60 protein-coding genes and 1 pseudogene are annotated in these 53,424 nt (G+C 67.8%); 28 read left to right on the forward strand and 33 right to left on the reverse strand.

The window, feature by feature from the left end; all coding sequences use genetic code 11:
• A partial coding sequence (locus tag ACYVI5_RS07955; RefSeq protein WP_460579742.1) for a transposase occupies positions 1-377 on the forward strand: 377 nt, incomplete at its 5' end.
• 521 nt (positions 378-898) lie between these two features.
• Here the strand turns inward: ACYVI5_RS07955 and ACYVI5_RS07960 are convergent.
• Genes ACYVI5_RS07960 through ACYVI5_RS07970 form a run of 3 tightly spaced genes read right to left on the reverse strand, consistent with a single transcriptional unit; the run spans position 899 to position 2,963 of the window.
• A complete protein-coding gene (locus tag ACYVI5_RS07960) occupies positions 899-2,050 on the reverse strand; it encodes a UDP-N-acetylmuramate dehydrogenase (protein ID WP_460537516.1) in 1,152 nt (383 codons plus the stop codon).
• 35 nt (positions 2,051-2,085) lie between these two features.
• Entirely contained in the window at positions 2,086-2,517 is a 432-nt protein-coding gene (locus ACYVI5_RS07965) for a MaoC family dehydratase (RefSeq protein ID WP_460579743.1), read from the reverse strand.
• Positions 2,517-2,963 carry an FAS1-like dehydratase domain-containing protein gene (locus ACYVI5_RS07970; protein WP_460537512.1) on the reverse strand — a complete coding sequence of 149 codons (447 nt, stop codon included), beginning with the start codon at positions 2,961-2,963 and terminating at the stop codon, positions 2,517-2,519. Before ACYVI5_RS07970 ends, ACYVI5_RS07965 begins: the two co-directional genes overlap by 1 nt.
• 671 nt (positions 2,964-3,634) lie before the next feature.
• On the opposite strand from ACYVI5_RS07970, the gene ACYVI5_RS07975 reads away from it, so the two are divergent.
• On the forward strand, positions 3,635-4,600 hold the full coding sequence (locus ACYVI5_RS07975) for a hypothetical protein (RefSeq protein ID WP_460579744.1): 966 nt from the start codon (positions 3,635-3,637) through the stop codon (positions 4,598-4,600).
• Positions 4,601-4,751: 151 nt separating this feature from the next.
• Complete coding sequence (locus tag ACYVI5_RS07980) at positions 4,752-6,647, forward strand: beta strand repeat-containing protein (protein WP_460579745.1); 1,896 nt, start codon at positions 4,752-4,754, stop codon at positions 6,645-6,647.
• A 219-nt stretch (positions 6,648-6,866) separates the two neighbouring features.
• Here the strand turns inward: ACYVI5_RS07980 and ACYVI5_RS07985 are convergent, their stop codons facing one another.
• Both ACYVI5_RS07985 and ACYVI5_RS07990 read right to left on the reverse strand, forming a co-directional pair.
• The gene (locus ACYVI5_RS07985) at positions 6,867-7,256 is read right to left on the reverse strand and encodes a VOC family protein (protein WP_460579746.1); all 390 of its coding nucleotides are present in this window, start codon (positions 7,254-7,256) and stop codon (positions 6,867-6,869) included.
• Positions 7,257-7,417: 161 nt separating this feature from the next.
• On the reverse strand, positions 7,418-7,561 hold the full coding sequence (locus ACYVI5_RS07990) for a hypothetical protein (protein ID WP_460537504.1): 144 nt from the start codon (positions 7,559-7,561) through the stop codon (positions 7,418-7,420).
• Here ACYVI5_RS07990 and ACYVI5_RS07995 point away from each other — a divergent pair.
• The gene (locus ACYVI5_RS07995; protein WP_460537502.1) at positions 7,560-7,748 is read left to right on the forward strand and encodes a DUF1918 domain-containing protein; all 189 of its coding nucleotides are present in this window, start codon (positions 7,560-7,562) and stop codon (positions 7,746-7,748) included. The two genes, ACYVI5_RS07990 and ACYVI5_RS07995, sit on opposite strands and share 2 nt — an antisense overlap.
• Before the next feature lie 4 nt (positions 7,749-7,752).
• Here ACYVI5_RS07995 and ACYVI5_RS08000 read toward each other — a convergent pair whose 3' ends face one another.
• Entirely contained in the window at positions 7,753-9,753 is a 2,001-nt protein-coding gene (locus ACYVI5_RS08000) for an aldo/keto reductase (RefSeq protein WP_460579747.1), read from the reverse strand.
• A 131-nt stretch (positions 9,754-9,884) separates the two neighbouring features.
• On the opposite strand from ACYVI5_RS08000, the gene ACYVI5_RS08005 reads away from it, so the two are divergent.
• Positions 9,885-10,865 carry a LacI family DNA-binding transcriptional regulator gene (locus tag ACYVI5_RS08005; RefSeq protein ID WP_460579748.1) on the forward strand — a complete coding sequence of 327 codons (981 nt, stop codon included), beginning with the start codon at positions 9,885-9,887 and terminating at the stop codon, positions 10,863-10,865.
• Between the two features lie 29 nt (positions 10,866-10,894).
• Here the strand turns inward: ACYVI5_RS08005 and ACYVI5_RS08010 are convergent, their stop codons facing one another.
• Together ACYVI5_RS08010 and ACYVI5_RS08015 are read right to left on the reverse strand one after the other, a co-directional pair.
• Complete coding sequence (locus ACYVI5_RS08010) at positions 10,895-11,911, reverse strand: SDR family NAD(P)-dependent oxidoreductase (RefSeq protein ID WP_460579749.1); 1,017 nt, start codon at positions 11,909-11,911, stop codon at positions 10,895-10,897.
• 53 nt (positions 11,912-11,964) lie between these two features.
• Positions 11,965-14,424 carry an MMPL family transporter gene (locus ACYVI5_RS08015; RefSeq protein WP_460579750.1) on the reverse strand — a complete coding sequence of 820 codons (2,460 nt, stop codon included), beginning with the start codon at positions 14,422-14,424 and terminating at the stop codon, positions 11,965-11,967.
• Positions 14,425-14,596: 172 nt separating this feature from the next.
• Between ACYVI5_RS08015 and ACYVI5_RS08020 the strand changes: the two genes are divergently transcribed.
• Positions 14,597-15,181: a TetR/AcrR family transcriptional regulator gene (locus tag ACYVI5_RS08020; protein WP_460579751.1), complete on the forward strand. Its 585-nt coding sequence runs from the start codon at positions 14,597-14,599 to the stop codon at positions 15,179-15,181.
• Here ACYVI5_RS08020 and ACYVI5_RS08025 read toward each other — a convergent pair.
• Positions 15,178-15,717: an OsmC family protein gene (locus ACYVI5_RS08025; RefSeq protein WP_460579752.1), complete on the reverse strand. Its 540-nt coding sequence runs from the start codon at positions 15,715-15,717 to the stop codon at positions 15,178-15,180. The two genes, ACYVI5_RS08020 and ACYVI5_RS08025, sit on opposite strands and share 4 nt — an antisense overlap.
• Positions 15,718-15,914: 197 nt before the next feature.
• Here ACYVI5_RS08025 and ACYVI5_RS08030 point away from each other — a divergent pair, with 197 nt between their 5' ends.
• Both ACYVI5_RS08030 and ACYVI5_RS08035 read left to right on the forward strand, forming a co-directional pair.
• Positions 15,915-17,255 carry an MFS transporter gene (locus tag ACYVI5_RS08030; RefSeq protein WP_460579753.1) on the forward strand — a complete coding sequence of 447 codons (1,341 nt, stop codon included), beginning with the start codon at positions 15,915-15,917 and terminating at the stop codon, positions 17,253-17,255.
• A gap of 57 nt (positions 17,256-17,312) precedes the next feature.
• The gene (locus ACYVI5_RS08035) at positions 17,313-18,689 is read left to right on the forward strand and encodes an LLM class flavin-dependent oxidoreductase (RefSeq protein ID WP_460579754.1); all 1,377 of its coding nucleotides are present in this window, start codon (positions 17,313-17,315) and stop codon (positions 18,687-18,689) included.
• On the opposite strand, the gene ACYVI5_RS08040 is transcribed toward ACYVI5_RS08035, so the two are convergent.
• Both ACYVI5_RS08040 and ACYVI5_RS08045 read right to left on the reverse strand, forming a co-directional pair.
• Positions 18,686-20,848, reverse strand: coding sequence for an MMPL family transporter (locus ACYVI5_RS08040; RefSeq protein WP_460579755.1), 2,163 nt, complete (start codon positions 20,846-20,848; stop codon positions 18,686-18,688). The genes ACYVI5_RS08035 and ACYVI5_RS08040 overlap by 4 nt on opposite strands.
• A gap of 55 nt (positions 20,849-20,903) precedes the next feature.
• Positions 20,904-21,359, reverse strand: a complete 456-nt coding sequence (locus ACYVI5_RS08045) for an SRPBCC family protein (protein WP_460579756.1) — start codon at positions 21,357-21,359, stop codon at positions 20,904-20,906.
• Between the two features lie 160 nt (positions 21,360-21,519).
• Here ACYVI5_RS08045 and ACYVI5_RS08050 point away from each other — a divergent pair, with 160 nt between their 5' ends.
• Positions 21,520-22,095 carry a MarR family winged helix-turn-helix transcriptional regulator gene (locus ACYVI5_RS08050; RefSeq protein WP_460579757.1) on the forward strand — a complete coding sequence of 192 codons (576 nt, stop codon included), beginning with the start codon at positions 21,520-21,522 and terminating at the stop codon, positions 22,093-22,095.
• A 15-nt stretch (positions 22,096-22,110) separates the two neighbouring features.
• Here the strand turns inward: ACYVI5_RS08050 and ACYVI5_RS08055 are convergent, their stop codons facing one another.
• The 3 genes from ACYVI5_RS08055 to ACYVI5_RS08065 all read right to left on the reverse strand — a co-directional run bounded on the left by ACYVI5_RS08055 (position 22,111) and on the right by ACYVI5_RS08065 (position 22,922).
• The gene (locus ACYVI5_RS08055) at positions 22,111-22,347 is read right to left on the reverse strand and encodes a hypothetical protein (RefSeq protein WP_460579758.1); all 237 of its coding nucleotides are present in this window, start codon (positions 22,345-22,347) and stop codon (positions 22,111-22,113) included.
• Between the two features lie 48 nt (positions 22,348-22,395).
• The gene (locus tag ACYVI5_RS08060) at positions 22,396-22,704 is read right to left on the reverse strand and encodes a hypothetical protein (protein WP_460579759.1); all 309 of its coding nucleotides are present in this window, start codon (positions 22,702-22,704) and stop codon (positions 22,396-22,398) included.
• An 89-nt stretch (positions 22,705-22,793) separates the two neighbouring features.
• Positions 22,794-22,922 carry a hypothetical protein gene (locus ACYVI5_RS08065; protein ID WP_460579760.1) on the reverse strand — a complete coding sequence of 43 codons (129 nt, stop codon included), beginning with the start codon at positions 22,920-22,922 and terminating at the stop codon, positions 22,794-22,796.
• 69 nt (positions 22,923-22,991) lie between these two features.
• On the opposite strand from ACYVI5_RS08065, the gene ACYVI5_RS08070 reads away from it, so the two are divergent.
• Both ACYVI5_RS08070 and ACYVI5_RS08075 read left to right on the forward strand, forming a co-directional pair.
• Positions 22,992-23,549, forward strand: coding sequence for a MogA/MoaB family molybdenum cofactor biosynthesis protein (locus ACYVI5_RS08070; RefSeq protein ID WP_460579761.1), 558 nt, complete (start codon positions 22,992-22,994; stop codon positions 23,547-23,549).
• On the forward strand, positions 23,546-23,971 hold the full coding sequence (locus tag ACYVI5_RS08075) for a molybdenum cofactor biosynthesis protein MoaE (protein ID WP_460579762.1): 426 nt from the start codon (positions 23,546-23,548) through the stop codon (positions 23,969-23,971). The genes ACYVI5_RS08070 and ACYVI5_RS08075 overlap by 4 nt, the downstream gene beginning before the upstream one ends.
• Positions 23,972-24,041: 70 nt before the next feature.
• Here the strand turns inward: ACYVI5_RS08075 and ACYVI5_RS08080 are convergent, their stop codons facing one another.
• The 5 genes and pseudogenes from ACYVI5_RS08080 to ACYVI5_RS08100 all read right to left on the reverse strand — a co-directional run bounded on the left by ACYVI5_RS08080 (position 24,042) and on the right by ACYVI5_RS08100 (position 28,108).
• Positions 24,042-24,278 (reverse strand): MoaD/ThiS family protein, encoded by a 237-nt coding sequence (locus ACYVI5_RS08080; RefSeq protein WP_460579763.1) that lies wholly within the window; start codon positions 24,276-24,278, stop codon positions 24,042-24,044.
• Positions 24,275-25,090, reverse strand: coding sequence for an NTP transferase domain-containing protein (locus ACYVI5_RS08085; protein WP_460579764.1), 816 nt, complete (start codon positions 25,088-25,090; stop codon positions 24,275-24,277). The genes ACYVI5_RS08080 and ACYVI5_RS08085 overlap by 4 nt, the downstream gene beginning before the upstream one ends.
• A 116-nt stretch (positions 25,091-25,206) precedes the next feature.
• Positions 25,207-25,695: pseudogene (moaC, locus tag ACYVI5_RS08090) on the reverse strand (cyclic pyranopterin monophosphate synthase MoaC); the annotation flags it as partial.
• Positions 25,692-26,906, reverse strand: a complete 1,215-nt coding sequence (locus tag ACYVI5_RS08095; RefSeq protein WP_460579765.1) for a molybdopterin molybdotransferase MoeA — start codon at positions 26,904-26,906, stop codon at positions 25,692-25,694. The gene ACYVI5_RS08095 and the pseudogene moaC, both read right to left, overlap by 4 nt.
• The gene (locus ACYVI5_RS08100) at positions 26,903-28,108 is read right to left on the reverse strand and encodes a ThiF family adenylyltransferase (RefSeq protein ID WP_460579766.1); all 1,206 of its coding nucleotides are present in this window, start codon (positions 28,106-28,108) and stop codon (positions 26,903-26,905) included. The genes ACYVI5_RS08095 and ACYVI5_RS08100 overlap by 4 nt, the downstream gene beginning before the upstream one ends.
• 156 nt (positions 28,109-28,264) lie before the next feature.
• Between ACYVI5_RS08100 and ACYVI5_RS08105 the strand changes: the two genes are divergently transcribed.
• Genes ACYVI5_RS08105 through ACYVI5_RS08120 form a run of 4 tightly spaced genes read left to right on the forward strand, consistent with a single transcriptional unit; the run spans position 28,265 to position 31,369 of the window.
• Entirely contained in the window at positions 28,265-28,711 is a 447-nt protein-coding gene (locus ACYVI5_RS08105) for a TOBE domain-containing protein (protein ID WP_460537468.1), read from the forward strand.
• A complete protein-coding gene (gene modA, locus ACYVI5_RS08110; RefSeq protein ID WP_460579767.1) occupies positions 28,708-29,517 on the forward strand; it encodes a type 2 periplasmic-binding domain-containing protein in 810 nt (269 codons plus the stop codon). Before ACYVI5_RS08105 ends, modA begins: the two co-directional genes overlap by 4 nt.
• Complete coding sequence (locus ACYVI5_RS08115) at positions 29,514-30,302, forward strand: molybdate ABC transporter permease subunit (RefSeq protein WP_460537464.1); 789 nt, start codon at positions 29,514-29,516, stop codon at positions 30,300-30,302. The genes modA and ACYVI5_RS08115 overlap by 4 nt, the downstream gene beginning before the upstream one ends.
• Positions 30,299-31,369 carry a sulfate/molybdate ABC transporter ATP-binding protein gene (locus tag ACYVI5_RS08120; protein WP_460579768.1) on the forward strand — a complete coding sequence of 357 codons (1,071 nt, stop codon included), beginning with the start codon at positions 30,299-30,301 and terminating at the stop codon, positions 31,367-31,369. Before ACYVI5_RS08115 ends, ACYVI5_RS08120 begins: the two co-directional genes overlap by 4 nt.
• Positions 31,370-31,371: 2 nt before the next feature.
• On the opposite strand, the gene ACYVI5_RS08125 is transcribed toward ACYVI5_RS08120, so the two are convergent.
• From ACYVI5_RS08125 to ACYVI5_RS08135, 3 genes are all read right to left on the reverse strand, one after another.
• Positions 31,372-31,515, reverse strand: coding sequence for a hypothetical protein (locus tag ACYVI5_RS08125; RefSeq protein WP_460537460.1), 144 nt, complete (start codon positions 31,513-31,515; stop codon positions 31,372-31,374).
• A gap of 133 nt (positions 31,516-31,648) precedes the next feature.
• Positions 31,649-32,035, reverse strand: a complete 387-nt coding sequence (locus ACYVI5_RS08130; protein ID WP_460537458.1) for a type II toxin-antitoxin system VapC family toxin — start codon at positions 32,033-32,035, stop codon at positions 31,649-31,651.
• Positions 32,032-32,298, reverse strand: coding sequence for a type II toxin-antitoxin system Phd/YefM family antitoxin (locus tag ACYVI5_RS08135; protein ID WP_460579769.1), 267 nt, complete (start codon positions 32,296-32,298; stop codon positions 32,032-32,034). Before ACYVI5_RS08135 ends, ACYVI5_RS08130 begins: the two co-directional genes overlap by 4 nt.
• Positions 32,299-32,449: 151 nt before the next feature.
• On the opposite strand from ACYVI5_RS08135, the gene ACYVI5_RS08140 reads away from it, so the two are divergent.
• Complete coding sequence (locus ACYVI5_RS08140) at positions 32,450-32,842, forward strand: DUF488 domain-containing protein (RefSeq protein WP_460579770.1); 393 nt, start codon at positions 32,450-32,452, stop codon at positions 32,840-32,842.
• Between the two features lie 48 nt (positions 32,843-32,890).
• On the opposite strand, the gene ACYVI5_RS08145 is transcribed toward ACYVI5_RS08140, so the two are convergent.
• Complete coding sequence (locus tag ACYVI5_RS08145; protein WP_460579771.1) at positions 32,891-33,760, reverse strand: Rieske (2Fe-2S) protein; 870 nt, start codon at positions 33,758-33,760, stop codon at positions 32,891-32,893.
• Positions 33,761-33,916: 156 nt separating this feature from the next.
• Between ACYVI5_RS08145 and ACYVI5_RS08150 the strand changes: the two genes are divergently transcribed.
• The 3 genes from ACYVI5_RS08150 to ACYVI5_RS08160 all read left to right on the forward strand — a co-directional run bounded on the left by ACYVI5_RS08150 (position 33,917) and on the right by ACYVI5_RS08160 (position 34,827).
• The gene (locus ACYVI5_RS08150; protein ID WP_460579772.1) at positions 33,917-34,138 is read left to right on the forward strand and encodes a hypothetical protein; all 222 of its coding nucleotides are present in this window, start codon (positions 33,917-33,919) and stop codon (positions 34,136-34,138) included.
• Between the two features lie 75 nt (positions 34,139-34,213).
• Positions 34,214-34,630: a hypothetical protein gene (locus tag ACYVI5_RS08155; protein ID WP_460579773.1), complete on the forward strand. Its 417-nt coding sequence runs from the start codon at positions 34,214-34,216 to the stop codon at positions 34,628-34,630.
• Positions 34,630-34,827 carry a helix-turn-helix transcriptional regulator gene (locus ACYVI5_RS08160; protein WP_460537445.1) on the forward strand — a complete coding sequence of 66 codons (198 nt, stop codon included), beginning with the start codon at positions 34,630-34,632 and terminating at the stop codon, positions 34,825-34,827. Before ACYVI5_RS08155 ends, ACYVI5_RS08160 begins: the two co-directional genes overlap by 1 nt.
• A gap of 82 nt (positions 34,828-34,909) precedes the next feature.
• Here the strand turns inward: ACYVI5_RS08160 and ACYVI5_RS08165 are convergent, their stop codons facing one another.
• From ACYVI5_RS08165 to ACYVI5_RS08185, 5 genes are all read right to left on the reverse strand, one after another.
• Complete coding sequence (locus ACYVI5_RS08165) at positions 34,910-36,649, reverse strand: amylo-alpha-1,6-glucosidase (protein ID WP_460579774.1); 1,740 nt, start codon at positions 36,647-36,649, stop codon at positions 34,910-34,912.
• 8 nt (positions 36,650-36,657) lie between these two features.
• Complete coding sequence (locus tag ACYVI5_RS08170) at positions 36,658-37,476, reverse strand: carbohydrate ABC transporter permease (protein WP_460579775.1); 819 nt, start codon at positions 37,474-37,476, stop codon at positions 36,658-36,660.
• Positions 37,473-38,471, reverse strand: coding sequence for a carbohydrate ABC transporter permease (locus tag ACYVI5_RS08175; RefSeq protein ID WP_460579776.1), 999 nt, complete (start codon positions 38,469-38,471; stop codon positions 37,473-37,475). The genes ACYVI5_RS08170 and ACYVI5_RS08175 overlap by 4 nt, the downstream gene beginning before the upstream one ends.
• 31 nt (positions 38,472-38,502) lie before the next feature.
• Entirely contained in the window at positions 38,503-39,753 is a 1,251-nt protein-coding gene (locus ACYVI5_RS08180) for a sugar ABC transporter substrate-binding protein (RefSeq protein WP_460579777.1), read from the reverse strand.
• A 68-nt stretch (positions 39,754-39,821) separates the two neighbouring features.
• Positions 39,822-40,832, reverse strand: a complete 1,011-nt coding sequence (locus ACYVI5_RS08185) for a LacI family DNA-binding transcriptional regulator (RefSeq protein WP_460579778.1) — start codon at positions 40,830-40,832, stop codon at positions 39,822-39,824.
• Between the two features lie 246 nt (positions 40,833-41,078).
• Between ACYVI5_RS08185 and ACYVI5_RS08190 the strand changes: the two genes are divergently transcribed.
• A complete protein-coding gene (locus tag ACYVI5_RS08190; protein ID WP_460579779.1) occupies positions 41,079-43,505 on the forward strand; it encodes a LamG-like jellyroll fold domain-containing protein in 2,427 nt (808 codons plus the stop codon).
• 57 nt (positions 43,506-43,562) lie between these two features.
• Positions 43,563-44,669, forward strand: coding sequence for an NAD(P)-binding domain-containing protein (locus ACYVI5_RS08195; RefSeq protein WP_460579780.1), 1,107 nt, complete (start codon positions 43,563-43,565; stop codon positions 44,667-44,669).
• Positions 44,670-44,741: 72 nt separating this feature from the next.
• On the opposite strand, the gene ACYVI5_RS08200 is transcribed toward ACYVI5_RS08195, so the two are convergent.
• Both ACYVI5_RS08200 and ACYVI5_RS08205 read right to left on the reverse strand, forming a co-directional pair.
• On the reverse strand, positions 44,742-45,959 hold the full coding sequence (locus ACYVI5_RS08200) for a serine/threonine-protein kinase (RefSeq protein ID WP_460579781.1): 1,218 nt from the start codon (positions 45,957-45,959) through the stop codon (positions 44,742-44,744).
• A 74-nt stretch (positions 45,960-46,033) separates the two neighbouring features.
• Positions 46,034-46,888 carry a helix-turn-helix transcriptional regulator gene (locus ACYVI5_RS08205; RefSeq protein ID WP_460579782.1) on the reverse strand — a complete coding sequence of 285 codons (855 nt, stop codon included), beginning with the start codon at positions 46,886-46,888 and terminating at the stop codon, positions 46,034-46,036.
• 181 nt (positions 46,889-47,069) lie between these two features.
• Here ACYVI5_RS08205 and ACYVI5_RS08210 point away from each other — a divergent pair, with 181 nt between their 5' ends.
• Together ACYVI5_RS08210 and ACYVI5_RS08215 are read left to right on the forward strand one after the other, a co-directional pair.
• Positions 47,070-47,828 (forward strand): SDR family NAD(P)-dependent oxidoreductase, encoded by a 759-nt coding sequence (locus ACYVI5_RS08210; protein ID WP_460579783.1) that lies wholly within the window; start codon positions 47,070-47,072, stop codon positions 47,826-47,828.
• A gap of 72 nt (positions 47,829-47,900) precedes the next feature.
• Positions 47,901-48,665 carry an SDR family NAD(P)-dependent oxidoreductase gene (locus ACYVI5_RS08215; protein ID WP_460579784.1) on the forward strand — a complete coding sequence of 255 codons (765 nt, stop codon included), beginning with the start codon at positions 47,901-47,903 and terminating at the stop codon, positions 48,663-48,665.
• Between the two features lie 32 nt (positions 48,666-48,697).
• On the opposite strand, the gene ACYVI5_RS08220 is transcribed toward ACYVI5_RS08215, so the two are convergent.
• Positions 48,698-49,129 carry an antibiotic biosynthesis monooxygenase family protein gene (locus tag ACYVI5_RS08220; RefSeq protein ID WP_460579795.1) on the reverse strand — a complete coding sequence of 144 codons (432 nt, stop codon included), beginning with the start codon at positions 49,127-49,129 and terminating at the stop codon, positions 48,698-48,700.
• A gap of 46 nt (positions 49,130-49,175) precedes the next feature.
• On the opposite strand from ACYVI5_RS08220, the gene ACYVI5_RS08225 reads away from it, so the two are divergent.
• From ACYVI5_RS08225 to ACYVI5_RS08245, 5 genes are all read left to right on the forward strand, one after another.
• Positions 49,176-49,655 (forward strand): TetR/AcrR family transcriptional regulator, encoded by a 480-nt coding sequence (locus tag ACYVI5_RS08225; RefSeq protein ID WP_460579785.1) that lies wholly within the window; start codon positions 49,176-49,178, stop codon positions 49,653-49,655.
• A gap of 120 nt (positions 49,656-49,775) precedes the next feature.
• Positions 49,776-49,940, forward strand: coding sequence for a hypothetical protein (locus ACYVI5_RS08230; RefSeq protein WP_460579786.1), 165 nt, complete (start codon positions 49,776-49,778; stop codon positions 49,938-49,940).
• Positions 49,941-50,005: 65 nt separating this feature from the next.
• A complete protein-coding gene (locus ACYVI5_RS08235; protein WP_460579787.1) occupies positions 50,006-50,527 on the forward strand; it encodes a P-loop nucleotide/nucleoside kinase family protein in 522 nt (173 codons plus the stop codon).
• A 285-nt stretch (positions 50,528-50,812) separates the two neighbouring features.
• The gene (locus tag ACYVI5_RS08240; protein WP_460579788.1) at positions 50,813-51,256 is read left to right on the forward strand and encodes a hypothetical protein; all 444 of its coding nucleotides are present in this window, start codon (positions 50,813-50,815) and stop codon (positions 51,254-51,256) included.
• Positions 51,249-51,575, forward strand: coding sequence for a transcriptional regulator (locus ACYVI5_RS08245; RefSeq protein WP_460579789.1), 327 nt, complete (start codon positions 51,249-51,251; stop codon positions 51,573-51,575). The genes ACYVI5_RS08240 and ACYVI5_RS08245 overlap by 8 nt, the downstream gene beginning before the upstream one ends.
• Positions 51,576-51,626: 51 nt before the next feature.
• On the opposite strand, the gene ACYVI5_RS08250 is transcribed toward ACYVI5_RS08245, so the two are convergent.
• Entirely contained in the window at positions 51,627-52,592 is a 966-nt protein-coding gene (locus ACYVI5_RS08250) for an aldo/keto reductase (protein ID WP_460579790.1), read from the reverse strand.
• The gene (locus ACYVI5_RS08255; protein WP_460579791.1) at positions 52,589-53,287 is read right to left on the reverse strand and encodes a TetR/AcrR family transcriptional regulator; all 699 of its coding nucleotides are present in this window, start codon (positions 53,285-53,287) and stop codon (positions 52,589-52,591) included. Before ACYVI5_RS08255 ends, ACYVI5_RS08250 begins: the two co-directional genes overlap by 4 nt.
• Between the last annotated feature and the right edge of the window lie 137 nt (positions 53,288-53,424).

The raw sequence follows: 53,424 nt of genomic DNA on the forward strand, positions 1-53,424 counted from the left end.
GGTCTTCCCATATCGGACTCTCCGTTCAGGACTCAACTAACAGCCCTGCCACAAAGTCTGACGCGCGACACCTGAACCGACTCCACTCCGAAGCCGCCCTCGCCCGCATCTGCGGCGTCGCCCCGATCCCGGCAAGCTCAGGCAACACCACCCGCTACCGACTCCACCGCGGCGGCGACCGAGCAGCGAACTCCGCGATCCACATGATCGTCATCAACCGGCTGCGCTGGCACGAACCCACACGCACCTACCTCGCCAAACGCACCGCCAATGGCAAGACCAAGAAAGAGACCATCCGATGCCTCAAAAGAGCCATCGTCCGAGAGCTCTACCGAGCACTCCGAAAAGACCTCGAACTCACCCTTGACACTGCATAGGAGCATCCATCACTACGTTGACACCGGCGGATGGGCCATCCGCATGATCGGCGGGGCACCACACGTCCGAGCACCAGCATGGATCGACCCCAAAGGCACCTGGCGACCCACAGCCGCCACCGCACGCGGAAGGCCGAGACGACGCGAATGAGCGCGCCCGGTGCAATGGCCGCACGGCACGGCGGGCGCGCAGGACGTTCCCGCGTCATCCGGACGCGAACCTCGAAGCACTGTGACGTGCTGAACAAGAATCTCAAGCTGCACGGCGCCGGCCGGCCTACCCTTCGGAGCGCTCCCGCAGGGAGAACTCCGCCGATTTCGCACGCTCGACGGGGAGGTGCTGGGCGCGCGATCGCACCAACGAGGTCCATCCGATGATGAGGGCCTCTGGATCCATGAACGCCACCGCTCGCACGGTCAAGGCGACGAAGAGCACCGCGCCGGACAGCCCGAGCGCGATTCCGAATGCAGAGCGCGATTCCGAATGCAGAGAGGGCCGCACCTCGCGGAGCGATGCCGCGTCAGAGCTCGAGGCCGACCAGCACCGGCTCCGGCTGCAGCAGCACACCGAACTCCGCCTGCACCCTGCCTTGTACGAACGATGCGAGTTGCGCGATCTCGAGCGCGGATGCCCCGCCACGGTTCGTGATCGCCAGGGTGTGCTTGCTCGAGATGGCGGCTGCCGATCCGGGCAGCGCGAACCCTCGCGAGATGCCGGCCTGCTCGATGAGCCACGCGGCGCTGAGCTTTACGCCGGGACCTTCGGCCGATTCGGCCCGGGCCCGGTGACGTTCACGGTCGGCCGCCGCTTCAGCTAGCAGCCCGACGGTCGTGCTCTCATCCGCCGTCGAGCCGTCGAGCGCCGCCACCAGATCGGGCTCCTCGGGCGCGAGCGGCCAGCGCGGAGCACCCGCCGGCAACGTTCGCGCGAATCGCGCGGAGACGATCGGGTTCGTGAAGAACGAGCCGGCGCTCACCGAGTCCGGATCGTCCGGATCGAGCACCATTCCCTTCGATGCCCGAAGCGAGAGCACGGTGCGCCGTACCTCACCCAGCGACACCCGCGAGCCGACATCCACCGCAAGGGCGTTCGCGAGCTGCCCGTACGCGATCGGCTCGCCAAGCGCTGCGCCGACGTCGGGTCGCTGCAAGAGCTCGAGCTCCACCGCGATCACGACGCCTTCCAGCCCGCGCTTGAGTACAGACGTGCGGTAGCCGAGCTCGAGGTCGGCGGCGGTGAGACGGCGGACGTCCCCGGTGACGGCATCCAGGAAGTCGACCGCGACCAGCACCGACGACAGCTCCTGTCCGTAAGCGCCGATGTTCTGCACGGGTGCGGCGCCGACACTGCCCGGGATGCCCGACAACGCCTCGATACCCGCCCACCTGTTGCGCACCGCGAGCGCCACGAGCGAGTCCCAGTTCTCGCCTGCCTGCACGCGCAGCCGCACCGCATCCGGGTCTCCGCCGTCGCCGGCCTTCACCCGCTGCACTCCGCTGGTTGCGATGCGGATGACAGTGCCGTCGAATCCCTCATCGGCCACGACCGTATTCGAACCACCGCCGAGCAGGAGCACGGGTTCGCCCGATGCATAGGCATCCGCGGCGAGCTCGATGAGTTCGGCCTCCGTCGCCGCGGTTGTCAGGTGCGGAACGGGACCACCCACCCGCATGGTGGTGAGCGAGGCGAAGGTGGTAACGGCTTCCGTCACGCGAATGAGACCCACGCCTGGGCCTTGCCGAGTACGGTGCGGCCGTCGACCGTCGCGATGACGTCGATGCGTGCCCGGTTGTCCTCGGCCTCGACAACGGCCGCCTTCGCCGAAACCGTCAGGGTGGTGCCGTCGTTGCGGTCGACGACTACGGGCCGGGTGAACCGCACCTGGTAGTCCACGACCCGCGAAGGATCGCCCACCCAGTCGACCACGGTCTGAATCGCGATGCCCATGGTGAGCATGCCGTGGGCGAGCACGCCGGGCAGGCCGACGAACTCTGCGATGTCGTCCCGATAGTGGATCGGGTTGAAGTCTCCGGATGCGCCGGCGTAGCGCACGAGGGAATCCCGCGTGATGAGATGCTCAGCGTGCGCCACCTCGTCGCCGACGGCGAGTGCGTTCAGGTCGGGTGTCGTGGTGGGCATCAGTCCTCTCCTCTCACTACGAGGGTGGACGTGGCCGTGACGACGTGCTGCCCGGATGCGTCGCTGATCGCGGTCGCAGCCGTCACCATCGAGTTGCCGCCGAGCGTCTTCACCTCGGTGACGGTGAGCTGCGCGGTCAGCTCGTCGCCGGCGACGATCGCGCGCGAGTACTCGAATCGCTGGTCGCCGTGCACCACTCGCCCGAAGTCGATTCCGGCATCCGAGTCGCTGAGAAGCTGCGCCAGCGTGCGCTCCTGCACCACGATCGGGAACGTCGGCGGCGCCACGACGTCAGCGTGGCCGGCGGCTCTGGCTGCCACAGGATCAAGGTTGATCGGGTTCGTCGCAAACACCGCTCGTGCGAACTCCCGCACCTTCTCCCTTCCGACGAGATACGGCTCGGTCGGCGGGTAGGCGCGACCCTGAAGGGCGGGGTTCACTGGCACGCAGTTCATTGTACGGATGCCCTGCTTCCGCCCGGCGCGACCTGCGCGTGCGGAGGCACAGCGCGTAACCGGCAAAGAAGAAGGACCCCGGCTGATGCGCCGGGGTCCTTCGAGGTCTGTCAGTGCGAGGTGCCTACTGGCAGCTGTCGCACTGCAGAAGATCCATCGGGTCGACGGGAACTGCGTAACCGCCGACACTGTCGTTTTCGTAGTCCATGATGACCTCCCCTGAAGTATGTCTTCCCGGGTTCGTCACCCGGCCGCTCGGTGCTTTCCCCCCGCGGTGTTCACCACTATATAACGTGAATCACACGATTGTCATTCCACTAGATGTTGTGTTTTCGAATTTCGTCCCGATTCACTCCCCACGGTAGCCGGGACCCCTGACATCCGCGTGAGCCTGTTCGCAGGCGCTACCGAGGCTATTGGGGAAGCGACCTGCGCAGCCGGCAGCACATTGAGCGCAATCCCACCTCACGCACCGCCCAGAACCCGCTCCATCCGCGGCGTGTCGACGTTGCCGAACACGGCGTGTCGGCGCGCATCGCTGCGCGCTCGCTGGATCTTTATGCGATCACCCGTGACCCCCGGTTAGGGGCAGCACGGTGGCTGTCTACCGCGCCTCGGGCCGCGTACATTCATAGACAAGGTTCTAGATTCGGGGATGGACCGTGGAGACTGCCGAGGCGCGAACGCCTACGCGCTTACTGCGCCTGCTGCTGGGCGGGCTGGGAGTGGCCGCTGGTCTTGTGCTGCTCGGACTCGCGTTCGGTTCGCATTCCGCCTCGGCTGAGGAACCGGACGCTTCGCCGCCGGTGACCAGCACGAGCGCCAGTTCCGGTTCGGGTCCGCTGGGCACCGTCGGATCGGCGCTCGGCGCCGTGACCGCTCCGGTCTCCGACACTGTCAGCGCGGTGACTTCCACGGTCTCGAGCGTCGTGAACCCCGTGACGCAGTCACTTCCGGCTCCGGTGCAGCAGGTCGGGCAGCCCTTGACGGATGCCGTTACCGGCCTCACGCAGTCGGTCTCGGTCACGCAGACCCTCGCGTCGGTCACTGGCGCAGCCGACCAGGTCGTCGGTTCCGTCCCGATGGTCGGGCCAACGCTGAGCTCGACGCTCGGCTCGCTCACCGGAGCGACGGCGTCCGTGACTGGAACCGTGGATGAGGCGGTCGGCGATGTGGGCACGGTGACCGGGACGGTCTTCGGACCGGCGGCTCCCGGCTCGGGCCACGGCGTACCTCCGGTGACTTCGAACGGGTCGTGCAGCCCGCAGCCAGGCTCCGAGACCGCTGTGATCCCGGTGCTTCCAGCCGTCTCGGCGGGCTCTTCGGCAACCTCGTCCGGGAACGAGGCGTCGGCACTCTCGTCGTTGCCGCCCGGCGCTGCTTCCGGCAGCGGTACTTCTGTGGCGGCCGCTTCTGGCGGTCCTCCGTGGGCCCCAGACACACCGCCAGGAGGCTCAGCGACGGGCAACAGCACGGCATCCGGAGGCGGCTCTGGGGGCGGCTCCGCCTTCAGTTCCGTGCCGGAGGTCGCGCTCCCCGGCCTCGGTCTCGGCCTGACCTCTGCGCCTGAAGGCGACGATCGACTTCCTTCGACACCTACCTACGAGACCGACTCGACCCCTGATTGAGCGGGTCCGCTCCGCCATGCCCTCGCACGGCATCCTGACGATGCTGCGTACGGCGACAGGCGGAAGACGCGACCTCAAGTCTCCCTGTTCGACGTGCCAGTGATGCACGCCTGGGGAGCAGCTCAACAACTCTTTTCGGGGGAGTTTCATCATGAACAAAATCGTGTCGAGAGGGCTGTGGTTCACAGTCATCCTCGGCGGTCTTTCACTGGCGGGAATCGGAGCCGCGAACGCGGCAGAGCCCTCCACGAGCGGCAACGACGGAGCAGGCTCCGGCGATGTGCTCGGCATCAACCTGAGCGCTCCGATCTCGCTGGCGGGCAACACCATCAGCGGGCTCGACGACGCGCTCACCAACGCGGCGACCACCTCGGCACCGGCAGCTTCGGCACCGGCGGCTACGACGTCATCCGCGCCATCCGCCCCGGCGGCTCCGGCACCGGTGACGACGTCCGGAAACAACGGAATCGCATCCGGGGACATCGTGGGTGGCACGGTGACCGTTCCGGTCACGGTCTCCGGCAACACCATCAGCGGCACCGGAAGTTCCATCACCACCGATCCCGCCACGACCCAGGCGCCCGCACCCGCTCCCGCGTCCACCGGTTCCTCCGGTGGGGCGACTGGAGGCAGCGGAAGCGTGCTGGGCGGTGCAGTGGCACCGGTGACGGTGAACCTGCCGATCACGGTCAGCGGCAACGGAATCAGCATGCTGGGCGACTCGGCATCCGACAAGGCGGATACGTCGAACGGCACGGGGGGCACCGTTGCCGCTGCCACACCAAGCACCACGACAGGCAACAACAGCCTGCTCGGCGGGTTGCTGCTGCCCATCGGGGTGAACGCGCCGATCGCAGTCTCAGGAAACGCTGTCAGCGTCGCCGCAGACTCAGGCACGACAAACCCTGCCACGACCACCACTGCCGGTCAGACCGGCGGCGCTGGCGGATCAGGCGGGACCACGTCGGGCAGTGACGGCGTGCTCAGCGGGATGGTCGGCGATGTCGGCCTCAACGCGCCGATCACGGTCGGGGGAAACGCCATCAGCGGGTTGGGCGACTCCGCCACATCCGCACCGGCCACCATGGTCGGCTCTGGCAGCGGTACGACGGGCACTCCAGCACCGTCGGGCTCGACCACAGCTGGGACGGATAGCATCGGCGGCGGCCTCGTGGCCGGTGTCGGAGCAAGTACCCCTGTCACGATCGGCGGCAACACGGTCAGCCTGGTTGGCGATTCCACCACCTCCGATCCGGCCACCACGGTGAACGGCGGCGCCACCTCCGGAACCGCCAGCGCCGGCACACCGGCGGGAACCACGGGCGGCAACGACAGCATCGCAGGCGGCCTGCTTTCGGGCATCGGTGCGAACGCCCCGATCACCGCAAGCGGCAACGCGATCAGCGGTGTCGGAGCCGCCGCCACGACCGGCCCGTCCACCACGGTGAACAGCACTGGATCGACCTCACCCTCGGGCGACACCACCTCCGGCAACGGGGGGCTGCTCGGCGGCGCGCTCGTCGCGGCCGGAGTCGGCGTCCCCGTAACGGTCCCCGGCAACGCGATCAGCGTGATCGCCGACTCCACGTCCACCGGTGCGAGCACGGCCGTCGGCGGTGCCACGGGTCCGGCGGGGAGCACCTCCGGCAACGGAGGCCTCGTCGGCGGTATCCTCGGGTCGATCGGCGCGGATGTCCCTGTCACGGTCGGCTGCAACGCCATCAGCGTCATCGGTGCCTCCGGTACGAGCGGATGCGCGACCGCGGTCACTCCGGGTACCCCCGGCACGCCTGGAACCCCGGGCACGCCCGGCACCCCTGGAACCCCGGGCACGCCCGGCACTCCGGGTACCCCGGGCACGCCGGGCACCCCGGTGTCGTACGTGACGCCGGTGTCGTCGGTGCAAGCATCCGGCAACGCCATGAGCCCCAGCACACTGGCCGACACCGGATCCGATCTGCTGGGCGCTCTGGGCGCCGCGCTCCTTGCCCTGCTCGCGGGGCTCGGCGCGTTGCTGTTCACGCGCCGGCGCGCTGCCAGGGCATAACCGCAAGTAACGAGAACACACGCGGCGTGCGCCGCCGCCCGACCTACGTGCCGGGTGGTGGCGTCCGCCCGCCGTGTGCGCTCGACGTAGCCGGTGAGCCGGGCCGCTGCGCCGGAACGGCGCACCCGGCGTTATGCGTGAGCTGTCCAGACCGTGTTGCGACTCGCATCCGGCCGGTCACGCTGTGACGGTGATGCTTCAACGGCATCACCGTCGCCGTCATGCCTGGATGACCGCGAGAACGTTACCCGCCGGGTCGCGGAACCACGCGATGTCGGGGCCCCACTCGGGGTTTCCCGGGCGCGCGATGCCCTTGGAATCGGTGGGGAATTCCGCATCGGAGTAGATCTTGGTCTGCACGCCTGCCGCGTTCAGCTCGTCGACCGCGGCATCGATGTCGTCGACCACGAAGTTCAGGATGGTGAACGACGCCGGCGTGTGGTTGGGCTTGGCGTAGACGAAGACCTCGGCACCGCTCGGAAGGGTGAGATGGATGCCCATGTCACCATCGCTCTCGACCTGGAGTCCCAACGTGGTCGCGTAGAACTTCCGCGCCGCGTCGAGGTCGTCGACGCTGAATCCGCTGAACGAGTCGATCGCTGTGAACATGGCACGTCCTCAACACAAAGCCCGATGGGCCTTCAGTTGAGGCTCATCGGGCGGAAACGGGGTAAGCGGGCGAATTGTTTTCGAACGGGCCGCTTGCTCGCCGCCCCCACGGCGAGCAATGAACGACCCAAGAAGAGCTTGGTCCCAGGCCGTGAGCATTGTCAAGCATTGCTGAACGGAGCCGGCGTACCCAGTTCGGGTAGCTCCGAGACGTTCGCACCGATCGGTTGCGCGAACGGAAGCCCGACGTAGCCTGGAGTGGTCGTTAGCTCGTTGTGGAACGCGTCGAAGGAGATGGTGACCATGCGCGCATCGGTGGGCGAGCGCATCCTCATTCGCGGAACGACCGTCGAGGCACCCGATCGGCACGGCGAGATCGTCGAGGTACGCGGGGACGACGGGGCTCCGCCGTACCTGGTGCGCTTCGACGACGGGCACGAGACGCTCGTGTTCCCCGGCTCGGACGCGACAGTGGAGCACCAGGCGTCGTAGCCGGCTACGACCGAAGGTCCAACCAGCGCACCTGCTCGTCGGTGAGCGCGACATCCAGACCCGCCATCGATGTGCGGGTCTCCTCGATGCTGCGCGGGCCGAAGAGCGGGAACGTCGGGAACGGCTGAGCGAGCACGTACGCGAGAGCGATCGCGGTCGGAGCGACACCGAGCTCCGTCGCCAGCTGCCTGGCGCGTGCGAGACGCTCGAAATTGTCGTCGCTGTAATAGCAGCGCACCAGCTCGGCGTCCGAGGTGTCGGCACGGTCGGCCCGTGCGAAGAACCCGCGAGCCTGCGACGACCACGGCAGCAAGGTGGTGCCGGTGCGCTCGAGCCATTCGCGGTCAGCGACGTCGGTGACGTGCCGGCATCCGGCCCACGGCACATCGAGCGCGTGCGCGAGCCCGAAGTGGTCGCTCAGCGCCGAGAAGCGTTGCTTGCCGTGGGCATCCGCGTAGGCCAGTGCCTCTTCGTACCGCTCGATCGACCAGTTCGATCCGCCGAAGGCACGGATGCGCCCCGCTCGCGCCTGCTCGTCGAGCACGTCGACGAACTCCCCCACCGGGATCTGCTCGTTGTCGCGGTGCATGAGATAGAGGTCGACGTGGTCGGTCTGCAACCTCTCGAGCGTCTCGTCGAGCTGGCGCACGATCGACTCAGGGTCGCAGTGCGGGGTGTGCGCGCCCTTGCCGATGATCACGACCTCGTCGCGAAGCCCGCGATTGGCGACCCACTGACCGAGCAACCGCTCCATCGATCCGCCGCCGTAGATGTAGGCCGTGTCGAACGCGTTGCCGCCGCGCTCGACGAAATCGTCGAACATGGCCGAGGCGTGCCCGAGCGTGGTCTGGTTGTCGACGCCCATGACGAGACGCGACACGTCCTTGTCGAGGCCGGGGATGCGTCCGTAACGCATGGTGGCGTCCGATCGCCTGCTCGGAGCATGCCCGCTTGCCGGCGGGATGTCTGCGGTCGGGGCCTCGAATGGATACTGCAGGCCGATCGCGGTGCGCCACTGATCGAGCACGCGCGCATTGCCGAGCGAGTCGGCCCATCCGATGTTCGGGCTCTGCCCGTCCGCAGCGTACTCGGCGACGGCATCCGCCTGCAGCGCGTACTGCCACGCCGGTTCGATGCGAATGGTCTCGGTGCCGTCCGTGCGGCTCAACTCGAGATAGCTCGGATCGGTAGGGCTGGGGATCCATGGCTGAGGCACCACGATGCGGCCCTTCGAGCCCGTGACCACGACTCTGTTCTCGTCTTCCAGGCGTACCCCGCACGTGACGTGCGCTGTGATGCCGGAGCCGAAGACGAGGGATGCCGTGGCCCATTCGTCCACGCCGGTCGCCCCGACCTCGCCCTTCGCCGTGAGCGACACCGGGTCGGCGAAGCGCTCCCCGATCGCTGCGCCCGCCACCCAGCGAGCGGCCGAAACCGGGTACCCGCCGACGTCGAGGATGCCGCCGCCCGCGAGCTCGGCATTCAGAAGCCGGTGCTCGGGAGGCAGGTGGGCGCGGAACGCGAAGGCGGCATCCACGTGCTGCACCTCGCCGATCGCACCCTGGGCGATGAGCTCGGCGAGCCGCACGGTCTGCGGGTGGAAGCGGTACATGTACGCCTCGGCCAGGTACCTGCCGTTGCGGCGTGCGGCCTCGACCACGGCCATGGCGCCGGCGTGGTCGACCGAGAGCGGCTTCTCGCAGACGACGTGCTTGCCGGCATCCAGAGCCTGGATCGCCAGGCGCACGTGCTGGGTGTGCACGGTCGAGATGTAGATGGCGTCGACGTCGGGGTCGGCGAACAGGGCGTCGTAGGACTCGTGGATGCGGATGCCACCGGGCTCGCTCTCGAACTCGGCGGCGAACGCGCGCGCCCGCTCGGTGTCGCGGCTCGCTACTGCCACCAGGCGGCCCGTGGCGCTGTGCGGCAGTTGCTCGGCGAATCGGTGAGCGATGCCTCCCGGTCCCACGATTCCCCAGCGCACGTGCTGCAGGGCCTCGGCCATGAGTTTTCCTCCGTCGTTCACGATCGTGTTCGGGTGAGCCGGCAGCCCGGCGAAGAGATGGCGTGCACGTCCGTCGGCCAGCGCGGCCGTGAACGTTCACGGTGAGTGAGACTACCAGTACGATTCCGAGCATGGCAAGGGCCGGATCCGGCGATGTGAAGCCGGCGACGATCAACGACGTCGCTGCGGCGGCCGGCGTCTCGCGTCAGACGGTCACGCGTGCCATGAACGACCTGCCCGACGTCAGCCCGGCCACGAAGCGACGTGTGCAGGAGGCGGCGGCCGCGCTCCGCTATCGCCCCAACCGGGCAGCGCAACGGCTCGTGCGCGGCGGCGACGTGACGATCGGCTTCGTCGTCGGCGACCTGCGCAACCCGTATTACCCGGAGCTCGCGACCGAGCTCACACACCGGGCGGCCGAGCGGGACTGGGGTGTCGTCATGACGGATGTCAGCGGTCGCCGCGGCACCGAACGCGTCGAGTCGATCGTGGGCCGCGTCGACGCCGTCGTCGGCCACCTCGCTCGGCGGCACCGGGACCTCGTGACCTCGCGGGTGCCGACCGTGCTGCTCTCCGACGACCCCGTGGAGTCCGGGGCGGGCGTGCGGTTCGAGTACGCGAGCGCCATGAACGACGCCATCTCTCACCTGGTCGCGAGCGGGCGCCAACGCATCGCGATGATCGACGCCAGCCACGGCCCGTCGCTGCGTTACCGCTTGCTCGTTTCGGCGCTGGAGGATCACGGGCTGAGTGCACAAGCCGTGGTGCCTGCCGCCGACACCCATCAAGGCGGCGTCGCCGCTGTGTCGCAGTTGATGGAGCGCGCACCACAGGTGGACGCCGTGCTGTGCTTCAACGACGTGCTCGCGGTGGGTGCGCTGAAGGGATTCGCGCTGGCAGGCATCCGGGTGCCTGACGACGTCGCCGTGATCGGGGTGGACGGCCTCGACATCGGCACGCTCGTCACACCCGAGCTCACCACCCTCGCGCTCGACACCGCAGAGCTCGCCGCACACGCGATCGACCTGGTGGACGCCGTGCTCCGCGGGGACACGGGCGAGAGGTTGCACCGGTCGATCGCGCACACGCTGCTCATACGCGAGTCGGCGTAGCGCGACACATATCGGCCCCGCCTAGCGCGTTACTGCACCGACCAGCCGCCGTCGGACGGCAGCACCGCACCGTTGATGTTCACGCCGTCGTCGCTGAGCAGGAAGGTGATCGACGCCGCGAGCTGCTCCGCGGTCGCGACGGTGGGGATCGCCGCCTGGAAGGGCTGCAGGCGCGCGGAGCCCGCCTGGGAAACGTTCGGCGGGAACGGGATGCCCGTTGCGACTCCGCCGGGGGCCACCGCGTTGACGCGGATGCCCTGCGGTCCGTACATGAACGCCGCACTACGTGTCAGGCCGATCACGCCGTGCTTCGAGACGGTGTACGCGTTGCCAGAGGCGTTGCCGCGGATGCCCGCCTCCGAGGCGATGTTGACGACGGATCCGCTGCCTGCGGCGATCATCGCCGGCAGCACCGCGCGGGTCAGCTTGAACGCGCCGGTCAGGTTGATCCCGATCACGCGCTCCCACGTGGCATCCGTCGTCTCGTGCAGCGGAGAGAAGTCGTCGTTGACCCCCGCGACGTTGGCGAGGGCGTCGATGCGTTCCCCCGCCGCCGCGACGATGGCATCCACGTCGTCCTGCTTCGTGATGTCACCGACCACAGTGATCACCTGAGCCTCGGGCAGTGATCGGGCGAACTCCTCCAGTCGCTCGTCCGACACGTCGACGGCGACAACCCGGCCGCCCTCGCGGGCGACGCGGGACGCCGTCGCACGACCGATGCCCGATGCAGCGCCGGTGACGATGACGGTCGTGCCCGCGAACCGGCCCGGCGTGATCTTCTCCGCCCATCCCGTGCTGTCGGTCTCTTCCGGCATCACGCCGCCGTTGACCTTCAGCACGAGATCGTCGACCACGGACTGCGGCAGCTGGCCCTGGCTCAACGCCACGAGCTGCTGAAGCGGCAGCCCCTTGATCGGCGCCAGCGCGGACTCGTCCGCGCCACTGGCGGCGAGCAGCCCGCGCACCAGCGGACCGCCCTCCGGATGATCCAGCCATCGCCCGATCGGGCTGTTCGCGGTCAGCGGTTCGCGGATTTCTGCCATGGGTTTCTCCTCTTTCATACGGTGGACGGGGCGGCAACCCGAGGGTTGAAAGGTCACCCAGCGGTGACGGGCTCTCTCGGCTTCGGAGCGGGTGTGCTCGTCGCCGGCACCCCGTGCAGCGGATGGCTGCGCTCGAGCTTCGCGCCCTCCACGTCGACATCGGGGAGGATGCGGTTCAGCCACCGCGGCAGCCACCAGGCGGCCCGTCCGAGCAGGTGCATGAGCCCAGGCACGAGCAGCATGCGCACGACGAACGCGTCGAACAACACCCCGAACGCCAGGCCGAAGCCGAGCGGACGCACCATCGCGAGCTCGGAGAACACGAAGCCGCCGAACACCGAGATCATGATGATCGCTGCCGCGGTGACGACGGCTCGGCCGCCCCGCAGCCCGGACACTACGGCTTCGCGCGCGGGCAGTCCGTGCACATACGCCTCGCGCATGCCGGTGACCAGGAACAACTGGTAGTCCATGGCGAGTCCGAAGAGCACGCCCATCACGATGATCGGAGCGAAGCTCAGCACCGGACCAGGATCGTGCACTCCGAACACCGGGCTCAGCCAGCCCCACTGATATACGGCCGTCATGCCGCCGAACGCGGCGAACAGCGAGAGTACGTACCCGCCCGTGGCGATGATGGGCACGAGCAGCGAGCGGAACACGATGATCATGATGATCAGCGACAGACCGACGACGACCGCGAGGTAGAGCGGGAGCACCCCGGCGAGCTTGTCGGAGATGTCGATGTTGGCACTCGCCTGCCCGGCCACGCCAAGCGTCACTCCGCCGGCGAGCTCGTCGTGGTCGCGCAGCTCGTGCACGAGCTTCTCGGTGGATGCACTGCTCGGGCCGTCCTTCGGAACCACCTCGAAGGCCATGAAGTCGTTCGCCTTCGACGTGCCGATCGGCGCCACCGCCACGACGTCGCTGCGGCCCATCAGGTCGCCGGCGATGCTCGCCTGCGTCGTCGTGACATCCGCCGAGCTCACCGGCTTAGGCAGCGTCGCGGTCACGATCAGCGGCCCGTTCTGCCCTGCACCGAACTCGTGCGCGACCGCCTTGTACGCCTTGTACTGCGTCGAGCTCGTCGACTCGGACGATCCGTCCGGTAGGCCAAGACGCATCGAGAGCGCCGGCAGTGCGATGATCAAGAGCCCGACGACGGCCACCACGACACTCAGCACGGCACGGCCGGTACTCATCGGCCGCACGACAGGGGCGCGGTGCGACTCCTGCCCGACCTGCGCTCGCGCCTTCCTGCCCAGCACGCGCAGTCCGAGCATCCCGAGCAGCGCTGGCGTGAGCGAAACCGCGACGAGAACGGCAACGAGCACGCACACGGCACCCACGGTTCCCATGACGCTGAGGAACTGGATGCCGCTCACGTTCAGCGCAAGCAGCGCGACGAGCACTGTGGCGCCGGCGAACACGACGGCGTTGCCCGCCGTGCCGTTGGCGAGGCCGATGGACTCGCGCACATCCATGCCGGCCAGCAGCTGCCGTCGATGCCGGTTCAGGATGAACAGGGCGTAGTCGATACCGACGGCCAGCCCGAGCATGACACCGAGCACCGGGGTGACGGACGACATGTCGACGACACCGGAGAGCGCCATCGAGCCGGCCACGCCGACGCCGACCCCGATCAGCGACGAGATCAGCGGCATCACGGCCGGCATCAGGGCGCGCATCATCACGATGAGCACGATCAGCGCGATCACCACGCCGGTGATCTCGCCCGGTCCGATCAGTCCGCTGATCGAGGTGGCGATCTCGGACGAGTAGTTGATGGTCACGCCAGGGATGCTCGCGGCATCCAGTTTGTGCGCGACGGCGGTCTTCACATCGGCGGGCAGGTTGAACAGGCTGTCCTTGAACTGCACCATGCCGATCGCGGTGCTGCCGTTGCTCGACACTGTCTTGATGTCGGCGGCGGCGTCGAGCAGCCTCTGACCGGCATCCAGCTGCTTCTTGGACGCGGCGAGCTTCGCCTCGCCCGCATCCAGCTGTGCCTGTTGCGCCGCGAACCGGGCGGATGCCTGGTCGTATGCGCCCGCCGCTTTCGCCTGGGCGATCGCCGAGTCGAGTTGCTGGGTGCCGGTATCCAACTGCGCCTGCGCCTGCTGCAGCTGAGCTCGCGCGTCAGCCAGCTTCTGCTGCTGCGCCTCGCGCTGCTGCTGCGTCTGGAACGGGTCGACGGTGCTGTCGACGCCCTTCACCTCGCCGACGGACTTCAGCAGCGAACTGATCTGCTGCCTCTGGCCGGCATCGAGGGATCCCTTCGTGGCCTGGAACACGACAGTGCCGGTCGCGCCTCCGCTCTGGTCGAGCTGCTTCTGCAGCTGGTCGGTGACTCTCGAGGTCTCTGTTCCGGGGATGTTGAAGCTGGTGGCGAGCGTTCCGCCGAACGCGAGGAACGCGCCTCCGGCGAGCGCGAGTGCGACGATCCAGCCGATCAGCACGGTCCACGGTCGCCGGGCGGAGAAGAGTCCGAGGCGATTGAGCAGGTTGGCCACGGCGAGCCTTTCTTGTCTCGGGTGCAGGGAACGCGCGCAGCTCGACGGCGAACGGTGCGAACGGTATTCACGCTATCCAACACATGTTGGAAAACCGGCAGCTGTTGGAGAACTCTCAGTGAATGCAGGAGTTCTCCGCAGGTCGCGCCGGAAGTCACCGTGGCGAACTCTCATGGCAGAATCGCGGATCATGGATGCCCGCATCGCCCGAACCCGCGCGAGCCTGCAGGACGCGCTGATGGAGCTCGCACGCGAGAAGCCCCTCGACGAGATCACGGTGGCCGACATCGCCGACCGTGCGGGCGTCAACCGCAGCAGCTTCTATCAGCACTACGCAGACAAGGACGTGCTGCTGGCGGATGCGCTCGACGCGGCGTTCGAAGAGACGGGCGCGCGGCTCGCGATGCTGACCGGGCCGGTGTCGGGACCACCGGATGAGATGCGGATCTACCTCAGCCACATCGAGAAGCACGCGGCCCTGTACTCGCGGGTGCTCGGCGACCGGGGCTCCGCCGTCGTGACTGCCCGGGTGCGGGACCGGATCGAGCAGGTGGCGATGGAGGGCATCAGCCGCACCGCGTCGTCGGCGTACGGAGGCGTGCCGCTCGAGGTCGTGGCGGCCGGCATCACCGGCGCTGCACTCGGCGTCGTTCGGGCCTGGTTGGAGCGCGATCCGCGACCGTCGGTGGAGACCGCGGCCGACTGGCTGTGGCAGGTGCTGCTGGGCCCGGGCGGCGCCTGGACGAAGACGGACTAGTCTCCGGCCGACGCCGACCAGTTCCAGTCGATCGCGAGCGCTACGCCGGCGTCGCGCACCAGGTTGAGGGCTGGGCACCTCCGCTCGACGGATGCCTGCAGCCTCAGTCGTTCCTCCTGCGAGGCCGTCGCTACGAGCTGCACGTCGAGTGAGTAGTCGATGAAGTGCGGCGAAACATCCGCAGTGCCACGGAAGCCGCGCACATCCATGTGCGCGATGCTCGACGTTTCGATCGACTCGAGCACCACTCCGAGTTCGACGGCAACGGTCTCGATGACCACGGTGATGCATCCGTTCAGCGCGGCCGCGACGAGCTCCATGGGCGTCGGAGCGGTGTCCGTTCCGCCCACTGGCAGCGGCTCATCCGTTCTCAGGTCGAAGCCGCGCACCGTCAGGTCCGTTGCCATGGATCCCTTCCACACGCCGCGGGCGCGTACGGACTTGATCGCGGGAGTGTCGTCGCCGGGTACTCGGCTCATGGCCTCAGCGGCCTCGCCGCCCGCAATCGTGGCAGGACCGGTCGCGAGGTAAGTCATGAGCGAACTCAACGCGGCGGTGCCTGCCGGGAGCAACCTTCGGCGTAACACGCGGTCACGCGACGACATCTAGCGGCCGAATGTGACAAGGCACTTGGGACGAGAGGGATGCCGACATTAGCCTCAGCGCACCGCGTCCGTTTCCCCCCACGGACGATCCACCTGCCCAGAGGTCCGCACGGGCCAGAAGGACCGCCATGACCGCTCTCGACCTTCACGAATCCGACCAGCCGGTGCAGAGCGCGCGCACGAGCAAGAAGCGGGTGCTGACCTCGTCGTTCGTCGGTACCGCCGTCGAGTGGTACGACTTCTATGCGTACGGCACCGCGACGGCGCTCATCTTCAACGTTCAGTTCTTCCCGTCGTCCTCGTCGGTGTTCGGCAGCATCGCCGCCTTCGCGATCTTCGCAATCGGCTTCATTTCGCGCCCGCTCGGCGGCGCCATTGCCGGCCACCTCGGCGACCGCATCGGCCGCAAAGCGCTTCTGTCGATCTCACTCGTGGTGATGGGACTCGCATCAACGGCCATTGGGCTGCTCCCCGGTTACGCGACGATAGGCCCGACCGCTGTCGTTCTGCTCGTGATCCTTCGACTCATCCAGGGCCTGGCGAGTGGGGCGGAGTGGGGCGGTTCCGCAACACTGTCCGTCGAACACGCGCCGCGGGGTCTGCGGGGCTTCTTCGGCAGTTTCACGCAGACCGGTTCGGCCGCTGGCATGCTCCTGGCTACCGGGTCGTTCGCTCTCGTCGAGGCATTTCTCACACACGACCAGTTCGTCGCGTTCGGTTGGCGCATTCCGTTCCTGGCCAGCGCCGTGCTCGTGGGCGTCGGCCTCTACATCAGGCTCGGCGTTGATGACTCGCCCGAGTTCCGGAAGATCAAGGAGGAGGGCCGCCTCGAAAAGGCGCCAGTGACGGTCGTGCTGCGGTACCACTGGAGGGCGCTGCTGATCACGATCGGGCTCCGGCTCGCCCAGCCCGGCCTCTTCGCCATCCTCGCCGTGTACTTGCTCAGCTACCTCTCCGCGAAGCGCGGGGACGCCACGCAGGGCGTGACGTCCGTTGCGATCGTGTCCGCTATCGGGCTCGCCTCCGGACCGCTGTGGGGCTACGCGTCCGACCGCTGGGGACGCAAACCGATCGCTGTCGTGGCCATCGTCGCTATCGGCGTGTTCATCTGGCCGTTCTTCTGGTTCCTCGACGAGGGCTCACTCGTGTTCCTGCCGCTCGTGCTCATCGTGGGCATGAACCTGATCCACGACGCCATCTACGGCCCGCAGGCGGCGTGGTTCGCAGAGCAGTTCCCGGTGGAGGTGCGGTACACGGGCGTCTCGCTCGGCTGCCAGATCGGCACCGTGCTCTCCGGCGGCCTGACCCCCGTCATCGCAGCATCGCTGCTCGTCGCGGGAGGCGGGCAGCCGTGGTTGATCTGCCTCTACATCACGGGCCTGGCCGTGCTCTCGCTGATCGCCGCCATCGCGGCGAAGGATCCGGCCCGCGCGTACATCCGCAATCCGCAGACGCCCGACACGTTCTGATCTGCGCGCGTCGACGGCGCAGCGCACACAAACCACCCATCCAGCCGAGGAGATCCGATGGCCAAGCAGATGATGCTCAACGCGTTCGAGATGATGGTGCCGGCGTTCCAGTCACCTGGGCTGTGGCGGCATCCCGACGACAAGAGCTACCGCTATGCCGAGCTGGACTACTGGATCGAGCTGGCGCGCACGCTGGAATCAGGCGGGTTCAGCGGGATCTTTCTTGCGGACATCCTCGGCCAGTACGACGTCTACGGCGGCAACGGCGACGCGACGATGCGCGGCGGCGTGCAGTACCCGGTTCTCGACCCGACCGTCATCATCCCGGCCCTCGCGGCCGGAACGTCGAAGATCGGCGTCGGTGTCACCGCCTCGGTCACGTACGAGCACCCGTACTTGCTCGCCCGGCGCTTCACCACGCTCGATCACCTGACGAACGGACGTGTCGGCTGGAACATCGTCACCTCGTACCAGAATTCGGCGGCGCGCAACCTCGGCCTGACCGAGCAGCCACCGCACGACGAACGCTACGACCGCGCCGACGAGTACATGGATGTCGTATACAAGCTCTGGGAGGCGTCCTTCGACGATGACGCGGTGGTCGCCGATCGCGAGACCGGCGTTTTCATCGACCCCTCGAAGGTGCGTCGCATCGACCATTCCGGCACCTATTTCACGGTGCCCGGGCCCGCGTTGGCAGCACCGTCGGTGCAGCGCACACCCCTGCTCTTCCAGGCGGGCGCGTCACCGCGCGGGCTGTCGTTCGCGGCGCAACACGCCGAGGCCATCTTCTTCAACGGCCCGACGCCCGCCATCGTTCGCAAGTGGGTCGACACGGTACGCAATTCGTTGGTCGAGAAGGGCCGTAGCGCGGACGCCGTGAAGATCTTCACGATGGCGACCGTGATCGTGGCCGAGACCGACGAGGCTGCGCAGGCGAAATACGAGGACTTCCAGCAGTACGTCGATCCCGAGGCGGCGCTCGCGCTGTTCGGCGGTTGGACCGGAGTCGACCTGTCCGGCGTCGACGTCGACGAACCGCTCGAGTACGTGCAGTCCGAGGCGCACCAGTCGGCTCTGGCGACGTTCACCAAGCTCGACCCGGCGCGCGTATGGACCGTTCGCGAGATGGCCAAGTTCATCAGCATCGGTGGTCGCGGACCCGTCATCGTCGGTTCGCCGCAGACCGTGGCCGACGAGCTCGAGCGCTGGATCGAGGAAGCCGACGTGGATGGCTTCAACCTCTCGAGCGTCATCCGCCCGAGCGGCGAGGAGGATTTCGTGCGCCTCGTCTCCCCCGAGCTGCGCCGGCGCGGTGTGCTCGCGGAGCCGCAGGAGGGACAGACATTCCGCCAGGCCGTTCTCGGCAAGGGATCCCGACTCGCCGACGATCACCGCGGAGCGCAGTTCCGGCCCGTGCGGGCGAACGCCTAGAGCTCGCCACGCCGCCAGAGTTTCGAGGGCCACCAGATCGCCCGGCCGATGTCGTATGACACTGCGGGCACGAGCAGCGAGCGCACGATCAGCGTGTCCACGAGTACCCCGAACGCGACGATGAACGCGATCTGGGCGAGGAACAAGATCGGGATGACACCGAGCGCGGCGAATGTGGATGCGAGAACGAGTCCTGCTGACGTGATGACGCCGCCGGTGACGGCGAGTCCGCGCAGGATGCCCTGCCGTGTGCCGTGCAGTTGCGTCTCCTCCCGCACCCTGGTCATGAGGAAGATGTTGTAGTCGATGCCGAGGGCGACGAGGAACACGAACCCGTAGAGAGGTACGGCGGGGTCGGCGCCCGGAAAGTGGAAGATGCCGTCGAACACGTAGGCCGAGACGCCGAGGGAGGCGGCGAACGACACCACGACCGAGAGCACGAGCAGCACGGGTGCGAGGATCGCCCGCAGCAGCAGCATCAGGATGAGCAGGATCACGACGAGCACGATCGGGATGATCGTGTTCCGGTCGTGGATCGACGCGTCGTTCGAGTCGATGGCCACCGCCGTCACTCCCCCGACCAGGATGCCGCCGTCAAGCCGGGTGAGATCGGTCCGCAGCGACCGCACCGTCGACTCGGCGGCATCCGAGTCGGCAGGATGCGTGAGGGTCGCCTGCAGCATCACGTCGCCGTCGACGACGCTCGGCGCAGGTGTCGCGGTGCCGGGCGGGCCGAGCGGCTGTACGCCGTCCTTCGTGACCGGCGCGGTTCCGCTCGGCGAGTCCCCCGCGACAACGGTCACGGACGATACTCCGGAGTGATCGAGCAGGAGGTCCGCCATCGGTTGCAGCTGGGACTCGGGGCCGACCACCATGGCAGGGCTGCCGGATCCGCCCGGGAAGTGGTCGGCGAGTACGTTCTGGCCGTCGCGGGCCTGCGAGTGTCCCAGGATGAGATCGCTCTGCGGAACGCCCTCCGCCTTCAGCTGCAGCAGGCCGGTCGCCCCGGCGAGCAGCGCGATCGTGCAGAGGATCCAGATCGTCCGGGGCGCCCGGCGGATCCATCCGGCGACCCGCGCCCACAGCCCGTGCGCATCCGGCCCGACGACCTGCGGATGCTCCGAGCCGAGCTTCGGCTGCACCGGCCAGAACGCCGCCCGGCCGAACGCGAGCAACAGCGACGGCAGCAGCGTCATGGCCGCGAGGAATGCGAACACGATGCCGATCGCCGCCACCGGCCCGAGCGCCTTGTTCGAGCTGAGGTCGCTGAAGAGCAGGCACAGCAGGCCCACGATCACGGTGCCGGCCGAGGCGACGACGGGACCGAACGCGCCCCGGATGGCCGTCCACGTCGCCCTCCATCTGCTCGTGAACTCGCGCAACGCCTCGCGGTATCGCGAGACGTAGAGCAGCGAGTAGTCGGTGGCCGCACCGATCACGAGGATGAACAGGATGCCCTGTACCTGACCGTTCAGCTGTACGACGCCCCACTTCGCCAGCCACCACACCACGAGCAGCGCGACGCAGAGCGCGAACATCGAGGTGGCGAGCACAAGCACCGGCAGCAGTGGTGACCGGTAGACGATGACCAGGATGACGAACACGGCAGCCAGTGCCACCGCGAGCAGGATGCCGTCGATGCCGCCGAACGCGGCGACGAGGTCGGCGGTGAACCCGGCGGGACCCGTGATGTACGAGTCCACGCCTTCCAGCGTGCTCGAGTCGAGGTGGGTGCGAAGCCCAGCGACGTGTGCGTCGAGGTTCGAGTCGTCCGCGATCGGCACGAAGACCTCGGCGGCCTTGCCGTCTTTCGACGACACCGGTGGCGACACACCGCCGTGCACGCCCGGCAGGTCGGCGATCTTCTTCGAGTCGTCCTTGATGGATGCCAGGTCGCCCGTCGTCAGGCCCGACGAACGCTGGTAGACGACGATGGCGGGTACCGCGCTGCTGCCGCTGAACTTCGGCTGCAGGTCGGCGACCTTGGTGGCATCCGCGCTGGCCGGCAGATAGCTGGACTGATCGTTGCTCGAAACCTCGGAGACGCGCCCGAAGTACGGGCCGCCCACACCGGCCAGCGCGAGCCACACCACGATGAGAACAGCCGGCAGCAGGGCCCGGAACCAGCGCGGCGTCCGTCTGCTCTCATCAGTGCTCATAGTCGAGCAATATAGCTAGCGCATCTAGTTATAAGCAAGGCTAGAGCCCTCCGGCTCAACGTGGTACGTCGCCGCGCCATCCTCCCGTCGCCGTACCCTGGGCCTCGATGAGGCGCTTGAAGTTCTCGAGATCCTTCTTCACCGCGTGGCTCGCGACGCCGAGCTTCGCGCCGGCCTGCTCGACCACGCCGTCCGGCTGCCAGTCGATCTGCACGGTCACCCTCGACGTGTCGTCGCTGAGTTTGTGGAAGGTCACCACGCCCGCGTTCGGCGTCTCACCGCCGACACTCGTCCAGGCGATCCGCTCGCCGGGATGCTGTTCCGTGATCTCCGCGTCGAACTCGCGCGTTGCGCCGCCGACCGATACCCGCCAATGCTGATGCGTGTCGTCGAGCTGGGTGATCTGATCGACTTCGTCGAGGAAGTCCGGGAATGATTCGAACTGCGTCCATTGGTCGTAGGCCGTCGTGACCGGCACCGAAACATCGATGCTCTCCGTGATCCGCGCCATGTTTCCTCCTTTGCGGAGCCTCTAGCCAACGGAATGGATTCAAGACTCGATAGGGGTTGTCAGACGACTGGTCGCCCCCGATGATCCGGGTGGATGCTCGGTGCGCGTAAGAGTGGATGGCTAGCCTGGCATGCATCAAGCCCGCCCCTACACTGGCGATATGGGCCAGCCGCGAGACCGTCGGGACGTCGGGTCCGACGCTGTGCTCGACCCGCGCGTGATCGATCCCGACCAGGAACTCGTGAGCCTTGAAGGGCTCGGCGACGAGGAGATCGCTCAGATCGTGCATGTCCTCGCCGCCATGCGCAACTGGCGCGAGGCGGAGCAGGAGCTCAGCTTCCGGTCCAGGAACGAGATGAAGCTGAACGAGACCGACATGAAGGCCCTGCGGTTCCTGGTGGCTGCGAAGAATAGGGACGTCCTCGTCACGCCGAGCGTCCTTGCGGATCACCTGCACATCTCGACGGCGTCGACGACGAAGCTCCTCGACCGCCTCGAACAGGCGGGGCACATACAGCGAGGCCCCCACCCCACCGACCGTCGCGCTCTTGTCATCAGGATCACGCAGCAGACCCACGAACAGGTCCGCGACAGCGTGGGGCGCATACATGCGCACCGGTTCGCCGTCGCCGCCAGCCTCACGTCTCGAGAACGTGAGGTGGTCATCCGCTTTCTGCAACGCCTCGTCGATACGGAGCCCGACGCCACAGGCGATGGCATGACCGGGCCAGGATAACCGCTCTCCGCGTTGCTACAGCGCCCGCCGGAGCGCCTCGCCCGGCGTGGGCGCCGAGGGAATGTACGTGCAGCCGTCGTAGAGCGGCCACACGGCCCAGGCGCCGGCGTCGTTGCGGTACAGGTAGCCGAGCACCGTGTCGTTGCGCACGATGTTCCACGGCTCGCCCGCCTCGGGCTGAACGAGGGTGAACGGCGTGTTGTTCACGACGACGACTTGCGACCCGGGCTGCGGCTGGAAGTTCTCGAGCATGGTGAATCGCATCTTATGCGGTCCACTGGCCCCGGAGTGCGCCGAGCCTCAGTCTTCGAAGTCGCCGTACACTCCTCCCCACCCGGGCTCGAGCTCCGCGGTGCGAGCCCTGAGCTGCGCCAGCGCGACGCCATCCATCAGCTCGGCACCGTCGGGTTCGACGCTCGAGGTCCAGATCGGACATCCGTCCCCGAGCACGAGTTGTGCGTACTGACGGGTGCCGTCTTCGTCGATGAACGGCACTTCGGCGACTTCGACGCGGTGCAATCGGGCGAGCGAAACCCCGTAGATCAAAACTGCGTCGGCGAGTGCGGTTCCGGTGAGTATCGATGTTCCTGAGATGTTGATGCGCTTCATGATTTCCCAGACGACCGTCCCGCGAGTTCGCCGGAATCCTGGACGACCTTATGAATACGGTACGCGCCGTCCCCGTGCGCAGCACCCCTTTACAGATCGAGATCGAGGCTTACGATGCCCCGGGCGACGTCGTCGAATCGTTCCCGATGGCTGCGCGCGTAGGAGCGGACGAGCTGGAACGCCTCGACGCCCGGCCGCGTCAGCCCCGGCACGGTCATTATCAACGCCAGCTCGTCACCGGCTCGCTCTCCTTACACTGTCGATATGCGATCGAAGCGGGTGCCGGCGTGAGCGCGCATCACGAGCACGGGACGGATCACGGGCGTGGCGCACGCGAACACGGCGGTCGCGCCGCCGTCATCACCGTTTCCGATCGCGCGGCGGTTGGCACGCGAGTTGACGAGTCCGGCCCTCTGGCCGCGGCGCTGCTGGCCGACGCCGGCTGGCACGCCGAGGTGCGGGTCGTGCCCGACGAGCTTGACGCCATCGCGGGCAGCATCCGCTCCGCGATCGCAGGAGGCGCGCAGCTCGTGGTCACGACCGGCGGAACGGGACTCGCGCCGCGCGATGTGACGCCCGAGGCGACAACGCCGCTGTTGGATCGCGCGCTGCCCGGTATCGCTGAGGAGCTTCGCCGAGTGGGCTCGGCCGCACTGCCCAACGCTCTGCTTTCGCGAGGCGTCGCCGGGGTGCGGGAGAACGCGCTTGTCGTCAACCTGGCCGGTTCGCCGGGAGCCGTGCGCGATGGAATCCCGGTCGTGCTCTCGGTCGCCGCCCACGTCGTTCAGCAGCTGAGCGGCGGCGAGCACGCCTCGACAGGGCCGACAGATGGTGACCACTCGTGATCGTGCGCGCTGGGCTGTCGGACCAACCGCTCGACGCGACCCTGATCCTGGCAGAGGTCGCCGCGACGGATGCCGGCGCCACCGCCCTGTTCGTCGGAACAGTGCGCGACCACGATCCGGGCGCGGCCGGCGAGGTGGTGCGACTGGAGTACACGGCGCATCCGGATGCCACCGCCGTGCTCGAAGAGCTCGCTCGGGCCCTCGACGCCGAGGGTGTGCGCATCTCGGTCAGCCATCGGATCGGAACGCTCGCGGTGGGCGATGTCGCCATCGTCTGCGCCGTCTCGACCGCGCACAGGGCGCAGGCGTTCGAGACCTGCCGCGAGCTGGTGGAACGGGTCAAGGCCGAGCTGCCGGTGTGGAAGAAGCAGGTCGAAGCGGACGGCTCGTCCTCCTGGGTGGGCCTCGGCCGAACCCTCTGACGCCACCCTGCGGGTTCTCCGCGCGAGGGTGCGGGTTCGTCCTCCCGAAGGGGCGGGTTCGTCCGCGAACTCAGCCGCCGGCGAACGGCGGGAGCACGTCGACGGTCGCGTCGGCCGGCACGAGATCGTCGTCCGCGAGGCGTGCGCCGTCGACACGGACGGCGCACCGTTCGAGCACGCGCGCGAACTCAGCGCCGTGCTCGTCGGCGAGCGCCGCACGCAACTCGCCGAATGTCATGCTCGCGTCGACCTGCTGCTCGTTGAGGCCGGCGGCCTCCGCAGCGCCGGCGAAGAAGCGCACCCTCATGACTGGCCAGCAGCCGCAGCGTGGCGCTGGATCGCGGCGCGGGTCGCGGCGGCAGCGTCGTCCATGGTCATGCCGCCGGCGACGGCGAGGCCGACCAGGTAGGTGGTCAACGGTCCGGCCGGCCGCGTCACGCCGTGTGCGGCGTCGCGGGTGAGGTCGAGCAGCTGCCCGGTCGGCACCCGGGAAGGGTCGAGGCCTAGCGCTCCGGCCAGCTCCGTCACCCACGCATCGAGGTCTGCCGGCGATTCGTTCATTCTTCGATAGTGCTCGATGGCCGGCCAGGTATCAAGGTCGATCGAGGCGCCTACGCGGTCCGGAACGACGCGCAGTCGGCAGGCGGCGAGCATCCGCCGCACGGATGCCCCGGCGACCTCGGGCAGTGCCCCGACGGCTGCCCGCAGCGACTGCGTGCTGTACCGCCCGGCGAGCCACTGCTCGCGTCCGTCGGCATCGGCGAGAATCACGCCGTCGGCGTCGCCGAGCGCTTCCGGCCGCAGGAGCGCGACGATGCGATGGGCCCGTGGAAGGTCGCACGCGAGAACCCAGGTCTCGGCGGGCGCCGGCTCGGGAAGGGCGTTCAGCCCCGCGGAGAGCGCCGCGACCGGACCGCCGAACGGAGGATCCTCGCGCACCATCGTGACGCCGTCTCGCGCGAGAGCGGACGGGCCGACGACGATGAGGGGCGAGCATCCCTCGACGGCATCGAGCACGTGGTCGAGCAGGGTGCGGCCATCCACCTCCACCGATGCCTTGTCGACGCCGCCGAGCCGGGACGCCCGGCCGCCCGCGAGGATGATCGCGGCTGTGCTCACGGCGCCGCTTCTCCGGGCGCTGTGTCTCTGGGCGCCGCGTCTGCGGGCGCCGTGTCTCTGGGCGCCGCGTCTGCGGGCGCCGTGTCTGCGGGCGGAGTGCTTCCGGCTACGGCTGGGCGCAGCCAGTCGCCGCTCTTGCCGCCCGTCTTGCGCTCCAGCCGGACGCGCTCGATCGAGACCGACTTGTCCAAGCCCTTCACCATGTCGATGACGGCGAGCGCCGCCACGGAGACGGCCGTGAGCGCCTCCATCTCCACTCCGGTGCGGTCGGCCGTGCGCACGGTCGCCTCGATGCGCACGCCGTCGTTCACGATCTCGAGCTCGACCGCAGCCCCGTGCACGCCGATCACGTGGGCGAGCGGAAGCAGTTCCGGGGTGCGTTTGGCGCCCTGGATGCCCGCGATGCGCGCGACCGCCAGCACGTCACCCTTCGGTGTCGAGCGGTCCCGCAACGCGGTCACGACTGTCTCGGAGCAGCGCACGAATCCGGACGCGGTCGCACTGCGCACCGTCGGCTGCTTCTCGGTGACGTCGACCATGCGGGCGGCGCCCCCGGCATCCAGGTGCGTGAACGGTTGTGCAGGTGCGCCGCTGGGCTCGGTCATGTCAGCACCATCACGGTCACGGAGTCTCCTTCTTCCACGCGCCCGACGTGCGCGGGCACGACGGCGAGTCCCTCGGCTGCGGCGAGCGAGCTCACCAGGTGTGATCCGCTGCCGCCCGCGGATGCCGGCCGCACCGTCTGCTCGTCGTACACGACGGGCAGCACCTGGGTTCGAGCCGGCGGACAGGTCCAGGTCGCACCGGCCGTGCGGGTGACCAGCGGGCGGTCGATGATCGGATGCCCGCCGAGCTTCCGCAGCGCCGGTCGCACGAACATCTCGAACGAGACCGCGACGCTGACCGGATTGCCGGGCAGGCAGAAGACGAGGATGCCGTCATCCATCGTGCCGAAGCCCTGCGGCTTGCCCGGCTGCATGGCGACGGGCTCGAACGCGATCGATCCGACGCCATCGAGCACGGCCTTCACCACGTCGAACGCGCCGACACTGGCCCCGCCCGACAGCACAACGACGTCCGGTCGGGCTTCGCGCCGTAGGTCGTCGAGCACGCGACGCAACTCCGACTCGTCGTCGGGAACGCTGCGCACGCCAACGACGTCGGCACCGGCGGCCCGCAGAGCGGAGGAAAGGAGTACGGAGTTGGACTCCGGGATCTGGCCGCGGCGGGGCGTTTCGGAAGGCGGCACGAGCTCGGATCCGGTGGAGATCACGGCGACCCGCGGCCTGCGGTAGGCGATCACGTGATCGTGCCCGGCCGAGGCGATCGACGACAGCTGCCATGGCCCCAGTTCGGCGCCGGCGGGCACCGAGATCGCGCCGGGCGGTGCATCCTCTCCGGCGTGCCGGATGTGCGCACCGGCAGAGGGCTGCGTCGTCACGATCACCCACTCGGGAGCCGTGGCGGAGATCGCGGTGCCCAGGTCGGTGTGCTCGAGCGGCACGATGGCATCCGCATCGCTCGGCACAGGGGCGCCGGTCATGATGCGCGCCGCCTCCCCCGCGCCCAGCGGCGGGTTCAGTTCGGAGCCCGCCGGCACGTCGGCGACGACACGCAGGCGGGCGCCGACCGAGGCATCCGCGCGTCGCACGGCGTAACCGTCCATGGCGGAGTTGTCGAAGAGCGGGACCGGCCAGCGCGTGTGCACCGGTTCGGCCAGCACGAGTCCCAGCGCAGCCGCCAGGGGGACGCGCTCGGCCGGCAGCGGGCGCGCGGCCGCCAGCACGTGCTCCTTGTGCGCCTCGACCGTGATCACGCGCGCACCTGCGCTCGCATCCAGGCGTCGTATCCGCCGTCGAGGATGCGGATGTCGGCATCCGGATGCTCCGCCAGCAGCATGCGAGCAGCGATGCGAGCGCGGGGGCCGGTCTGGCAGAACACGACGACCGGATGGTCGAGCTCGAGCAGGGGGGCATCCGTCGCCACGTGCGACAGGGGCACGGACCGGGCGCCGGGGATGGTGCCCACGGCGAACTCGTCCGGCTCGCGTACGTCGATGAGGGTGGGGTCGCTCAGTGCGCGGAGGTCGTCCGCCCTGACCCGTCGCACCGCGTCCGGTCGGGCAAAGGTCGGTCGCGGCGTGTCTCTCTCAGGCGTCGTCTGCGGCGTTCCACGTTGAGGGGCGCTCTCGGCGCGCGGCGCGGGCACCAGGGGTACCTCCCGCGTCGTCGCGGTGAGCGCGTCGATGACGAGCATGCGGCCGAGCAGCGTCTCGCCGACACCGCAGATCAGCTTCACGACCTCGGCGGAGAGGATGCCGCCGAGCTGCCCGCAGAGCGCGCCGAGCACCCCGGCGTCAGCGCACGACGGTGCATCCTCGGGCGCGGGCGGCTCGGGGAACACGTCGCGGAGGTTCACGGGCTGGGTCCCGTCGGCGCTCGTTGAGCCGGACGCGTTCGCCCTCGCCGGCTCGGCGAGTCCGTTCGGCGGGCGCGACCAGAACACGGTGGCCTGCGCATCGAATCGCAGCACCGACCCCCAGACCAGCGGGGTGCCGAGTGCGGCGCAGGCATCCGCGACGGCATAGCGCGTCTCGAACGTGTCGCTGCCGTCGACGACGACGTCGTATCCGGTGAGGAGCCGCTGCGCGTTCGCGGCATCCAGATGCTCGCGGATCTCGATGACCGCGGTGCGCGGCGACAGGGCGCGCACGCGCTCGGTCGCGACGGTCGCTTTCGGACGACCCACGTCGGTCGTGCCGAACGCGATCTGGCGCTGGAGGTTCGTGGCATCCACGACGTCGTCGTCGACGATACCCAGTGTCCCGACGCCCGCGGACGCCAAATAGAGGAGGACAGGCGAACCGAGGCCACCCGCCCCGATCACGGCGACCTTCGCCGCCGCCAGCCGGCGCTGCCCGACGTCGCCGATCTCGAACAGCCGCAACTGCCGCGCCGCGCGCACGCGCTCGTCGGGCGCGAGCACGTCGACGGGCTGCACGAGTGGAGGCAGGACCATGCCTCAACGGTAGCTGTTCGGCTCCGCGCCGACGGCGGTCCGCCGAGCCGCCTTCGACGCTTCGCGTCGTTACGAGCACCCGAGACGACGTCACGGGTCCAGAAGTTCGGAGATCGAGCCACCGGTCTCCGCATTTGCGGAACTAGAATACAAATCATGACGCGTTTTCGGATCAGCGAGGCCGCCGCCCTGCTCGGAGTCAGCGACGACACCGTGCGTCGATGGGTCGACGCGGGCGAGTTGACGGCCGGCACGGATGACGTGGGCCGGGCGGTCGTCGAAGGTGCGGATCTCGCGCGTCGGCTGACGACATCCGCGAACGGTCCCGGCGACCCGCTGGAGCGTGGCACAAGCGCCCGGAACCGCTTCGTCGGACTGGTGACCGGGGTGACCAGCGACACTGTGATGTCCGAGGTGGAGCTGCAGTGCGGGCCGCACCGCGTCGTCTCGCTCATGTCGACCGAGGCGGTGCGGGAGCTCGGACTCGAGATCGGCTCGCTCGCGACCGCCGTCGTGAAGGCGACCATGGTGATCGTCGAGACTCCGCCCGCCACCGAGGCGAAGCCGCGCGGCGCCACGGGCGCGAAGGGCGGCCGGCGATGAGGCTGCCCCGACGAGCGGCGACCGCGACCGCGGCAGCCCTGACGGCTCTCGCGCTTCTCCTGACCGGATGTTCGGCATCCTCCGGTTCCGCCGCCACCGTGAGCGGCGCATCGGACGGCAAGGCGAGTCCGGGCGAGCCGCTGATCGTGTTCGCCGCGGCGTCGCTGCAGGGCTCCTTCGATGCGCTGGCGAAGAGCTTTCAGAAGGCGAACCCGGAGTATCCGGTCGCGCCGATCCGCTACGACGGATCGCAGGCGCTCGCCACCCAGATCGTGGGCGGCGCGAGCGTGGACGTTATCGCGTTCGCCGATCAGCAGTCACTGGGTCCCGTCACGAAGGCTGGACTTGCAGGCAAGGACACGAGCTTCGCGAGCAACACCCTGCGGATCGCCGTCCCGCCGGGCAACCCGAAGGGCATCCGCGACCTGTCCGATCTGACCAGACCAGGGCTGAAGGTCGTGATCTGCGCACCCCAGGTGCCGTGCGGAACGGCGTCGCAGACCCTTCTCTCCAACGCCGGCGTGCAGCTCACTCCGGCCAGCGAGGAGACCAATGTCACGAGCGTCGTGACCAGGGTGGAGAACGGCGAGGCGGATGCCGGGCTCGTCTACGCGACAGATGTTGCGGCATCCGGCGGCAAGCTCGACGGCATCACACCGGCCGGCGCGGCCAAGGTCGTGAACAGCTACCCGATCGCCGTCGCGAACAAGGCGCCCTCGCCGAAGGCCGCCCATGCGTTCGTCTCGTTCGTTCTCTCGAGTGCCGGCCAGCGCATCCTCGCGAGGTTCGGCTTCGGAAAGCCATGACTCTGCCGCGCGGTCTCTACGTCGCCGCGCTCGTCGCCCTGGCGTTCCTCGTGCTCCCGGTCGTGGGCCTGGTGACGCGCGCGCATTGGTCGACGCTGTGGAGCGACCTCTTCGCACCCGCCTCGCTCACCGCGCTGTGGCTTTCGCTGTGGACGGCCGCCTGCGCCACGATCGTGTGTCTCGTGCTCGGCCTTCCGCTGGCCGTCGTGATCGCCCGGTCGACCACGCGTCTCGCCGGCGTGCTGCGCACCATCGTGCTCATCCCTCTGGTGCTGCCGCCCATGGTCGGCGGTCTCGCCCTGCTGTCGCTGCTCGGCCGGGTGGGGCTGCTCGGCAAGCCGATCTTCCAGTTCAGCGGCTTCAGCCTTCCATATACCAGCGCGGCGGTCGTCGTCGCCCAGGCGTTCGTCGCCCTGCCGTTCCTCGTCATCACCGTGGAGGGCACCCTGCGCACCTCGGGCATCGGACACGAACAGATCGCCTCGACGCTCGGCGCGGGTCGCTGGCGCGTGCTCGGAACGGTGACGATCCCGCTCATCGCCCCCGGCATCGCTGCGGGCACCGCGCTGTGCTTCGCCCGCGCGCTCGGCGAGTTCGGGGCGACCGCGCTGTTCGCCGGCAACGCGCCGGGCGTGACGCAGACCATGCCGCTCGCGATCTACACCGCGTTCAACGGCGTCGGCATCACCCAGGACTCCGCCGTGGCGCTCTCGCTGCTGCTGCTGGTCAGCGCCGCCGTCATCGTGGGCGGGCTGCGCGCCTGGCGAGAAGACGCCGTGCGATGACCGAGCCGCACGGCGCATCCCTCTTCGCCGACCTCGGCGCCTCACGGGGCGGGTTCGCCGTCGACCTGCGGTTCGAGGTGCCAGCCGGCGGATGCCTGGCCGTCTTCGGTCCGAACGGCGCAGGCAAGTCGACCCTGCTTGCCGCACTCGCGGGCCTGCTCCCTCTGCGACGCGGCGAGGTGCGGCTGGATGATCGCGTGCTCGAGCAGGCCGGACGGCTCCGCGAGCGGCCCGAGCACCGGCGCATCACCCTTCTGGAACAGAAGCCTCGGCTGTTCCCGCACCTCACGCTCGCGCAGAACATCGCGTTCGGACCACGTGCGCAGGGCGTGACCCGATCGGATGCCCGGCGCGCCGCTTTGGACTGGCTGGAGCGCATCGGCCTCGCTCATCGAGCGGATGCGCGACCGCACGAACTCTCCGGCGGCCAGCAACAGCGGGTGGCGGTGGCGCGCGCGTTCGCCGCGGATCCGCGGGTCATCCTGCTCGACGAGCCGTTCTCCGCTCTGGATGCCGAGAGCGCCCCAGCGGTGCGCCGGTTGCTGTCCGCGGAGCTCGCGCGAACCGGAACGACCAGCGTGCTCGTGACGCACGAGCTCGCGGACGCCTTCCCCTGGGCCGAGTCCTGTCTGGTGCTCGACCACGGTCGCGTCGTCGACAGCGGATCCCCGCACGACCTTGCGACCAAGCCGGGGCATCCGTTCGCCGCCAGGCTCGCCGGATTCAGCGTCGTGCCCGGCACGTGGCGGAGCGGTTCGCTGCAGGTCGCGGGCGCCTCACTGGGCGGCGTACCGGATGCTCCACTCGCCGAGGGCGCGCAAGCTTTCGGCATCGTCGCACCGCGCGACGTGGCCGTTCGCTTCGGGGATGCCGGCGCCGTGCGCACGAGCATCCGCTCGGTGTCTGCGCACGCCGGCGCACTTCGTCTGGAGACCACGGTGGGCCTCGTCGCGGAGCTCTCGCTAGCGGAGGCACTGGCGTCGTCGGCCGGCCGGATGCCCGAGCCCGGCGATCCGGTATCGGTCACCCCGAGCGCGCTCCGGGTGGTGGCAGCGCCCACCCGTTAGCCTCAGCTCTCGGGCTCTTCCTCGGCTTCGAGGGTTTCGTTCGGGTCGATGGAGGAGTCGTCGGTCTCGGTGGCCCGCATCGCCTCCTGCTCCTCCTGCTGCGCCTCCGCGGCGACCTCTTCTTGGCGGTGCTTCTTGCCGAACATGTTCCGTTCCCGTCGTCGTGTGCTTGCGCGGCTACGAAGCGCCGGACTGAGTCGTGCTCGAGTCGCCTCGCTTTCGACACTATGCCCGTCGTAGCAGCCTCACCAGGGCGTCGCTGCGACGGTGCGCGCTGCTTCAGACCAGCAGCGTGGGCGAGCCGTATTCGGCCACGCGTCGGTCTGAAGTGAGGAGTGTGTAACCCTCGGTGCGTGCCTGCGCCACCAGCATCCGGTCGAACGGATCGCTGTGGATGCGCGGCAAATCGCCCACCGCGACAGCATGCGCGCTCGTGATGTCTAGCTCGCGATAGCCGACCTCGATCAAGCCGCGGCGAAACACAGCTGCCGAGAGCTGAAACGATGAACGGCCCAATGCCGCCTTGATCGATATCTCCCAGATCGAGGCGGCACTGAAGATCACCGCATTGTCTTCGTCCTCGAGGAGATCTCGCGCGCTCCGGCTGAGGCGCGGCTCGTCACCGGCCGCCCAGATCAGAAGGTGCGTGTCGAGCAGATACTTCATTCGCGCGACTCCGTGGTCACCGGCTCCTCACCCGCGAACAGAGCTGCGACGTCTTCCGACATCCACTCGTCGAAGTCGTCTGGCACGGAGGGCATGTTCTTGTACCAACCGAGCCTTCGCGGCTGAGCAACCGGCGTGTCCAGCCGCGTGAGCTTCGCGACCGGCCGACCCGACTTGGCGATGATGATCGTTTCACCGCTCGCTGCCGCATCGACAAGACGCGAGAAGTGCGTCTTCGCGTCATGGATGTTGACGGTACGCATTCGTCTGCTCCACTGGACTAGATCAAGTGGACTAAGTCTAGTCATGGTTCGCACTACTCCCGTGTGGACGAGAAGCGAAGAACCAGCGGGAACTGAGGCGCGGATGCGACTCTGAGAAGCCCTTCGTCTGCACCCGACGTATCGTGGCAGTGTGGCCAGCGCAGATCAGACTGCTTCGCCAGATGCCGGCGTCAACGTTCGCGTGCGCCGCATCTACGATGCGCCCGAGCCCGGCGACGGCAAGCGAGTGCTCGTGGATCGGCTGTGGCCGCGCGGCATGAGCAAGGAACGCGCGGAACTGTTCGAGTGGTGCAAAGACGTCGCGCCGTCCCCTCAGTTGCGACAGTGGTACGGGCACGATCCGGAGAAGTTCGACGAGTTCGTGAAGCGGTATCGCGCCGAACTCGACGACCAGGAGCACGTCGAAGCGCTCGATTCGCTTCGCAAGCTTGCGCACGGCGGAACGGTGACGCTGCTCACGGCATCCAAGCGCGACGACATCAGCGAGGCCACTGTGTTGCAGCAGGTGCTCACCGCCGGTTGACCTTGGGCCACCAGCGCCAGAGGTTCCGCGCGACCAGCGGTCGACAGATCAAGCAGTCGCCCTCGAGCGCACCGAGACGCGACCCTCGGCGACGCGCACGTCCCAGACCGGCTCGGGCACGGATGCCGGTCCGCGATGAACGGTGCCGTCGACCAGCCGGAACTCGCTGCCGTGCCAGGGGCACTGCACGCATCCGTCGACCAGCGATCCCTCGTCGAGCGGTCCGCCGGCATGCGTGCACGTCGCGGACAGCGCGCGAACGACGCCACCCTGCTTCACCAGCATCACGGGCACATCGCCGGCCGTCACACGCAGCGGTGTGGCTTCCCTCACGTCCGTCTCCGCCGCCACATCGGTCCACTCCGCTTCCGAGCCCTGGAACGCGGTGTGGTTGATCCCGACGCCGCGCACGAGCGACAGGTGGCCGCCGAGGTATGCCGCGACCGACATCACCCCGAAAGCCAGCAGGCTCAGCCCCATCCCGCGACCCCTGTGTCCGCCCCGCCGAGACAGCCACGAGACGATCTGCAGCACGAGTGCCGCGTCGTTCAGGAGCGCGTGCACGAGTCCGACCCGCTTCGTCGGGCCGTGCGTGTCCGCCCAGTCGGATGCCCCGGCCATCGCCGTCGGAATCGCGCCGAGGACTCCGAGACCCACCATCCGTCTCGCCGAGCGGGCTCCGCGTTCACCGGCAGTGACATCCAGCAGCAGCGCAGCGCTCCAGAACCCGATGGGCACATCGGTGAGCATCGGATGCAACGCATGCCCGAGCCATGTTCCCGAGAGCAGGTTCTTCACCGCCTTGCGCTTCGTGGCTTTCACGACGAGCTCCGAAAGCGGATCGGCGACCGCGTCGAGTGCGCTGGCCCCCTCGATCGCGCTGGTCAGACGGTGCGCGGTTCTGTTCAGTCTTCCCATGCGTCCGGGTCTAGCCCAGACCTTTCCGACGGTCAACGCCTTGGCAGGGCGGATCGGCGCGGGGTCGTCACGCAGGTCCGGAGCTGGTGCCCACCCGGCCATGCTTTCGACCGATACGGCCGGGCGGTGGTGCGAACACGGGCATACCCTGCCGTTATGGCGGACAACGACACGAGGGCGGATGACGCACCCCAGCAGATCGAGGACTGGTCCATTCTGACGGCGGGGCGCCGCTACGAACTCCGCAGCGGCGACGACCGACGGCAGGGGAGGTTCCTGCACCTGCTCGGCGACGACATCGCGTTGTTCGAGCTGGACGGCAGCGAGGTGTCGGAGCCTTTCGAGCAGTCCGATTGGACGGTCTACCCCACGCCGTGAGCGGGCGCGGCTGCGCGCACCGACCCCATGTAAAGCGTGCTTGACACGCATCCGTCGTCACCGTACAGTCGAGACATGACAAGCGAGCTTGACACGGACGGGGAATCGTCGATCGAACTGCGACGCCTGCGCGCCTTCCGACTGCGCATGTGGATAGGGGTCGGATGCCTCGTGCTCGCGAACCTCGCGCTCGCCCTGTGGGGCCGCGAAGGCGGCGCGCTGCGGTGGGTGCTGGCCGTACTGCCGCTGCTTCCGATCATCTGGATGGTGATCGTGATCGTGCTCCGCGTTCGGCAGATGGACGAGTACCAGGTGAAGCTGCTCTTCCCCGGACTCGCGGTCGGGTTCACCCTGTCGATGGTGACCGCGCTCACGCTCGGCACGCTCGGCGCTGCCGGAATCGCCGTGCCCACCAGCGGATGGCTCGTCGCGATCGTGGGGATCGTCTCGTGGGAGTTCACCAACCTGTTGGTCGGGGCACCCAAAGCCTGATGGAGAATCTGATCCGCGCCGAGCGGGAGGGCCGCGGCTGGACGCAGGCGACGCTCGCCGAACGCCTGGATGTCTCGCGCCAGACCGTCGTCGCACTCGAGACCGGAAAGTACGATCCGTCACTCCCCCTGGCGTTCCGCATCTCACGGCTCTTCGGAAAGCCGATCGAGGAGCTGTTCACGCCGGCAGGTCGCTGACGAACTCGTGACACGACGATGGGCCCCGGGCACGGATCCGGGGCCCATCTGCTTCGTTCTCGGGCGCGCCCGAGAGGCTTTGTTACCGCTGCTCCGCTTGCGCCCGTGCGAACAGCAGATACGCGGATGCCGTCCAGGTGTAGGCGCGGTCGCGCAGGCCTTCGCCCGTGACGGCATCGAAGTTCTCCGCGAACCCGGACTTCTCGCAAAGGCGCAGGAAGCGCTCGCGCACAGCATCCGCGAGCTCGGTCTGCCCGGCTCGGCGCAGGCCGTCCTCGACCAGCACCGTCGACGGTGCCCAGATCGGGCCGCGCCAATAGCCGTCAGACTCGTAGTCTTCCGAGTCGATGGGTTCGGTGGCCAGGCCCCACTCCGTCAGGTGCTCGCGGATGCCGTCGGCCAGCACCTCCGCCGTCTCGGGCTCGAGCGCCTCGCCGAGCACGATCGGAAGGAGTGTGAGCAGGCTGCGTCGCTTGGCCTCCCGGCCGTCGGATGCGGCGACCGCGACGTATCCGTCGCCGCGCCAGAGCCCGGCGAGGCCCTCGCGCACCTCGACTTCCGCTTGCGCCCATGCCGAAGCATCCGTCTCATACCCCAGCTCGACGGCCAGGTCGCGAAGAACACGCAGCTGGATGATGAGGAACGCGGCGAGGTCGGGGGACTCGATGACCCGGTCGCGGTCGAAGGTCGTCGCGTTGTCCCACCCGCTGTCGTTGCCGTGCTGGTAGTGAGGCAAGGCGTGCCCTGGCACGCGACGGTGGTCGAGCCAGAACCGGCTCCAGGCGGCGAGGCGCCGGTAGGTCTCCGGCAGCTGCGGGTCGACCAGCGATGCCGGTAACGCACGGCGCAGGCCGGTGAACGCCCATCCGTGGATCGGCGGTTTCACGTAGTTGTACAACGCCTCGGAGTGCGTCACAGAGTCGGGGAGCGCACCGGCGTCGGTCTGATGGTCGAACGGCAGCATGAATTGGTCGAAGGCCAGCTCCGGCTGCCCGCCGGCGAGGGCGAGCGCGTTGAAGCAGTGGTCCCAGCTCCACACCTTGTCCATCCAGTGCTTCGACATGAGCACGCCCTCGCGGTCGAGGAAGCCCTCGGGACGCACGGTCGCCGACCACAGCACGTACGAGGCGGCGACCGCAGCCGGCACGGCATGGTCTCGCCACGGCGCGACGGCGTCGAGGAACGCTTCGAACTCCTCGCGCACCGACTCACGGGCTTCGTCGAACGTGGTCAGACTCCGATACGGCTCGCGTGCCGTCTCGAGCTCTTCAACGACGAGTTCCCATTCGTTCTCGGCGACCGCTTCGACCCAGCGGTCGGCGCTTCCGAGCGACTCGCCGCCCACGACGTGCACTTCGCCTGCGATCACGGTGATGCGGTAGCGCCGGCCCGTCTCGTAGGAGGTGTAGACCGGGGAGCCATCGATCGGATCGGTGAATAGATACATGCCGGTGAAAGGGGTGAGCTCGTCCGCCGCCTCCGCGAACCGCATCCCCAGGCCACGTCCGCGAAAGCGGATGATGTCGGTCGTCTCGAAGACGGCCTCCACGTACCCAGCCGGGGACTCCCAGCGCAAGACGCACGGTGTGGCGGTGGTCGTGGCATCCACCGGATCGCCTGCCAGGGTGGGCACGAGCCGCAGCACGGCGTGCATGCCGGTGGTGTGCGAGACCAGGTGGATGTCGTGCTCCGCGCGGTGGAGGCCCACGACCGGCGAGAGGTCGAGCCACGAGCCCCGCCGGCTGAACGGGATGGCCCGCACGTCGAACTGGTCTTCTCCGGGGAACGCTGCCGGCGCTGGAACGGTTTCGAGCTGGGTCATGGGGCGGTTCAGTCCTTCACTGCGCCGGCGGTGACCCCGGCGGCGACGTAACGTTGGGCCACGATCAGGAGGACCGCGGCGGGAACGGATGCGACGACCGCGGTCGCCATGATCGCGTTCCACTGCTGGTTGTTGTTGCCGATGTATCGGTAGATGCCCATCGTGATCGGCTGCAGTGCTCCGCCGCCGTCGACGGTGGAGGCGAAGATGAAGTCGGACCACGCCCAGAGGAACGCGAACAACGACACGGTGACGATCGAGTTGCGGCTCACGGGCATGACGACGGACCTGAACGTGCGCCAGTGCCCGGCGCCGTCGATCTTCGCGGCCGCGAGGAGCTCGTTCGGGATGCCGCTCATGAAGGCGGTGAAGATGAGCACTCCGAAGGGAACGGCGATGGTCGAGTCGGCAAGGATCAGCCCGGGGATGGTGTCGAGCAGCCCGAGATTCAGGTAGATGACGTAGAAGCCCATCGCCATGACGACGGCCGGGATCATCTGCGCGATGAGCAGGATGAAGCTGAGCGCGCCACCGCCCTTCGGCCGCAGCTTGGCGAGCGAGTACGCGGCGGGCGCCGAGAGCGCCACCGTGAGCACCACCGTGCCGAGGCCGATCAGGAGGCTGGTCGCCAGGAACGGGAACTGCTCCGAGAACACCTGCCGGTACCCGTCGAAGGTCGGGTCTACGGGTAAGAGGTTCGGTGGGGACTTGCGCATGTCCTGCGTCTTGGTCAACGAGACGTTGATCATCCAGTAGACCGGGAACAGCATGAGTGCCGTGAACACGACGCCCAGCAGGATGCGCCACCAGGACTTCTGCACGCTCATGAGAGATCCATTCGTCGCTGCACGCGGATGTAGATGAGCCCGAACACGACAGCGATGACGATGAGCAGGTTGCCCACAGCGGCCGCCGGAGAGAAGTCGGGAAGGGTCGAGCCGAACCCGAGCTGGTAGGCCCAGATCGCGAAGGTCGTGGAGGCGCTGCCCGGCCCGCCCCGCGTCATGATCCAGATGATGTCGAACACCTTGAGCGTGTAGACGAGGCCCAGCAGGATCGTGATCGCCGACACCGGGCGCAACAGGGGGAACGTGATGCGCCAGAAGCGCTGCCAGCCGTTGGCACCATCGATCGATGCGGCTTCGTAGACATCCGCCGGAATGTTCTGGAGTCCGCTGTACATGATGACGAGATTGAACGGGATGCCGATCCAGATGTTCGCGATGAGCACGGCGACGAGCGCCCAGTGCGGCGATGTCAGCCAGTTCACCGACGGCAGGCCGACGGCGTTCAGGAACGAGTTGATGACCCCGGAGTCGCTGTTGAGCATCCATGACCAGGTGGATGCCGACACCAGCAGCGGCAGCAGCCAGGGCACCAGGAAAAGCGCGCGCAGCACTCCCGACAGCCTGAAGCTGCGGTAGAAGAAGACGGCCAACGCCAGCCCGATGGAGAACTGGAAGACGATCGAGACGAGCGTGAAAACGGCCGTGTTCAGAAGCGCCGGCCCGAAGGTGGGGCTCGTGATCACCGCGACGTAGTTGTTGAACCACACCCACGGCGCGCTGCCGTCGACGAACGTGCGCACCGAGTAGTCGCGCAAGCTCATGTCGAGGTTCCGCAGGAGCGGGAACGCGTAGAAGACGAGCAGGTAGACGACCACCGGCGCGAGGAACGCCCACGCGATCAGCTGCGCCCGCCTCTTCTCCTTCGCCCTGCTCGAGCGGCGGTCGATTTGCTGCCCGCCGCTCGGGCGGGGAGCGGCCTTATCGGCCGTTCCCCGCGCGATCGGGGGTGCAGCTGTCTCGGGTGACATCTGCATCACTGGCATCTCTTGTCTTCCGGGCCCGCGATCACTTCGTCTTGGACGCCGCCGCGGTCTGCGCGGCCTTCATGGCGTCACTCGGCGTCTGCGAACCGGAGAGGGCGTTCTGCACGGCTCCCCACATCTGCTGCGAGATGATCGGGTAGTTCGTGCCGAGGTTGTCGCCGGTCCTGGCCTTCGCCGTCTGCACCGCGTCCACCCACGGCTTGAGGCTCGGGTCCGCGGCCAGCTGCTTCTGCTGCACCGTCTTCGTCGCGCCGATGTAGTTCAGGGTGTTGACCGTGTTCACGACGTTCGTCGAACTGGTGAGGCAGGAGACGATCTTCGCCGACGTCTTGTACCGCGACGAGTCCTTCTGCACGGGAATCGTGAAGAACTCACCGCCGGTGGGGGCTGGAGCCGCCGTTCCGGCCGTCTTCCCTGGAAGCGGAACCACCTTGTAGCCCGCCTGCGCGGCGCTGGCCTTCTGCCAGGTGCCGTTCTCGGAGAAGCCGAAATCGCCGGTCTGGAACTCCTGCCAGCTCGTCGTCTGCGTGTCGTTGATCACGGAGTTCGGTGCCAGGCCCTGCTTCACCCAGTCGGTCCAGAGCTGCAGCGCGGCGACACCCTGCGACGAGTCGAGCTTCTTCAGGTTCGCGCCCGCACCCCAGAACCACGGCAGGAACTGGAACGAGCCCTCCTCGGTGCCGATCGCCGAGAACGTGATGCCCTTGTGTCCGGATGCCACCACCTTCTGGAGTGCGGCGGTCAGCGTGTCCCAGTCCGTCACGCTGTTGATGTCCACGCCCGCTGCCGCGAGCACCTTGGGGTTGTAGTACAGCGCGAGAGTATTGGCTCCGATCGGAACGCCGTAGGTCTTGCCGTCGATCACACCGGCGCCGAGGATGTTCTGCGCGATGCCGCTGGTCGACAGTCCGTTGTCGGCGGTCGTGGTCAGGATGCCGGCATCCGCCAACGTCGAGACCACCGGGTTGTCAACGAGGAGCACGTCCGGTGAGTTCTTCTGCTGTCCCGCCAGAAGAGCCTTGTTGGTCAGGTCACTCGTGTCGTACGCGGTGCGCTTGATCTTCACGCCCGCGTCGCTGCCGCACTTGTCGATGACCTTCGCCCAGTCCGACGACGCGTTGTACTGCGGGTACGGGTCCCAGAACGTGTAGGTTCCGCCTGCCGAGCTGCTGGATCCTGAACCGGAGCTGCTGCATCCGGCGAGCGCGCCCGCCGTGATTCCGGCCGCGACGACGGCCGCCGCGATGGCACGGACCTTTCGGGTCTTGTCCACGGTATTTCCTCTCTGAAATGTGATCTGTGGTGAGCGGCGTTTGATCCGTGCGCACGCCATCGTGACCGTCAGACAGCTCGAGTGCTGCCCCGGTCGGTGATCTCCGGCGCGACCAGTTCGAGAACGTGGTCACCGGAGAAGTCGGGATCCTGAAGTCGTTCGATCAGGGTCTGGACCGCTGCGCGGCCCAGCTTGTCGGGCGACGATTCCACGGCCGTGTACGGCAGGGAGAACAGCCGCCCGAAGTCTTCGGAGTAGATGCCGACGACGGAGAGGTCGTCGGGCACGCGGATGCCCCGCGTGTGCAGCACGGAGGGCAGCGCGGCGATCATCGCGTCGTTGTGCACGATGAACGCGGTCGCCTCCGGGCGCTCGTCGAGAATGTGGGTCAGCTGGTCGTTCACGCCCGGCTGCTGCGTCTCGCCCGGATAGGAGAACACGCGGATGCCGTGTCGCGACGCCCGCTCGAGTGCCGCGTCGCGGAAGCGCCAGGCATACGCCCCGCCGCGCTCGTACACGTGCTCGTTCGGTGTGATCATCACGACCTCGCGGTGCCCGAGGGCCGCGAGGTGGTCGACGAGCACTCGGCCCGATTCCGCGAAGTCGAGGTCGTAGACGTCGAAGCCCTCGGTTGTGCGCGGTAGTCCGACCATGGCGCCCGGCTGGCGGATCTTGCGCAGCACCGGGAGGCGGTCGTCGTCATGCGCGACGTTGAGCAGCATGACGCCGTCGATCATGTTCGAGGATGCGATGCGCTGTAAGGCATGGGCGCCGTCGGCCTCCGTGACCATCAGAATGTCGTAGCCCGCGGCACGGGCGGCATCCGAGATCGGCAGAACGTACTGCAGCATGGCCGGCGAGAACTCGTCGGGGAGGAACTGCACGAAGAGGCCGAGCACGTGCGTCTGCGATGACGCGAGTGCGCGTGCTCCCGCGTTCGGGGCGAAGCCGAGGTCGGCGATCGCCTTCTCGATCCGGTCGCGCGTCTCCTGCGCGATCGGTCGCTTTCCGGAGATCGCGTACGACACGGTGCTGGCCGAAACACCCGCATGGCGGGCGACGTCTGCCATCGTGGTCATCGTTTCTCCTCATCGTCGAAGCGCGTCGATGCGAGTGTAAGCACGTCTACGTACGGCCGCAACTCGCCTGCTGTATTCCCTTGATTTCAGCGGGGATTGCGGCATTCGCAGCTCCGGCGGTGCTCACGATCGATTCATCGATGCGCTTGCGTCGGCCCTTGACGCGCACGATGAGCGGGCGTTACCGTCGTGCTCGGCGCCGCACGGAATACCGAGTGCCAGTTCTCTCCAGAGCAGGAGCAGGAAATGATTCGCACCTCCCATCGATTGCCGGGCAGCGTTGCCGCCGTCGGCGTAGCGGCCGCGCTGGCCGCAGCCGCGCTCGCGACGTCGCCCTCCGCATCGGCCGAGCCCACGGCAGCGAGCACGCTGGTCGTCAGCGCCGATCAGACGTTGCGACCCGTGACTCACGTGGCCTCCGGCTCGCTTTACGGGCTGGCGACAGCGACGACGCCGGCCGACTCCCTTGTCGAGCCGCTGCATCCGAACACCTTCGTGCAGATGGCCCCCGGCGGATCGCAGCTGCCGAACGGGGAGCCCTCCCCCGCTGGCGACGCGCTCAAGGTGGCACCCGAGGCGGCGAAAGCCGGCGCGAAGGTCGTCGTGCGCATGTCGGACTGGTATCCGAACTTCCCGTATCGCTGGGTGAGCTGGCCGGACTGGCTGAACGCCGTCGACACGCAGGTGAAGGCGGTGCAGGCATCCGGAGCCACGAACATCTCGGCGCTGGCGCCGTGGAACGAGCCCGACTGGACGTGGAACGCCGCCGCGGCCGGGCCGTTCAACGACTTCTGGACCCGAACGGTGCGTGAGATCAAGTCGCTCGATCCCACGATTCCGATCCAGGGACCGAGCTACTCGGACAACATCTCGGGAATGAAGAGCTTTCTCGAGAACGCTGTCGCCACCGACACCGTGCCCGACATCATCGCCTGGCACGAGCTGGAGAGCTCGAGCAAGATCGCCGGTGACATCCAGACCGTCACCTCGATCGAGAAGAGCCTGGGCATCACGCCCCGGCCGATCGCCATCGAGGAGTACGCGACCCCGTCGGAGGTCGGCGTGCCCGGTGCCCTGGTCGGCTACATCGCGAAGTTCGAGCGTTACGGCGTGAACAACGCGGAGCTCGCGTTCTGGAACCACTACGGAACCCTCGGCGACCTCCTCACCGACACCGGAGGATCGCCGAACGGCGCCTACTGGCTCTACACGTGGTACGGCGCGATGACCGGGAACATGGTCGTCACGACGCCGCCGGCGAACAGCGGGCTGGATGGCGCGGCATCCGTCTCGCCCGACAAGAAGAGCCTCGACGTCATCTTCGGCGGCGGCTCCGGATCGACAGCGGTCAAGGTGACCGGACTGAAGTCGCTGCACCTAGGTCGCAACGTCGACGTGAAGCTCGAGTACACCCCGTCGAAGGGACGCACCACGGCCGTGGCCGGACCCATCGCAATCTCGGACACCACCTACCGTGTCTCCGACGATGGCTCGATCACGGTCCCGGTCGCGATGAACGCCAGCTATGGATATCACCTCGTCGTCTCGAAGTCGACGAAGGCGAGCGGGATCTCCGGCACGTACAGCGTGACCAACGCCAACAGCTCGCTCGCACTCGCGCCGTCCGCGACCTCGGGATCGGATGCCGTCGTGCAGGCGGATGCGAACGAGTCCGCCTCCCAGCGGTGGACGATCTCGCCAGCGCTGAACGGCCTGTACACCATCACGAACCAGGCGAGCAGCCTGCGGCTCGGCATCGACGGCAAGGAGCCGGGGTCCGGGGCAGTCCTGCAGAAGCCGTCGTCGGCATCCGGTCAGCTCTGGCAACTCATCCCAGACGGGGCTGGGCACGACAAGATCGCCAACTATGACAGCGGCCTCGTGCTCGGTGTGGTGGGGCGGAGCACGAACTCGGGCGCCGCGGTGATCCAGTGGGCGGATGGCCAGCTCACCTCCGCGTGCTCGGCCACCGGTCCCCGCACCCCGGGCAAGATCGGCGGCGCGGTCACTCTGTGCGGCAACGGCGAATACGTCAGCATGCCGAACGGCATCCTGAGCGGGCTCTCCGGCGACTACACGATCTCGGCGTGGGTGAACCCGTCGGTAGACACCCAGTGGTCCCGCGTCTTCGACATCGGCACAGGAACCACCGACTACGCCTTCCTCACTGTGAACGCCGGTTCGGCCCCTCGATTCGCGATCACCACGAGCGGTGCGGGAGGCGAGCAGGTGATCAACGGCACGTCCCAGTTGCCGCTGAACACGTGGTCGCTGCTCACGGTGACGGTGTCGGGCACGACGGGAACGCTGTACGTGAACGGCACCGCCGTCGGCACGAACACGGCCATGACCGTGCACCCGAGCCAGCTCGGAGCGACCACTCAGGACTGGATCGGACGTTCCGAATACAACGATCCCTACCTGAACGCGGCCGTGGATGACTTCAACATCTACGACCGGGCGCTCACGGCGTCCGACGTGGCTGCACTGGCCGGCGGACAGGCCGGAGCCGGGGATGTTGTGCACTATGCGTTCGACGAGACAGGCGGAGCCACCGCGAACGACTCATCGGGCAACGGCCGTAACGCCACCATCGTGTCGAACCCGGTCTCGACCGGCTCGAATGTGGAGTCGCCCGACCAGCTCTGGACGCTGACGAAGATCTCCGGGTAACTGAGCCGGCCGGGGAAGAACCACCGGCATCCGCTGGTTCAGCAAGGTGTGAACGACATGCTCCGCAGGGCGACCGTCGTCGTCATCGGCGCCGGTCAGGCCGGGCTGTCGGCCGCGTACCACCTGACGAGGCGGGGGTTCTCCAGCGCGTTGAAGAACCCCCGCCTCGAGCGGACGTACGTCGTGCTGGATGCGAATCCCGCGCCCGGCGGAGCGTGGCAGCACCGCTGGCGATCGTTGAAGGTCGCCACCCTCAACGGCATCTTCGCTCTGCCCGGTTATCCGTCGCCCGCCTTGGATCCCCAAGAGGAGAGCCGTGTCGCCGTTCCGCGATACTTCGCCGGCTTCGAACGGGAACACGACCTCGCGATCCTCCGTCCGGTGGCCGTCCGGTCGGTGCGGCGCGCCGACCACGATCCGGATGGCGACCTCATCGTCAGCACGGACCACGGTGGGTGGATAGCCCGCGCCGTCATCAATGCGACCGGCACCTGGGACAACCCGGTGCTCCCCCGCTATCCCGGCCAGGAGACGTTCCGCGGCCGACAGCTGCACACCCGCGACTACGTCGCACTGGAGGAGTTCGCGGGGCAGCGTGTGGCGGTCGTCGGCGGCGGCATCTCGGCGGTCCAGCAGCTCGAGGAGATCTCACGCGTCGCCACCGTCTTCTGGTACACCCGGCGTGAGCCGACGTTCATCGACGGACACTTCGAACCGGAGACGACCGGACGCGCGACCATCGCCAAGGTGGTCGCCGACGTCGAAGCCGGCCGCCCGACCGGGTCCGTCGTCTCCTACACCGGCCTCGGCTGGACGCCTTACGCTGTCGCGGCGCGAGACCGCGGTGTGCTCGTGCGCCGACCCATGTTCACGCGTATCGAGCCCCACGGGGTGCGCGAAGCCGACGGCACCTTCACGAGCGTCGACGTCATCCTGTGGGCGACGGGCTTCAAGGCATCCCTCGATCATCTTTCGCCGCTGCAGCTGCGCAATGAGCTGGGCGGCATCCGGATGCTCGGCACTCAGGTCGCGACGGATCCGCGCATCCATCTCATCGGCTTCGGCCCCTCGCAGTCGACCGTGGGCGCGAATCGTGCGGGGCGGGATGCCGTCCGCGTGCTCGCGAAACACCTCGCGGTCGAGCCTGCCGCCAGCCTGCCGTGATCACCCCTGCCCGCGACCTTTCGCCGCGTGCAGACGTCTTGCCGCGCTGAGCCAGCTCCGCCTCGCGACGGTTCAGCCGTGACCCTTCTTCTTGCCGTTTCCGTTTCCGTGATTCCCCTTCGGCTTGCCAGGGCCCGGAACCACCGGCGGAGTGGGCGTCGGGCTCACGGTGACGACGACCGTGGGCGCAGGAGTGTGCGCGGGTGTGGCCGGATGCTGTCCGGCGCTCAAGAAGGACCACGCGAGGACCGCGCCGGCGACGACAACAGCAGCGATGACGACCGCGATGGCGACGGCGATGCGCCTCCTGCGCGACGGTGCGACGGCCGGAGGCGCCTCCTCGACGCGGTCTTCGAGCCCCAGGCGAATGGTGGGCGCGTCCGACGAGGAGGGCAGCAGCAAGGTGGGCGCAGCCGTCAGAATCGCGGTCGGCCCGCCGTCTCCTCTCAAGGAGAGCTCCCCTGGGGGTCCCAGCGCGTCGAAGGATGCAGCCAGACGCGCGGCCGCCGGACGCTCGCCCGGGTCCCGGGCGGTCATCGAGCGGAGCAGCGCGCCCCAGTCCGCCGAGAGGCCGGCCGGCAGCACGGGATCCCTCGCCAGCCTGGCGACGCTCGACTCCACGGCAGGACCGGGAAACTCGCGATGCCCGGTCAGGCACTCCAGCACCACGAGGCCGAGCGAGTACACGTCGGCCGCCGGGCCCACCTCGCTGCCCGACACCTGCTCCGGGCTGAGGTACCCGGCCGTCCCGAGCACCAGGCCCGCGGTCGTGAGCTTCTCGGATCCGAGGAGCTGCGCGATACCGAAATCGACGAGCTTGACAGAGCCGCCGGCATCCTCGATCAGGATGTTCTCCGGCTTCACGTCGCGATGCACGATGCCGCGACGGTGCAGATACTCCAGCGCCGCACCGAGCTCACGGCCGAGGCGGCGCGCGAGATCAGGATCGGCACCCTCGCGTTCGATGCGCCGCCGCAGCGACTCGCCCTCGATCAGCTCCATGACGAGGAACGCCGGCCGACGATCGTCCGGACCTGCCGGCCATTCCGCGTCGAACAGCGTGGCCAGGTGCGGATGACTCGCCGCGGCGAGCACGTGCGCCTCGCGCAGTCGGCGCTCCGGGTCGGAGCCGATGGCGCCATCCGCACTGAACACCTTGACCGCGACCGGCCGGCGGAGCTTCTCGTCCCACGCCCGGTAGACGGTAGACATGCCGCCTCTGCCCAAGGCTGCGCCGAGACGGTAGCGGCCTGCCAGCAGCACCGGCTCGGCCGGGTCTGGCTCAGGCATCCGTCTCCTTCCGATCGGCTCTCCACGATACGGGTACGAGGTGGACGTCGTCGCGGATCGTCGTCGGCCGGACCTCAGAGCTCGTACAGGGCATCCTCCGTGGCCGCTGCGCTGTACGAGGCAAGGAGCATGAGCTTCTCGGCGCTTTCGCTGCCGGGGTCGGCATGGTGGATGGCCAGGACGAGAGTCCGGACGGAATCGCCGACAATGAGCTTTTCGCGGTTGAGTGTGAGTGGTCCGACGAGCGGATGGTTGAAAGTGATCGGCCAGTTCTGCCTGAGCTGCACGTCGGATTGCGCCCACAACGTGCGGAACCTGTCGCTGGCGAGTGAGAGCTCCCCGACGAGTTCGATGAATCTGGCGTCGTCGGTGTCGGAGCCGACCGAGCGTCGGAAACCGGCGACGAGCCGCGCCGTCGTGTCTTCCCAATCGGGAAACAGGTCTCGCTCGTCCGGGTCGAGGAACATTGCGCGGAGCCGGTTCTCGCCGGGCACCAGACGGGGTGAGAGCGCGGTTGCGAGCGGGTTGGCGGCCAGCACGTCGAAGTAGCGGCCCTCGACGAATGCCGGGAGGTTGATGGATGCGAGGAGCTTGGCGATGCCCTCAGGAACGCTCTCGCGCCTGGGGCGGTGACGCGGCCCGCTGGTCGCAGGCGTGGCGAGGGAGAGCAGATAAGCGGTGCCGGTGGCGTCGAGCCCGTACACGCGGGCGAGCGACTGAAGGATCTGCCGGGACGGGTTCTGGTCGCGGCCCTGCTCCAGGCGTAGGTAGTAATCGACGCTGATGCCCGCCAAGAGCGCCACCTCCGCGCGGCGCAGCCCGGGCACGCGCCGATTTGCGCCTCCCGGCAGCCCGACCTGCTCGGGCCGCACGTGTGCTCGCCGGGCACGGAGGTAGTCGCCAAGCATGTTGTTCTGCTTCGACTCCACGGCTTCATGCTAGGCACGCGGATCGGGCTGGTCGTGACCCTGCGAGTACCACTGTCAGCAGGGTCTACTCATGCGATTCGAGGTCGGGCGAGCATCGAGGGGTCGGTCCAGAGCATTCACGCGAACTCCGTTTCCGGGCAAGCTGAGTCGACACCCCCGTGAGAGTCCGAAAGGAACCTGCATGTCACGAATCGCGTTGATCACTGGCGGAAACCGCGGCATCGGCCGCGCGTCCGCCTATGCCCTCGCCGAGGACGGGACGGATCTGATCATCACCTACCGCTCGAGCCCGCATGAGGCTGAAGCGGTCGTCGCGGAACTGACCGAACGCGGCAGAACCGCCGTCGCCGTTCGCCTCGACATCACCGACGACGAAAGCTTCCCCGGGTTCGGCGAACGACTACGCGAGCTCTTGCACAATCAATGGGACCGCGAAAGCTTCGACATCCTCGTCAACAATGCCGGCTTCGATCGCGTGACGCCGTTCGGCAAGACGGATGCGGCCGCGATCGACGCGCTCTACTCGGTCCACGTCAAAGGCCCGATCCTGTTCACGGAGCGACTCGCTCCGCTGATCGGCGACGGGGGCCGCATTCTGTTCACCTCCTCGGGCCTCACCCGATACGTCGCCAATCCCGCCTACTCGGTCTACGCGTCGATGAAGGGCGCCATCGAGATCTACGCGAAGTATGCGGCGAAGATCCTCGGTCCCCGTGCCATCACGGTCAACGTGCTGGCGCCAGGAGCGACGGCGACGGACTTCGCCGGCGGCATCATCCGCGACGACGAGCAATATCGGGCGATGATCACGTCCAACCACGCGTTCGGCCGTGTGGGCGAACCGCAGGACATCGGCGGCGCGGTGCGTACCATCACCGCGCCCAGCGCCGGCTGGATCACCGGGCAACGCATCGAGGCATCCGGCGGGCAAAGCCTCTGAACACCTGCGCCCCCGCCTGCCCGCGAGAGCGGCTCGCAGGATTCCGGGCATCCGATACGAATGGATGGAGAAATGACTGACACTAGACCGCGACTCGCGCTCATCACCGGCGGAAGCCGTGGCATCGGCCGCGAGACCGTTCTTGCGCTAGCAGCTCGCGGCGTTTCGGTGATCTTCACCTACAACACCGACAGGGAGTCGGCGGACGAGGTCATCCGGGCTGCTGGCACGAAGGAGGCGAAGGTCACCGCGCTCCAACTCGATGTCGCGCAGCTCGAGCAACTGCCGGGTTTCGTCGAACAAGTCGACGCCGAACTCACCGAACGCGGAACCGACAAGATCGACTACCTCATCAACAACGCCGGCGTCTGGCACACCGCCTCCTTCGCCGACACGACCGTCGACGAGTTCGACCGGCTCTTTTCGGTCAACGTGCGCGGGCTGTTCTTCACCACGCAGGCGCTTCTGCCGCTGCTGCGCGATGGCGGCCGCATCCTCAACACCTCCTCCGGCCTGGTCCGCTTCGTCTTCCCCGGAAAGGCCGCCTACGCCATGAGCAAAGGCGCGATCGAGCCGCTCACCCGCTACCTCGCCGCCGAGCTCGCCCCTCGCGGCATCCGCGTGAACTCCATCGCGCCCGGCGCTACCGCTACCGACTTCAGCGGCGGCGTCATCCGTGACGACCCCGAGTACCGTGCGCGAGTGGGCGCGATCACCGCACTGGGCCGGCCTGCCGAACCCGAGGAGATCGCGGCTGCCGTGGCTGCGCTGCTCTCCGATGACATGGCGTGGGTCAACGGCGAACGGATCGAGGTTTCCGGGGGGATGCGCCTCTAGGCACCGTACGCCCGGCCGCTCGTACCCTCTCGTCAAGACTTGAGGGCCACCTCGAAAACCTCGGAGCTCGGCGACTCCAACTGGGCTTCCGCCCTGACCTGGTCGCGGATCGACGCATTGCTCGATTCCAACCGCCGGAGATCGGCCTCGGTCTCCCAGAAGGAGATGACGAGAGCCTTTCCGTTGTCGCGATCGGTCAGAAAGTAGAAGTCTCGGAAGCCCGAGAGCGTCGGCGCGGCATCGAGTTGCTCGCGTGCGAGCTTCTCGAGCACATCGAGCTTCTCGGCCGGCGCTTGGATGGTTTGCACTCGTGCGAACATCGTCACTCCTCTGTAATGAGACACGATCGTCTCATTTTGATGCGCCTCCGTCCACTGCCGATACACTCTCCTCTCAACTAGATCGAGGACCGTGATGGTGACCAAGAGCGAGACCGTGCGCGGCCGAACGAAAGCCGCGATCATCGACACCGCTGTGAACATGCTCGCCGCGCGGGGCGACGCCGCGAGCATGGACGAGATCGCCAAGTCGGCCGGGATCGCTCGGGCGACTCTTTACCGCTACTTTCCGAATCGCGAGCAGCTGCTGAGCGCGATGGCAGCCGCGACTGTTGATGAGCTTGCGTTGCGCATCGAGGAAGCCCAGCTGGATGCCGTGCCTTTCGAAGAGGGCGTGGCTCGCCTTTCCCGCGCCATCATTGCCACGGGCAGCAAGTTCGTGGCGCTCAATGCCGACAGCGTAACGTACAGGACGACGCATCCCGACTTCGACAGCCGCGTGACAGCACCGATGCGCGCTTTCTTCGCTCGCGGAATCGCCCACGGTGAGTTGAGAGGCGATCTCCCCGCCGACGTTCTACTCGACCTGTTCTCCGGCCTGATCAAAGGGGCGCTCGGTGCAACGGCACGCGGACACCGAGGCATTGAAGAGACGGCGGCCGCCGTCACCTCCGTCTTCCTGCACGGGGCCCGCGTGCCACCGCGATCCTGATCGACGAAACGAACAGCGCTTGACACGGGCGAAGATCGCCTTCGCGTGCGCGCATCACCTTCGGCGCCAGCGGAATCCGAGAGGTCATCTCGCGTTCTCGTCTTCGCGCATGGAATCCGGATGCCTCCACCCACGCCGACCTGGTCGGACGAAGCGCTACGGCGTGAGCTCGAGGATGCCTGCCTCTTCGAGGACGGTGATCGTGCAGTCGGCGGACCAGGCCAGGTGGTGCCGTGGGGCCACGATGACGCGCTCGCGCAAGTCGAACGGCTCATCTCCGCTTGACGCGGCACTACGGTGCCTGCAAACGGATCCTCTTGCGGGCGCTATCGAGTGGATAGGGTCGCAGGGTGTCGCTGACCTTGATGTGTGGGCTTTCCTTCTCGGGGAAGAGCACTCTGGCTGAGCTGTTAGCTGATGCCCTGGACGCCGACCTGCTCAGCTTGGACGCCATCAACGCCGAACGAGGGCTCGATGGTGGCCATGGCATCCCGCTCGAAGAGTGGGCGCGCACGAACGATCTCGCCCAGGCTCGCGCTACCAGCGCTCTCGAAGCTGGGCGCGCTGTCGTCGTGGATGACACGGGATCGCCACGATTCATTCGAGATGGGTGGAGGAAGGTCGCGGCAGAGTCCGTCACGAGTTTCTCGATTGTCTGGGTCCAGATCGACACGGAACGGCAACGGGAACGGCTTCTCGCTAATCGCGTTGCCGCGGGTCGCCACGATGTAACGGATGACGTGATAGCGGCGCACGTGGCCAGCTTCGAGGCCCCGACAGACGAGAACCCTCTGATTGTCGACGCGGACGACACCATGAACCCGGAGACCGTCGCGGAGATCACCAGGAGTATCCGCCAACGCGCTCCCTGAAGGATCCTCTCAACTGCCCCTTCGCACTCGACGAGACGTAGAACACGGCGTCGAACACAGCCGGGCGGCACACCGGCGAGGCGGGCCGCGTGACCTTCGCGTGGATGCTTTCTCTGAAATCAACGAGCCCGAACTTCCGTGGCCAACATTCGACGAACAAGCCGGTCGGTTCCTGTCGAAGATCGCCGGAATCACCCTGAACGAGAATTGCTCTTCCTCGTTCGACCGATTATGCATCGCCGCATCTACTTTCCATCTTGGCAACTAGATGCTAGTTTGTCCTGCATGGACGAGAACGATCCCAGCGAGGCGGCCGGCCAGGCTGACGATGCCCTCGCCGCCTACCGCGCCTCCAGCCGACCTCCCCTCCCGTTGCCTGCCGCTCTCGTGAGCGCCGTGGCAGCAGGGACGGGTATCGCCCTCCTCGGACAGCCTTTCCAGGGCTTGCCTCGCGCGGGATTCCTCGCGCTGGCCATTGCCCTGCTGCTGATCGCGGGCGCGATCCCCACCGTGATTCGCCATCGGTCGGGGCTGCACGGCTACCGGGGTCAGGTCAGACGCGACAACGCGGTCTTGACCATCTGCACCGTCGCCCTCTTGGTGATCGGGCTGACTGCCACCCCGACCCTCGGCGTGATCTACGTCGGTCTCGGAGTCGTGGCCGCCGTGACCTGGTTCCTCACCCTGCGCACCCGATTCGGCGCCCCCGCTGGATTGCCCCATGGATGACACCGCCGGTCTCGACACCACCCTCAGCTCACCCGTTCGACTGCGCATCGCCGCCTATCTCGCCGGATGCGACACGGCCGATTTCGCCGCCGTTCAGGCCTACTGCCAGATGAGCGCATCCAATCTCTCGAAACAAGTGACAACCCTCACCTCCGTCGGCTACGTCGAGGTACGCAAGGTCGCCTCCGGCCGATACCCCAAAACCACGCTCGCGCTCACTCCCGAAGGCCGAGACGCACTGACAGCGCACGTTGCCCGACTTCGTCACATCGCGGAAGAGGGCGTGGCCAACGGCGAACAGCACCTGACCAAGCCATAGGAGCCGCACCGTGAAGCTGCCGCCCACGTGCGGGAAGCCGAGTCGGATCGGTCAGGCCCGTGGGCGGCGGAGGGCGTCGAGAATCCGGGCGGGCATCCGGGTCAGTGTTGCCGTGGCTTCGTCCTCGAGAGCGGTCAGGTCGTGGACTTCGTCATCGGTGAGCTCTGCGGCGACGTCGGCGGCTTTGAGGTTGTCGTCGAGGTGGGCGATGGACGTGGTGCCCGGGATCGGCACGATGACCGGGGAGCGGCGCAGCAGCCACGCGAGCGCGATCCTCGTCTCGGGGACGTCAAGTCGGTGGGCTGGTCGACTGAGAGCGTCGAGCTCTCCGATAACGCCCGTGGCGAGAGGGTAGTACGGGACGAACGCAATGCCGTTGCGTTCGCAGGCGTCGAGGACTTCGACGCCTGAGCGATCGATGAGGTTGTACCGGTTCTGCACGGCAGCGATCGGCGCGACCTGCTGTGCCTGGGCGAGCAGTGGAGATGTCGCGCCCGAGATCCCGATGCGGTCGATCTTGCCCTCCTGGTGAAGGTCGACGAGAACGCCGAGGCTGTCTTCGAGCGACACCTCACCGCCGATAGACCCGGCACGTCCCTCGCTGTCACCCCAGAGCCGCAGGTAGGTCAGGTCGCTCCGCTCGGCGCGGAGGTCGAGGAGGGCGTCCTCGACCTGGGCGCGGATGGTCTCTGGCCGACTGTCGGTGACCCATTCACCGTGCGGGCCTCGTGTCGCGCCGACTTTGTTGCCGATGAGGACATCGTCGCCGAACGGGGCCAGCGCGGCGCCGATGAGTTGGTTCACCGTGCGAGGTCCGTACGCATTGGCTGTGTCGAAGAATCGCACCCCGTGCTCGACGGCGTACCGCAGCAGCGCGATCGCGGAGTTCGGATCGGCAGGCAGGCCGATGACGCGGGGCCCGGTCAGCTGCATGGCGCCGTACCCGAGGCGCGACACGGTCACGTTCCCGAGGCTCAGGGTCGGATCGAACCCGACGTGCTCGGCCGTGCCGGTCATGGTCTGGGTGCTTCCGTTGGCGCCTTTGCGGCTTCGTCCGCGATGCCGCGAAGCCATTGCGCGAGGAGCGCCGTTTCTGCGGGGGTGAACTGCGGGGCGCGATTCGGAAGATCCCGAAGCAGCGCGCGGGCGGCCTGCTCCGGCGGAATCTTCGTCGGCGGCTGCCCTGTGAGCTGTTCGATCAAGGCGTCACGGATCGCCTTCACGGCCGGATCTGTGATGGGCCGGTGCTGCCGATTCATCTGTGTAACGCATCCGATCGCTGTCGCGGTCGTCACCGACGCTGCCGTGGCGACGTCGATACGCAACAACCCCACGTCGTGCATGCGAGTCAGAGCTGCCTGCAGGTGCTGGTCGGCGGTCTCCGCTGCGGCGCTGCACCGGCCGGGCGCATACATGAGGGCATACAGAGCCGGGTTGGCGATACCGAACTCGACGTGCAGATCCCAACCGGCGCGGAAGTCCGCAACGAGCTCACCAGTGCGGAGCATGGCCTCCTTGCGGTGCAGGTACTCGGCGAACGCCTGCTCCACGACCACGTCGAGAAGACCCTCCTTCGTCCCGAAGTGGTGGTACAGCGTCGGAGCCGCCACACCGGCCGCTTCATACAGTTCACGCGTGCTGGGCACCTCCGCAGGCCGGATAGAGAGTAGGTGGGTCGCAGCGTCGAGAAGCCGTGTCCGTCCGGAGGTCATGTACCGACAATACATAATTGGGCAAGCAGAAGCTACCGTGGGTATAGATCTCCTGCGGATGCTCCGCCGTCTCGCTCGCAAGCCGGTTCCCACCGAGCATCGATCGCTGTCGCCTCCACGTGGGCGTGGGCTAAATC

This window comes from Humibacter ginsengisoli (assembly GCF_054780095.1).

Excerpts from the sequence above, each read along its gene's own strand:
- ACYVI5_RS08130 (WP_460537458.1), bottom strand. The coding sequence starts at position 32,035 with ATGAAGTATCTGCTCGACACGCACCTTCTGATCTGGGCGGCCGGTGAC.
- ACYVI5_RS08165 (WP_460579774.1), bottom strand. The coding sequence starts at position 36,649 with ATGACCCAGCTCGAAACCGTTCCAGCGCCGGCAGCGTTCCCCGGAGAA.
- ACYVI5_RS08100 (WP_460579766.1), bottom strand. The coding sequence starts at position 28,108 with ATGGTCCTGCCTCCACTCGTGCAGCCCGTCGACGTGCTCGCGCCCGAC.
- ACYVI5_RS08055 (WP_460579758.1), bottom strand. The coding sequence starts at position 22,347 with ATGCTCGAGAACTTCCAGCCGCAGCCCGGGTCGCAAGTCGTCGTCGTG.
- ACYVI5_RS08035 (WP_460579754.1), top strand. The coding sequence starts at position 17,313 with ATGGCCAAGCAGATGATGCTCAACGCGTTCGAGATGATGGTGCCGGCG.
- ACYVI5_RS08175 (WP_460579776.1), bottom strand. The coding sequence starts at position 38,471 with ATGCAGATGTCACCCGAGACAGCTGCACCCCCGATCGCGCGGGGAACG.
- ACYVI5_RS08220 (WP_460579795.1), bottom strand. The coding sequence starts at position 49,129 with ATGATCGCGGCTTTCGTTCGGCCGCGCACGGTCTCGCTCTTGGTCACC.
- ACYVI5_RS08255 (WP_460579791.1), bottom strand. The coding sequence starts at position 53,287 with ATGACCTCCGGACGGACACGGCTTCTCGACGCTGCGACCCACCTACTC.
- ACYVI5_RS08030 (WP_460579753.1), top strand. The coding sequence starts at position 15,915 with ATGACCGCTCTCGACCTTCACGAATCCGACCAGCCGGTGCAGAGCGCG.
- ACYVI5_RS08210 (WP_460579783.1), top strand. The coding sequence starts at position 47,070 with ATGTCACGAATCGCGTTGATCACTGGCGGAAACCGCGGCATCGGCCGC.
- ACYVI5_RS08025 (WP_460579752.1), bottom strand. The coding sequence starts at position 15,717 with ATGACTTACCTCGCGACCGGTCCTGCCACGATTGCGGGCGGCGAGGCC.
- modA (WP_460579767.1), top strand. The coding sequence starts at position 28,708 with ATGAGGCTGCCCCGACGAGCGGCGACCGCGACCGCGGCAGCCCTGACG.
- ACYVI5_RS08065 (WP_460579760.1), bottom strand. The coding sequence starts at position 22,922 with ATGACCGTGCCGGGGCTGACGCGGCCGGGCGTCGAGGCGTTCCAGCTC.
- ACYVI5_RS08200 (WP_460579781.1), bottom strand. The coding sequence starts at position 45,959 with ATGCCTGAGCCAGACCCGGCCGAGCCGGTGCTGCTGGCAGGCCGCTAC.
- ACYVI5_RS08145 (WP_460579771.1), bottom strand. The coding sequence starts at position 33,760 with ATGGGAAGACTGAACAGAACCGCGCACCGTCTGACCAGCGCGATCGAG.
- ACYVI5_RS08010 (WP_460579749.1), bottom strand. The coding sequence starts at position 11,911 with ATGGCAGAAATCCGCGAACCGCTGACCGCGAACAGCCCGATCGGGCGA.
- ACYVI5_RS08215 (WP_460579784.1), top strand. The coding sequence starts at position 47,901 with ATGACTGACACTAGACCGCGACTCGCGCTCATCACCGGCGGAAGCCGT.
- ACYVI5_RS08115 (WP_460537464.1), top strand. The coding sequence starts at position 29,514 with ATGACTCTGCCGCGCGGTCTCTACGTCGCCGCGCTCGTCGCCCTGGCG.
- ACYVI5_RS08155 (WP_460579773.1), top strand. The coding sequence starts at position 34,214 with ATGACAAGCGAGCTTGACACGGACGGGGAATCGTCGATCGAACTGCGA.
- ACYVI5_RS08185 (WP_460579778.1), bottom strand. The coding sequence starts at position 40,832 with ATGACCACGATGGCAGACGTCGCCCGCCATGCGGGTGTTTCGGCCAGC.
- ACYVI5_RS07980 (WP_460579745.1), top strand. The coding sequence starts at position 4,752 with ATGAACAAAATCGTGTCGAGAGGGCTGTGGTTCACAGTCATCCTCGGC.
- ACYVI5_RS08160 (WP_460537445.1), top strand. The coding sequence starts at position 34,630 with ATGGAGAATCTGATCCGCGCCGAGCGGGAGGGCCGCGGCTGGACGCAG.
- ACYVI5_RS08240 (WP_460579788.1), top strand. The coding sequence starts at position 50,813 with ATGGACGAGAACGATCCCAGCGAGGCGGCCGGCCAGGCTGACGATGCC.
- ACYVI5_RS08045 (WP_460579756.1), bottom strand. The coding sequence starts at position 21,359 with ATGGCGCGGATCACGGAGAGCATCGATGTTTCGGTGCCGGTCACGACG.
- ACYVI5_RS08060 (WP_460579759.1), bottom strand. The coding sequence starts at position 22,704 with ATGAAGCGCATCAACATCTCAGGAACATCGATACTCACCGGAACCGCA.
- ACYVI5_RS07960 (WP_460537516.1), bottom strand. The coding sequence starts at position 2,050 with ATGCGGGTGGGTGGTCCCGTTCCGCACCTGACAACCGCGGCGACGGAG.
- ACYVI5_RS07965 (WP_460579743.1), bottom strand. The coding sequence starts at position 2,517 with ATGCCCACCACGACACCCGACCTGAACGCACTCGCCGTCGGCGACGAG.
- ACYVI5_RS08005 (WP_460579748.1), top strand. The coding sequence starts at position 9,885 with ATGGCAAGGGCCGGATCCGGCGATGTGAAGCCGGCGACGATCAACGAC.
- ACYVI5_RS08225 (WP_460579785.1), top strand. The coding sequence starts at position 49,176 with ATGGACGAGATCGCCAAGTCGGCCGGGATCGCTCGGGCGACTCTTTAC.
- ACYVI5_RS07985 (WP_460579746.1), bottom strand. The coding sequence starts at position 7,256 with ATGTTCACAGCGATCGACTCGTTCAGCGGATTCAGCGTCGACGACCTC.
- ACYVI5_RS08020 (WP_460579751.1), top strand. The coding sequence starts at position 14,597 with ATGGCAGAATCGCGGATCATGGATGCCCGCATCGCCCGAACCCGCGCG.
- ACYVI5_RS08000 (WP_460579747.1), bottom strand. The coding sequence starts at position 9,753 with ATGGCCGAGGCCCTGCAGCACGTGCGCTGGGGAATCGTGGGACCGGGA.
- ACYVI5_RS08195 (WP_460579780.1), top strand. The coding sequence starts at position 43,563 with ATGCTCCGCAGGGCGACCGTCGTCGTCATCGGCGCCGGTCAGGCCGGG.
- ACYVI5_RS08150 (WP_460579772.1), top strand. The coding sequence starts at position 33,917 with ATGGCGGACAACGACACGAGGGCGGATGACGCACCCCAGCAGATCGAG.
- ACYVI5_RS08245 (WP_460579789.1), top strand. The coding sequence starts at position 51,249 with ATGGATGACACCGCCGGTCTCGACACCACCCTCAGCTCACCCGTTCGA.
- ACYVI5_RS08125 (WP_460537460.1), bottom strand. The coding sequence starts at position 31,515 with ATGTTCGGCAAGAAGCACCGCCAAGAAGAGGTCGCCGCGGAGGCGCAG.
- ACYVI5_RS08250 (WP_460579790.1), bottom strand. The coding sequence starts at position 52,592 with ATGACCGGCACGGCCGAGCACGTCGGGTTCGATCCGACCCTGAGCCTC.
- ACYVI5_RS08230 (WP_460579786.1), top strand. The coding sequence starts at position 49,776 with ATGCCTCCACCCACGCCGACCTGGTCGGACGAAGCGCTACGGCGTGAG.
- ACYVI5_RS08080 (WP_460579763.1), bottom strand. The coding sequence starts at position 24,278 with ATGAGGGTGCGCTTCTTCGCCGGCGCTGCGGAGGCCGCCGGCCTCAAC.
- ACYVI5_RS08040 (WP_460579755.1), bottom strand. The coding sequence starts at position 20,848 with ATGAGCACTGATGAGAGCAGACGGACGCCGCGCTGGTTCCGGGCCCTG.
- ACYVI5_RS07990 (WP_460537504.1), bottom strand. The coding sequence starts at position 7,561 with ATGGTCACCATCTCCTTCGACGCGTTCCACAACGAGCTAACGACCACT.
- ACYVI5_RS08170 (WP_460579775.1), bottom strand. The coding sequence starts at position 37,476 with ATGAGCGTGCAGAAGTCCTGGTGGCGCATCCTGCTGGGCGTCGTGTTC.
- ACYVI5_RS08120 (WP_460579768.1), top strand. The coding sequence starts at position 30,299 with ATGACCGAGCCGCACGGCGCATCCCTCTTCGCCGACCTCGGCGCCTCA.
- ACYVI5_RS08190 (WP_460579779.1), top strand. The coding sequence starts at position 41,079 with ATGATTCGCACCTCCCATCGATTGCCGGGCAGCGTTGCCGCCGTCGGC.
- ACYVI5_RS08105 (WP_460537468.1), top strand. The coding sequence starts at position 28,265 with ATGACGCGTTTTCGGATCAGCGAGGCCGCCGCCCTGCTCGGAGTCAGC.
- ACYVI5_RS08135 (WP_460579769.1), bottom strand. The coding sequence starts at position 32,298 with ATGCGTACCGTCAACATCCATGACGCGAAGACGCACTTCTCGCGTCTT.
- ACYVI5_RS07995 (WP_460537502.1), top strand. The coding sequence starts at position 7,560 with ATGCGCGCATCGGTGGGCGAGCGCATCCTCATTCGCGGAACGACCGTC.
- ACYVI5_RS08050 (WP_460579757.1), top strand. The coding sequence starts at position 21,520 with ATGGGCCAGCCGCGAGACCGTCGGGACGTCGGGTCCGACGCTGTGCTC.